This window comes from Rhodoferax sp., assembly GCF_025354435.1.
GTDB lineage: Bacteria > Pseudomonadota > Gammaproteobacteria > Burkholderiales > Burkholderiaceae_C > Rhodoferax_B.
Map to the genome: position 1 here is coordinate 55542 of NZ_JANXMU010000077.1, position 57671 is coordinate 113212.

Annotated in this window: 44 protein-coding genes and 1 riboswitch (2 of these 45 cut by a window edge); of the genes, 24 read left to right on the forward strand and 20 right to left on the reverse strand. The window is 62.9% G+C overall.

From position 1 onward, the window contains the following. Both ilvD and Q0T48_RS19550 read left to right on the forward strand, forming a co-directional pair. On the forward strand, positions 1-13 hold the 3' portion of the coding sequence (gene ilvD / locus Q0T48_RS19545; RefSeq protein WP_295959970.1) for a dihydroxy-acid dehydratase. 1682 nt of this gene lie to the left of the window's left edge; the window shows 13 of its 1695 coding nt (coding positions 1683-1695); the start codon falls outside the window, past its left edge; its stop codon occupies positions 11-13. Between the two features lie 19 nt (positions 14-32). Continuing rightward, a complete protein-coding gene (locus Q0T48_RS19550; RefSeq protein WP_295959973.1) occupies positions 33-1097 on the forward strand; it encodes an acyltransferase in 1065 nt (354 codons plus the stop codon). 16 nt (positions 1098-1113) lie between these two features. Here Q0T48_RS19550 and Q0T48_RS19555 read toward each other — a convergent pair whose 3' ends face one another. Then, positions 1114-1356: a TIGR04438 family Trp-rich protein gene (locus tag Q0T48_RS19555; protein ID WP_295959975.1), complete on the reverse strand. Its 243-nt coding sequence runs from the start codon at positions 1354-1356 to the stop codon at positions 1114-1116. 94 nt (positions 1357-1450) lie between these two features. Between Q0T48_RS19555 and Q0T48_RS19560 the strand changes: the two genes are divergently transcribed. Beyond that, the gene (locus Q0T48_RS19560; RefSeq protein ID WP_295959978.1) at positions 1451-1756 is read left to right on the forward strand and encodes a c-type cytochrome; all 306 of its coding nucleotides are present in this window, start codon (positions 1451-1453) and stop codon (positions 1754-1756) included. A 114-nt stretch (positions 1757-1870) separates the two neighbouring features. Here the strand turns inward: Q0T48_RS19560 and Q0T48_RS19565 are convergent, their stop codons facing one another. The 7 genes from Q0T48_RS19565 to Q0T48_RS19595 all read right to left on the reverse strand — a co-directional run bounded on the left by Q0T48_RS19565 (position 1871) and on the right by Q0T48_RS19595 (position 10877). Then, positions 1871-3142: a DUF6445 family protein gene (locus Q0T48_RS19565; RefSeq protein ID WP_295959981.1), complete on the reverse strand. Its 1272-nt coding sequence runs from the start codon at positions 3140-3142 to the stop codon at positions 1871-1873. A gap of 136 nt (positions 3143-3278) precedes the next feature. Further along, the gene (locus tag Q0T48_RS19570) at positions 3279-4340 is read right to left on the reverse strand and encodes an ABC transporter ATP-binding protein (protein ID WP_295959983.1); all 1062 of its coding nucleotides are present in this window, start codon (positions 4338-4340) and stop codon (positions 3279-3281) included. Further along, complete coding sequence (locus Q0T48_RS19575; protein WP_295960127.1) at positions 4333-5868, reverse strand: iron ABC transporter permease; 1536 nt, start codon at positions 5866-5868, stop codon at positions 4333-4335. Before Q0T48_RS19575 ends, Q0T48_RS19570 begins: the two co-directional genes overlap by 8 nt. Before the next feature lie 64 nt (positions 5869-5932). Continuing rightward, positions 5933-6943: an extracellular solute-binding protein gene (locus Q0T48_RS19580; RefSeq protein WP_295959987.1), complete on the reverse strand. Its 1011-nt coding sequence runs from the start codon at positions 6941-6943 to the stop codon at positions 5933-5935. Between the two features lie 16 nt (positions 6944-6959). Further along, positions 6960-8261, reverse strand: coding sequence for an iron uptake transporter deferrochelatase/peroxidase subunit (gene efeB, locus Q0T48_RS19585; RefSeq protein WP_295959990.1), 1302 nt, complete (start codon positions 8259-8261; stop codon positions 6960-6962). Beyond that, positions 8258-9403: a hypothetical protein gene (locus tag Q0T48_RS19590; protein WP_295959992.1), complete on the reverse strand. Its 1146-nt coding sequence runs from the start codon at positions 9401-9403 to the stop codon at positions 8258-8260. Before Q0T48_RS19590 ends, efeB begins: the two co-directional genes overlap by 4 nt. Before the next feature lie 28 nt (positions 9404-9431). Beyond that, positions 9432-10877: a carbohydrate porin gene (locus Q0T48_RS19595; RefSeq protein WP_295959994.1), complete on the reverse strand. Its 1446-nt coding sequence runs from the start codon at positions 10875-10877 to the stop codon at positions 9432-9434. A 308-nt stretch (positions 10878-11185) separates the two neighbouring features. Between Q0T48_RS19595 and Q0T48_RS19600 the strand changes: the two genes are divergently transcribed. Continuing rightward, positions 11186-11671, forward strand: coding sequence for a hypothetical protein (locus Q0T48_RS19600; RefSeq protein ID WP_295959997.1), 486 nt, complete (start codon positions 11186-11188; stop codon positions 11669-11671). Positions 11672-11849: 178 nt separating this feature from the next. On the opposite strand, the gene acs is transcribed toward Q0T48_RS19600, so the two are convergent. Next, a complete protein-coding gene (gene acs / locus Q0T48_RS19605) occupies positions 11850-13838 on the reverse strand; it encodes an acetate--CoA ligase (protein ID WP_295960000.1) in 1989 nt (662 codons plus the stop codon). Between the two features lie 199 nt (positions 13839-14037). Between acs and Q0T48_RS19610 the strand changes: the two genes are divergently transcribed. Beyond that, entirely contained in the window at positions 14038-14646 is a 609-nt protein-coding gene (locus Q0T48_RS19610; RefSeq protein WP_295960002.1) for a YqhA family protein, read from the forward strand. On the opposite strand, the gene Q0T48_RS19615 is transcribed toward Q0T48_RS19610, so the two are convergent. The 4 genes from Q0T48_RS19615 to Q0T48_RS19630 all read right to left on the reverse strand — a co-directional run bounded on the left by Q0T48_RS19615 (position 14647) and on the right by Q0T48_RS19630 (position 23107). Further along, positions 14647-17886 carry an EAL domain-containing protein gene (locus Q0T48_RS19615; RefSeq protein ID WP_295960004.1) on the reverse strand — a complete coding sequence of 1080 codons (3240 nt, stop codon included), beginning with the start codon at positions 17884-17886 and terminating at the stop codon, positions 14647-14649. Positions 17887-17997: 111 nt separating this feature from the next. Beyond that, complete coding sequence (locus Q0T48_RS19620; protein ID WP_295960007.1) at positions 17998-18957, reverse strand: alpha-E domain-containing protein; 960 nt, start codon at positions 18955-18957, stop codon at positions 17998-18000. Positions 18958-18981: 24 nt separating this feature from the next. Next, positions 18982-20499: a circularly permuted type 2 ATP-grasp protein gene (locus Q0T48_RS19625; RefSeq protein ID WP_295960010.1), complete on the reverse strand. Its 1518-nt coding sequence runs from the start codon at positions 20497-20499 to the stop codon at positions 18982-18984. Positions 20500-20644: 145 nt separating this feature from the next. Beyond that, on the reverse strand, positions 20645-23107 hold the full coding sequence (locus Q0T48_RS19630) for a DNA internalization-related competence protein ComEC/Rec2 (RefSeq protein ID WP_295960014.1): 2463 nt from the start codon (positions 23105-23107) through the stop codon (positions 20645-20647). Positions 23108-23225: 118 nt separating this feature from the next. On the opposite strand from Q0T48_RS19630, the gene Q0T48_RS19635 reads away from it, so the two are divergent. From Q0T48_RS19635 to Q0T48_RS19650, 4 genes are all read left to right on the forward strand, one after another. Continuing rightward, a complete protein-coding gene (locus Q0T48_RS19635; RefSeq protein ID WP_295960016.1) occupies positions 23226-26837 on the forward strand; it encodes a DUF2126 domain-containing protein in 3612 nt (1203 codons plus the stop codon). 172 nt (positions 26838-27009) lie between these two features. After that, positions 27010-29595, forward strand: a complete 2586-nt coding sequence (locus Q0T48_RS19640; RefSeq protein ID WP_295960019.1) for a circularly permuted type 2 ATP-grasp protein — start codon at positions 27010-27012, stop codon at positions 29593-29595. A 12-nt stretch (positions 29596-29607) separates the two neighbouring features. Continuing rightward, positions 29608-30606 carry a transglutaminase family protein gene (locus tag Q0T48_RS19645; protein ID WP_295960022.1) on the forward strand — a complete coding sequence of 333 codons (999 nt, stop codon included), beginning with the start codon at positions 29608-29610 and terminating at the stop codon, positions 30604-30606. Between the two features lie 82 nt (positions 30607-30688). Beyond that, on the forward strand, positions 30689-31147 hold the full coding sequence (locus Q0T48_RS19650) for a RidA family protein (protein WP_295960024.1): 459 nt from the start codon (positions 30689-30691) through the stop codon (positions 31145-31147). 130 nt (positions 31148-31277) lie between these two features. Here the strand turns inward: Q0T48_RS19650 and Q0T48_RS19655 are convergent, their stop codons facing one another. The 4 genes from Q0T48_RS19655 to Q0T48_RS19670 all read right to left on the reverse strand — a co-directional run bounded on the left by Q0T48_RS19655 (position 31278) and on the right by Q0T48_RS19670 (position 38389). Beyond that, complete coding sequence (locus tag Q0T48_RS19655) at positions 31278-33062, reverse strand: methyl-accepting chemotaxis protein (protein WP_295960026.1); 1785 nt, start codon at positions 33060-33062, stop codon at positions 31278-31280. A gap of 79 nt (positions 33063-33141) precedes the next feature. Next, positions 33142-35553, reverse strand: a complete 2412-nt coding sequence (parC, locus tag Q0T48_RS19660; RefSeq protein WP_295960029.1) for a DNA topoisomerase IV subunit A — start codon at positions 35551-35553, stop codon at positions 33142-33144. A 57-nt stretch (positions 35554-35610) separates the two neighbouring features. Then, the gene (locus Q0T48_RS19665) at positions 35611-36405 is read right to left on the reverse strand and encodes a lytic transglycosylase domain-containing protein (protein ID WP_295960032.1); all 795 of its coding nucleotides are present in this window, start codon (positions 36403-36405) and stop codon (positions 35611-35613) included. Positions 36406-36412: 7 nt separating this feature from the next. Then, positions 36413-38389 (reverse strand): DNA topoisomerase IV subunit B, encoded by a 1977-nt coding sequence (locus tag Q0T48_RS19670; RefSeq protein ID WP_295960034.1) that lies wholly within the window; start codon positions 38387-38389, stop codon positions 36413-36415. Between the two features lie 220 nt (positions 38390-38609). Between Q0T48_RS19670 and Q0T48_RS19675 the strand changes: the two genes are divergently transcribed. The 13 genes from Q0T48_RS19675 (at position 38610) to Q0T48_RS19735 (ending at position 53107) form a co-directional block, all read left to right on the forward strand. Next, positions 38610-39833, forward strand: a complete 1224-nt coding sequence (locus Q0T48_RS19675) for an MFS transporter (protein WP_295960037.1) — start codon at positions 38610-38612, stop codon at positions 39831-39833. Positions 39834-40091: 258 nt separating this feature from the next. Further along, the gene (gene dapA, locus Q0T48_RS19680; protein ID WP_295960039.1) at positions 40092-40973 is read left to right on the forward strand and encodes a 4-hydroxy-tetrahydrodipicolinate synthase; all 882 of its coding nucleotides are present in this window, start codon (positions 40092-40094) and stop codon (positions 40971-40973) included. A 64-nt stretch (positions 40974-41037) separates the two neighbouring features. Then, positions 41038-42084, forward strand: a complete 1047-nt coding sequence (gene bamC / locus Q0T48_RS19685) for an outer membrane protein assembly factor BamC (RefSeq protein ID WP_295960041.1) — start codon at positions 41038-41040, stop codon at positions 42082-42084. Continuing rightward, positions 42081-42872 (forward strand): MBL fold metallo-hydrolase, encoded by a 792-nt coding sequence (locus Q0T48_RS19690; protein WP_295960129.1) that lies wholly within the window; start codon positions 42081-42083, stop codon positions 42870-42872. Before bamC ends, Q0T48_RS19690 begins: the two co-directional genes overlap by 4 nt. Before the next feature lie 29 nt (positions 42873-42901). Beyond that, positions 42902-43098: riboswitch (yybP-ykoY riboswitch) on the forward strand. A gap of 4 nt (positions 43099-43102) precedes the next feature. After that, a complete protein-coding gene (locus tag Q0T48_RS19695; protein WP_295960044.1) occupies positions 43103-43678 on the forward strand; it encodes a TMEM165/GDT1 family protein in 576 nt (191 codons plus the stop codon). 25 nt (positions 43679-43703) lie between these two features. Next, a complete protein-coding gene (locus Q0T48_RS19700; RefSeq protein ID WP_295960046.1) occupies positions 43704-44651 on the forward strand; it encodes a cation diffusion facilitator family transporter in 948 nt (315 codons plus the stop codon). An 83-nt stretch (positions 44652-44734) separates the two neighbouring features. Next, the gene (locus Q0T48_RS19705) at positions 44735-45094 is read left to right on the forward strand and encodes an FKBP-type peptidyl-prolyl cis-trans isomerase (RefSeq protein WP_295960049.1); all 360 of its coding nucleotides are present in this window, start codon (positions 44735-44737) and stop codon (positions 45092-45094) included. Between the two features lie 123 nt (positions 45095-45217). Further along, a complete protein-coding gene (gene grpE / locus Q0T48_RS19710) occupies positions 45218-45766 on the forward strand; it encodes a nucleotide exchange factor GrpE (RefSeq protein ID WP_295960052.1) in 549 nt (182 codons plus the stop codon). Between the two features lie 120 nt (positions 45767-45886). Further along, positions 45887-47821 (forward strand): molecular chaperone DnaK, encoded by a 1935-nt coding sequence (gene dnaK, locus Q0T48_RS19715; RefSeq protein ID WP_295960054.1) that lies wholly within the window; start codon positions 45887-45889, stop codon positions 47819-47821. A gap of 130 nt (positions 47822-47951) precedes the next feature. Further along, positions 47952-49091 (forward strand): molecular chaperone DnaJ, encoded by a 1140-nt coding sequence (gene dnaJ / locus Q0T48_RS19720; RefSeq protein ID WP_295960056.1) that lies wholly within the window; start codon positions 47952-47954, stop codon positions 49089-49091. A gap of 360 nt (positions 49092-49451) precedes the next feature. Further along, on the forward strand, positions 49452-50570 hold the full coding sequence (locus Q0T48_RS19725; RefSeq protein WP_295960060.1) for an S-(hydroxymethyl)glutathione dehydrogenase/class III alcohol dehydrogenase: 1119 nt from the start codon (positions 49452-49454) through the stop codon (positions 50568-50570). Further along, positions 50570-51439, forward strand: coding sequence for an S-formylglutathione hydrolase (gene fghA, locus Q0T48_RS19730; RefSeq protein WP_295960063.1), 870 nt, complete (start codon positions 50570-50572; stop codon positions 51437-51439). Before Q0T48_RS19725 ends, fghA begins: the two co-directional genes overlap by 1 nt. 21 nt (positions 51440-51460) lie before the next feature. Further along, on the forward strand, positions 51461-53107 hold the full coding sequence (locus tag Q0T48_RS19735) for a phosphoethanolamine--lipid A transferase (protein ID WP_295960066.1): 1647 nt from the start codon (positions 51461-51463) through the stop codon (positions 53105-53107). A 55-nt stretch (positions 53108-53162) separates the two neighbouring features. On the opposite strand, the gene Q0T48_RS19740 is transcribed toward Q0T48_RS19735, so the two are convergent. Beyond that, on the reverse strand, positions 53163-53897 hold the full coding sequence (locus tag Q0T48_RS19740) for an SDR family oxidoreductase (protein ID WP_295960068.1): 735 nt from the start codon (positions 53895-53897) through the stop codon (positions 53163-53165). A 105-nt stretch (positions 53898-54002) separates the two neighbouring features. Between Q0T48_RS19740 and Q0T48_RS19745 the strand changes: the two genes are divergently transcribed. Continuing rightward, positions 54003-54896, forward strand: coding sequence for a LysR family transcriptional regulator (locus tag Q0T48_RS19745; protein WP_295960070.1), 894 nt, complete (start codon positions 54003-54005; stop codon positions 54894-54896). Here the strand turns inward: Q0T48_RS19745 and dusA are convergent. Continuing rightward, on the reverse strand, positions 54866-55861 hold the full coding sequence (dusA, locus tag Q0T48_RS19750) for a tRNA dihydrouridine(20/20a) synthase DusA (RefSeq protein WP_295960073.1): 996 nt from the start codon (positions 55859-55861) through the stop codon (positions 54866-54868). The two genes, Q0T48_RS19745 and dusA, sit on opposite strands and share 31 nt — an antisense overlap. Further along, positions 55858-56601 (reverse strand): histidine utilization repressor, encoded by a 744-nt coding sequence (hutC, locus tag Q0T48_RS19755; protein ID WP_295960075.1) that lies wholly within the window; start codon positions 56599-56601, stop codon positions 55858-55860. Before hutC ends, dusA begins: the two co-directional genes overlap by 4 nt. An 82-nt stretch (positions 56602-56683) precedes the next feature. On the opposite strand from hutC, the gene hutH reads away from it, so the two are divergent. Then, a protein-coding gene (gene hutH / locus Q0T48_RS19760; RefSeq protein WP_295960078.1) for a histidine ammonia-lyase crosses the window boundary here: on the forward strand, positions 56684-57671 show its 5' portion. Its footprint extends 551 nt past the window's final position; 988 of the gene's 1539 nt are visible here — the first part of the coding sequence; it begins with the start codon at positions 56684-56686; its stop codon lies off the right edge, out of view.

Consider the following 57671-nt stretch of genomic DNA (forward strand, 5'->3'; position numbering starts at 1 on the left):
CGACGCGTATTGAGCTGACGCAGCGATAAAACATGCGCACCGTGCAGTCGGCAGTCGCCCATCCGAAGAATAATTTCGATGCTGTACGGCTGATTGCCGCCCTGTGCGTGCTGTTTTCGCACCAACTAGCGTTGGGAAATCTGCCTGAACCCAGGGTATTGGTGGTTCACACGTTAGGTGGAGTTGGCGTACTGGTTTTCTTCTCCATCAGCGGCTTCTTGGTGGCGCGCAGTTGGAATGCCGATCCGCATATCGGTCGATTTGCTGCGAAGCGCCTGTTGCGCATCTGGCCAGGTTTTGCCGTGGTGATCTTGCTTACAGCATGCGTGTTGGGGCCGTTGGTGAGCCCGCTTTCCATACAAGACTATTTCACCGACATTGGGTTTTGGCGATATTTCAAAAATCTGCTTTTCAAACTGCAAGAAGTTTTGCCGATCAACTTTGACGGCAGTCCTTACCCTCATTCGGCAAATGGTTCGCTGTGGACACTTCCCATGGAACTACAGTGTTATTTGGTTCTCGGCCTATTCGGTATCGTCGACCTGATGCTCCACCGTTGGCGGTGGCTACTTATGGCGGTGATGCTGGCCGTTACCGTGGTGTACATGGTGATTCCAGCCGCGGGAGAGGATTGGAACAACCCATGGAGCTGGTCTAGAGGATGTCGCGACTTCCTGGAGTTCGGCATGTTTTTCATGGCAGGCGGATTGTTTGCGGTGTTTCGCATGCATGAAAGTCCTTGCAAAGCCCGATGGATGCTGGCCGCCTGCTGGGTCTTGGGTGCTGCTGCGGTAGCCGCCAACTGCAACCTGTTGGCATTGTGGCTGGTGGTACCCACTACAGCGGTGATGATCAGCAACGCCAGCACCCCCGGTCTTCGGCGTGCAGGGCGTTTTGGTAATCTGTCTTATGGCATGTATATCTACGCATTCCCTGTGCAACAAACCTTAATCTGGCTGTACCGCGACACACTTTCGTGGCAAACACTACTGGGTCTGGCGTTGGCGATCACATTGACGCTCGCCTTCGCGTCATGGCACTTGGTAGAAAAAAGAGCATTGCAATGGAAACCTCGGCGAGCCTACGTGCCAGCGTAGCGGTCAAGATTCAAATTCAGCGCGGAGGCTTGCGCTTGGTGCCCATGGCTTCCTTGTTTTTGTCGATGCGCGTCTGCTTGCGCGCTTCCTCGCGCTGCATCACTTTGCGCTTGGTATAGCCGGTGGTGTCGGCCCACCACCACCACAGCACGGCCAGCATGAAAGGCGACAGCACGATGGTCCAGCTCCAGCCCACCACGGGGGCGATGGCCAGGTACTTCAGCACGACCAGCAGCAATCCAATTCCCAAAAACAGCATGTTTGCCTCCTGCAGGGAATACCGTCTGCACCGCTGCAGGGTCTGGCACCGCCCGATAAAATTATTCACTGTACCCCACACCATAAGGAAAAAAATGAGACAAGCCCTGATTACTTTGGCACTGGCTGCCGCCTGCTGCACCCCCGCGCTGGCCAGTCTGGACTTGGCCAAGGCCAAGAACTGTCTGGGTTGCCACGCGGTGGACAGCAAACTGGTGGGCCCGGCCTTTAAGGATGTGGCCGAAAAATACCGGGACGACAAGGGTGCGGCCGCGCAACTGGCGCTGAAAATCCGCAAGGGCGGCTCCGGCGTGTGGGGGCCCATGGCCATGCCCGCCAACGCCCAGGTGAACGAGGCCGACTCCAAGAAACTGGCCGCGTGGGTGCTGTCGCTGAAGTAAGCCCACCGCTGCACGCCCACCAAAGCCTGCGTTATTGCCGCAGGCTTTTTTAATAGTCTTTTAGGCCTCTAGCGCAATACACACATACGCTAGTAGCTATATAAAATATAGCGATCAGGTGGCAGTCTGGAAATGGAACAGCTGCACCAGCCGCCCGTTGTCTGGCTGGTTGCCAAACAGCTCGCTCACGGCGTGGAAGTAGTCGCTGCGAAAGACGACCAGGCGGTTGAAGCGCATCGGCACCTCAAACAACCATTCCCAGCGGCCATCGCGCTGCGCACGCCACTGGGCAAACGGCTGGAGCTTGTTGGGCGGCAGGTGGCGTTTTTGGAAATCCAGCAGGCTGGCGAACCCTCCGGCCTGCACGTCGGCGGCTTCCGGGCGGCGCGCCAAGCCGGTGGCGCGCTGGCGGTAAAAGCTGGTGCCGCCCTGGCAATCCTCGGGCAAGCTCAGGTACAGCACGCCGCCAAAAATATGCGGCAGCGTGGGGCTGTCCACATGCACGTCGGCGCGGGCCTCGTCCGTGGCCAGGCTGACGCGCAGGGCCCCGTGGTCGGGCGAATCCCATTTGACAGTGCGGCCCAGCGCGTCGGCAATGCGCTGCATGGTGGCATCGCAGGTCTGGGCGGCGGTTTGCACGCCAGGGAACACGCCATTGGCCAGCAGCTGGGTGCGCTGCAGGCACAGGGCCAGGGCTTGCGCCCGAAAGGCCAACGGGTCCTCTAAAAAATCATCGATGACCAGCAGGTCGCGCTCTAGGCAGGCGGCGGCTAAATCTACGCCAGGCGCGGCGCGCAGTGCATCCAGTGGCGGTGGCACGGGTCGGGTTTCGTGAGGTTCGGCATAGCCCAGGTTCAGGCGCTGTGCCACTTGTTTGTCGCCCAGTGCCAGCGCAAGCTGGCTGCTGGCCAGGGCCTCGGGCAGGCTCCAGCGCTGGTGCTGCAACTGGGCCAGCGCCTCGTGCCAGGTGGCTTGCTGGCCATCCAGCGCCACGGCTGCGGCATAGCGGCGTTCGGCTTCGGCGTAACGGTTGAGCTGGATCTGCAGCGCGCCCAGCTGGGCGAGTGCTTGCGGGCTCACCGGCTCGACAGCGCAGGCAGCCTCCAGCACCGCGCAGGCCTCGTCGGTCTGCCCTTGCTGGGCCAGCACCTGCGCCAATTCCAGGCGGTAGGTAATAGCGGTGGGTTCCAGGGCAATGGCCTGGCGGACCAGTGGCACGCCTAAAACGGCCATGCCCATGGCCACGTAAGCCATGCCCATCAGGTGCAAGGCCTCGGGATGCTGAGGCTGCTCCTGCAGCGCCGACTGGTAGCAGGCAAACGCCTGGTTGGTACGGCCCTGCGCCTGGTGCGCACGGCCCTGGTTGAGCAGCTTGAGCGCCCTCATGCTGCTTGCCCCGAAAGAAAAAACTCTGCTTGTGTGGAAACCACGTCCACTCCCAAAACCCCCATGCGCGACTCCTGTGTGCACAGCGCCCTGCAAGCCTGCAGGAACCACTGAGCGCCCACTGTACCGCGCCGACTTAAGGATTGTGTAAACCGCCCTGCCCCACATGGGCATAGGCAAACGGGTCACCCAACACCGCCAGCGCCACCGCTTGCCCCACCCGCAGGAAACGGTAGTCGTCGGCGCGGGCTCCGAGGCGGCTGCCGTCCGCCAGGCGTACCGTCAGGCGTGTGTCGCCACCCTGGAACAGGATGTCCTCCACCCAGGCTTGCACGGGGGTCGCGCCAGGCAGGGCCGAAGCGCGTATTTGCTCGGGCCGCAGCAAGAGCTGCACCGGGCCGTCTGGCACGGCGTTGGCCAATGGCAGCTGCCCCAGAGCACAGTGCGCATACCCGGCCTGCGCCATGCCGTCCAACCACACCGCCTCGCCCACAAAGTTGGCCACATCGCGGTTGGCGGGCTGGTAGTAAACCTGTTGCGGCGCGGCGGTTTGTAGCATTTCGCCGCCCCACAGAATGGCGACCTGCTGGCCCATCGCAAAAGCTTCGGCCTGGTCGTGCGTGACCAGCAGCGCCGTGGCATGAGCGGCTTGCAATGCAGCTGCCAGCGACTGCCGGGTTTCCACCCGCAAACCCGCATCCAGGCCCGAAAACGGCTCGTCCAGCAACACCAGGGCCGGGTTCGGTGCCAGGGCCCGCGCCAGGGCCACGCGCTGCTGTTCGCCACCCGACAACTGCTGGGGCGAGCGCTGCGCCCAGGCCGGTGGCAGGCCGACCATCTCCAGCAGCTCCGCCACTCGGTAGGCTGCCCGGCGCTGCGCCAGGGGCAGGCCAAAAACGATGTTGTCGGCCACCGACAGGTAGGGAAACAAGGCGCCTTCTTGCGGCACGTAGCCAATGCGCCGCTGCTCGGTCAGCACATGCAGGCCGGTTGCGGACACCCGCACGCCGTCCAGCGTGATCTGCCCCTGGTCGGGCAGGTCAAAGCCGCAAATCAAGCGCAGCAGCGTGGTTTTTCCGCCGCCCGACGGGCCCAAAATGGCGGTCAGGCTGCCCGCCGCCACGGTCAGGCTGACATCGCGCAGCACGGCCCGCCCGGCAAAGGATTTGCCTAGGTTTTCAATCCGCAACTCAGCCATTTTTGTTTCCCAGCAGCGACATCAGCGCCCAGGTCGCCAGCAGCGAAATGCCCACCAGCAGGGCCGCATACGGTGCCGCCGCCGCAAACGCCAGCGTCGAGGTATCAGACCACATCTGGGTGGCCAGTGTCAGGGTGCCAATCGGCGACAGCATCAAGGTGGCGGTGAGTTCGGTCACCACCGCAATGAACACCATGGCCCCCGCCGCGCACAGGCCAGGGGCCGCCAGCGGCAGTACCACGCGCAGCGCCGTGCCCCAGGCCGACAGCCCCAGTGCGCGCGCCACCTCTTCCAGCCGGGGCTGCACCTGCGCATAGGCCGCGTGCACGTTCACCAGCGCCAGCGGCAAAAAAAGTATGGCGTAGCTGACCACCAGCATCGCCGTGCTTTGGTACAGCGGCTGCAGCACGGTGATGCCGATAGACACCACGGCCAGCGCCACCACAATGCCCGGCAGGCCCTGCGCCAGGAACACACAACGCTCCAGCAGGCTGGACCAGCGCCCCGGATAGCGCACCAGCAAGATCGCCAGCGGCAAGGCCAGGGCCGTGGTCAGCAGCGCCGCGGCCAGGCCCAGCTGCACCGAATTGGCGGTGGCCTGCCACAGCAGGGCCGCGGTGGCCAGCACCGGGGTGGTGGCATCGGCTCCGGTCTGGGTCAGCCAATAGCCAATGGCCAGCAGCGGCACGCCCAGCGCCGTGGCCACCAGCAATGCCAACCCGCCCAGCACGGGCAGACGGGTCCAGCCCAGCCGGTACACCAGGGCGGCGCGCCGGGTGCCCCGGTCGGGCTTATGGTAGCGGGCATGGCCGCGCACGCGCGCCTCGGCCAGCAGGCACAGCACGCACAGGCCTATCAGCACACAGGCCAGCAAGGCGGCACCACTGCTGTCAAAGCTGGAGCGGTATTCGGCGTAGATTTCGGTGGTGAAGGTGCGAAAGCGCAACAGCACAAACGCCCCAAATTCGGACAGCACCCCCAGCGCCACCAGCAGCATGCCGCCCAAAATGGCATGGCGCAGCTGCGGTAAGACAACGCGGGTAAAACAGGCCCACGGCCCCAGACCGAGCGCACGGGCGCTCTCCTCCAGCGCCGGATCCATACCGCGCAAGGCGGCCGACACCGGTAAAAACACCAGCGGGTAGTACACGCTGCAGACCACCAGCAGTGCACCGGCAAAGTCTTGCAGATCGGCGCTGATGGACAACCAGGCATAGCTGCTGATGAACGGTGGAATCGCCAGCGGCACCGCCACCAGCAGCGCCCACACGCGGCGAAATCGCAAGGTGGTGCGCTCTACGCACCAAGCTGCCGCCGTGCCCACCAGTGCGCACACCAGCGTGGCCGCCGCCGTGATCGACAAGGTATTGAGCAGCAGCCGGCCCACCAGGGGGCGAAACAGGATTTCGCCCGCTTCCGCCAGGTCAAACTGCGTGGCATCCCAGAGCGTGGAGGCCAGGGGCAAAAACACCAGCAAGGCCGCCAGCACCCCACCGAGCAGCAAGCCCGTGGGGGTGCGACGGCGCATGCTGGCGTTGACGTTGGCGTTAGTCTTCGCGTTGATGAGGGCAACAGCAGCCACAAAGATGCCGCTACAGCAAACCGGCCTGGCGCAGCAGCTTGGGCACTTCGATGGCATTGCCCAGCATCTCGATGCTGACGGCCGGTGGGCTTAGCTGGTCCAGGGGTTTGAGCAAGGGGTCGGCAGCAATGCCAGGGTGCAGCGGGTATTCGAAATCGACCTTGCTTTTAGCCATCAGCTGCTGGGCGCGTTCGCTCACTAGGTAGGTCAGAAACTGCTGCGCACCCTCGGGGTTGTGGGCGGTCTTGAGCACCGCCGCACCCGACACGTTGACCAAAGCCCCCACGTCGCTATTGCCGAAATGGTGCAGCGCACTGCGCGTGGCCTTGTCGCCCAGTTGCACGTGCATGCGGGCCCAGTAGTAGCTATTCAGAATGCCCACCGCCACCGAGCCCCGGTTGACCGCCGCAGCTACGCCCTCGGAATCGTCGTACATCTGGGCGTTGTCGCGCATGCCTTTGAGCCAGTTCAACGTCACGTCATGGCCTTTGAGCGCCAGCATGGCACCGACCAGGGGCAAAAAGTCTGCATCTTCGGGGGCGATGGCAATCTTGCCCTTCCAGGCCGGGCCTGCCAGGTCCAGCATGGACACCGGCAACTGTTTGGCATCCAGGAGAGTGCTGTTGTAGACCAGCACGTTTTCACGCGCCAGCACGCCCAGCCATTGGCCAGATGGTGAGCTGGAGCGGACGGGCACTTCGGCCAGCGCAGCGGGGGCTACCTTGGCAAACATGCCTTTTTGCTCCAGCAGGGTCAGCTCAGGGGAGTTTTCAGTGAAGTACACGTCCGCCGGGGACGCTGCGCCCTCTTTCAGCAACTGGGCGGCCAACTGCGGCCCTTCGCCGTGGCGAACCTTGACCACAACGCCGGACAGTTTTTCAAAGTCCTTGACCAGCAGGTTGACCATTTGCTCATGCTGGGCACTGTACAAAATGACGCTGGGTGCCGCCATCGCCGCCCTCGCACACAGGCTGGCCACAGTGGCCAGCAATAAAACGCGGGCGATTGCAGGGAAGTTCATGGTGATTCTTTCAAGATTAAGCGGAGGCTGCGGCGGCTTCAAACAGAGCCGCGCCAAGGTACGAGCCAGCCTGTACGCCGGGGGGACAGGCAAAAATGCCGCTGCCGTTGTGGGTGGTGAACTGGTTCATGGTGTCCAGCCCCGCCAGGCGGTGGTTGGTCGGAATAAAACTGGTGCGCGGGTCTTTTTGGTAGCAGAAAAACAGCAACCCGGCATCGAACTCGACCGCCTGCTTCCAGGGGGGCCAGCGTTCGGAGTGGAAGTTGCTGCCGTCGTGGTACGAATAACCGCGCCGCAGCATTTGCGTACCGCCGTTATTGGCCGCGGCCGACAACCGGATGTGCGCCGCTTCAGGCACCACCAGTTCGCCATCGGGGTCCACGGCCTCCAGGTCGGCCGCATCGTGCTCGTGCAGCTTACCCAGTGGGGCGCCGCTGGATTTTTTGCGGCCCACCACCTGCTCCTGGAAGTCCAGCGGCATGCGGTCCCAGTGCTCCAGGGCAATGCGCACGCGCCGGACCACCATGTAGCTGCCGTCGCGCATCCAGGCCGGGCCCTCGTTGCCAACCCAGACCACGTTGCGCATCAGCGCGGCCTGGTTGGTGGCCGGGTTGTTGCTGCCGTCCTTGAAACCCATCAGGTTGCGTGGTGTTTCTTTGCGGCTGTCGCCGGTGAAACCCGTCTGGGTCCACTGCAGGCTGGCTTTGCCGTAGGCCGCGCGCGCCAACTGGCGGATGGCGTGAAAGGCCACCTGCGGGTCGTCCGCACAGGCCTGCACGCTCAGGTCACCACCGGTTTTTTCCGTGATCAGCTGGTCGCCGTTGAACTTGGGCAGATCGACCAATGCCGCCGGGCGCTGACCGGCCAGGCCGTAGCGGTCCACACCGTTTTTGCTGAACAGGCCGGGGCCGAATCCAAATGTCAGGGTCAGGTTTTCAGGCGGCAGGCCCATGGTCTCGCCCGAATCGCCGGGCAGTGGGTCGGCGCTGCCGTCCGGGGTATAGCTACCGGGATAAGCCGGTTCACCGCGGGCCAAGCGCGCCGACACCTCGGTCCACTGGCGCAGCAGGGCGATCACGTCCGCGCGCTTGTCGCTGTCCAGCGCGAACACCGCAAAATAGGTGTGCCGCTGCGCAGGCGTGAGGATGCCGCTCTGGTGCGGGCCGTGGAACGGCACGCTGGCCACAGAACCGGAGTGTGCAGCAGGTAATTTGGCAGCCTGCGCCGGACCCAGCGCCCCGGCCGCTACCGCCAGCCCCCCGGCGGTGCCAAAAAAGCCCCGGCGCGACACCTCCGCAGGTGGGTTCACGGGCTTCATTGCGCCAGCACGAGCGTGTTGACGTCGTCTTCCACGTAATAAAAGCTGCCGCCCCCAGCGTGCATGGCCAGGCCAAACAGGTCGCCATTGCCGGGCGGGGTTTGGGCCTTGTTGGCATCGATCCACTTGGCGTAGAGCTGGGTGCCGGTGGCGGGGTCAATCTCAATCACCTTGCCGTTCAGACCGTTGGTCACCAGCAGGTGGCCCTGGGGGGTCATCACCATGGCCAGCGGGCGCGACAGAAAGCCGCCGCGGGTCAGGGTGCGACCGACCCCGGCACTGGTGCTGCGGGTGGTGGCTTCGCGGATCTCGCTGATGCGGTTGCCCAGCGCGTCGGATACGTACAGTTTGTCGTCTGCGCCCAGCGCCAGTCCGGTTGGCCCGACGATAAAGACGCTTTTATCTGCCTGCTCGCCAAAGCCGTGCGCCACCACGGTCTCGTCCACCATCTCGGGCGGCTGCTGGTCGGCCAGTTTCAGCTCGATGCGCAAAATGGTGGACTGGTTGAACACCGGCGGTTCGCCGTCTGGCGAACCTACGCCAAAGCCCACATTGCTGACAAACAGCGTGGCGCTGTCGCCCTTGTCGATCACCGCCATATTGCCCCAGGGGTCGTTGATTTTTTCGTCGGCAAACACCTTGCGCACCGTGCCCTGTGCATCCAGCGCAATCAGGCAGCCAGGGCCTTTGGTGCGCGTGGTGCCGTCGTTGCTGGGCGTGCTGCCAACAATGACCCAACCGGACTTCAGCACTGCCAACGCCGTGCCCAGGCCCACACCACCGGGGCAGCCCGCCAAGTCGTGCGGCAAGGTGGCAAAGGTGCTGAGCTGTTTGGTCGCCGGGCTGTAGCTGACGATGGTGGTACCCGTGCCCTGCAGGTTGGCGGCGTTGTTGAAGTTGGAGATGTACACATCGCCCTGCTGGATGCGACCCACGCTGGTGGGGGCCACAAACACGCCGTAGGGGTTTTGGTCGCCGTTCTCTGGCACGGTGGACACCAGGGTCACGTGCTTGCGGATGGCCGGCAGCAACCCGGGGACGACATCGTCGGCCCAGCTGGCGTTACCCAAACCGAGCACGATCAGAGACAGTGCCGCCGTGGCAAGGCGGGTACGAGAAAAATTCAAGGGCAAAGAAATCATGGAATCAGCTTCTTAATAAAGTGGAGCATCAAAACGTGATGTTGGTACGCAAACCGACCACCACTTCACGGCCAATCAGGCTGGAGCCGCCCAGGCTGCCGGGGTTCAGCACGCCGCCGCCAGGGTGGTTTACCACCTGGATGTCGCTCTGGATCTGCAACCAGGGGTTGACCTGGTACTGGTAGGTGGCTTCGACAAAGGTTTCGTAGTGGCGCACGGGGTAATAGGCCCCGCTGGCCATGGCGGTGTCGCTGTCCAGACCGCGGGCACCGCTGGCCACCTGCACATAGCCAAAGCCCAGGCCAACGGTGTCGTTGTCACGCCCGGCAAACGGGCCTTTCAACGACACCCCGCTGTTCAGGCTAAAGCTGACCAGGTTGCGGTCGCTGGGTGCGCCCATGGCGCGCGCAAACACGGCCAGGCCCTGGCTGGTGTCGGGCACGCTTTCCCACACCAACTGGTCGGCCACGGCATAGAAGCTGTAGTTGCCCTTGTGGTTCAGCGGGGCGCCGCTGCTGGCCGGGTCTGCCAACGACAGGCCGTCGCTGCCGTAGCGCTGGTCGGCAAACTGGGCGTTGTGGTACCACATGCCGACCTTGTAGGTGCCGGGCAGACCTTTGTGGCCGCTGCCGGTTTCCAGCTGGCCCAGGGCGGGCTGGTTGATGGCGTACTGCAGCTCGGCTATCCACAGCGTGCCGCCTTTCAGGCTGAACGCCGTACCGTGGCGGTTGTGGTCGTTGCCCGCTGCCGTGGGGTCGCCATCAAACACCCCGGCCAGCACGGTGATGGCGTCGGTGGGATGGGCCCGCAGCCGCACACCCAGTGCCGACATCGGGTAAGCCGGGCCACCTGCAGGCAGGTCGTAGGATGGCACAGCGGGCCAGCCCATCATGGTGTTCAGAAACAAGCCGGAATAGGTGCTGGTCATGAACTCCTGGTCCACGCTTTGCTGGCCGAGCTTGATGTCAAACCGGTTGTCGTCGGTAGCCTGCTGGTACCACAGCTCCCACAGCTTGGTGTTGCGGTCGCTTTCGATACCGCTGGCGGTTTGCAGGTTGCTGAGCTTGCGTTGGCTGAGGTTCTTGCCGTGGATGTCGATCAGGCTCAGGTTGCCGGTGCCGCCCGCCACACCCCAGGCTTTGGCCGAATCCAGCCCCAGCGTCAGGGTCGTCAGGCCGTCGTAGTCAAAACCATGGCCGGTGCCGCCGCTGACGTTGCCCAAATACTCGCTGGTTTCGGTCAACCCCAGCGAGATGCCGTGGCTGGCCAGGCTGGAGCGCAGGCCGCCCATGTCCCCCAGCGCCGAACTGCGCGACCAAAAGCCCGTCCACTGCCCAATGGGTTGCGCCGCAATCACACGGTTGGCCTCGGGCAGGCTGGCATCGCCACGGGCATCGTCTATCGCTTCGGCCTGCACTGCGCCGTAGCCCAACGCTAGTGCAACGAAAAGGGTGGTGTATCGGATCGGAGTCATGCTGCGCCTGCGGACGGGGTGAAAAAGTACCAGGAATTGATGTCGCGGTAGAGCTCTAAACCGCGTGGCCAATAGAGATCACGAATAGTAATGATTTGCATTTGAAATTTGACCCCACGCCCTCCTTTCAACAGTAAAGCGGGGTAAAGATACAAATACAAACAAATGGGCGGAGATTTTTACAGCCCTCGTTTCGACTTTATATGCTATTTATTTAATAGCTTTTAGTGCATGTTAAATATGGGCTGAAAGCACTTTTAATACCTATTTTTTTGACTAAGCCACAGCCTGTAGATAATGAGACCGACATGACCGACCTCCACGCACTCCCACCGGGCCTCGTTGCCGTCACTGGCGGTGAACGCACCGGCAAAACCAGCCTTTTGCGCCGCCTCAGTGAAGCCGGCGCGCAGTGGCTGGATCTGGCTTTACCCCACCAGGATGACTTGGCTTCGCAAGAGATATGGGCTGCCCTGCAAAAGCGCAGTCCGCATTGGGATGCCGAGGTGCACCAGCATCTGGTGAAGGCCTTGCTGCTGAGCCCACACCAGAGCAAGAAACTTTACATGCTGTCCACAGGCAGCCGACGCAAAGTGGCGCTGGCAGGTTTGCTGGCCTGCGGAGCCACGGTGACGTGTCTGGACCAGCCCTATGCCGCACTGGACGGGGCTTCGATCCGGGTGGTCAACGGTTTTTTGAAGGACGTGGCCGAACACACCTCCCGTACCTGGGTCGTGGCCGACTACGAGGCAGACCCGCAACTGCCATGGCGGCAGGTGATCCCATTGGACTGATCTGGGTGGGCGGCAGACAAACCGACAACGCTATATATTCAATAGCTACTTGCGTAGACTCTATATGCGCTAGAAGCCTAAAAAGCATAAAAAAGAGGGCATAGGCGCCCTCTTTGAGAAACACCGTGGAACCGGTGCTGCCGGGCCACGGGTGTTGTTGCCGTCCAGAACGTAGGCGTTAGTAAGCCTGACCCAATTGGCCCAAAATGGCCGGGTTCTCCAGCGTGGAGGTGTCTTGCGTCACCGCCTCGCCCTTGGCCAGGTTGCGCAACAGGCGACGCATGATCTTGCCGCTGCGGGTTTTGGGCAGGTTCTCACCGAAACGGATGTCCTTGGGCTTGGCGATGGGGCCAATTTCCTTGGCCACCCAGGCGCGCAGCTCGTTGGCGATTTGCTTGGCTTCGTCGCCGGTGGGGCAGCCGCGCTTCAAGACCACAAAGGCGCAGATGGCTTCGCCGGTCAGGTCGTCCGGGCGGCCCACCACGGCGGCTTCGGCCACCAGAGCGGTGTGCGAGACCAGGGCGGATTCGATTTCCATGGTGCCCATGCGGTGGCCCGACACGTTCAGCACATCGTCGATACGGCCGGTGATGCGGAAGTAGCCCCGGTCGGCACTGCGCACTGCGCCATCACCGGCCAAGTAGATGGTGCCGCCCATTTCTTCGGGGAAATAGCTCTTTTTGAAGCGGTCCGGGTCGTTCCAGATGGTACGGATCATGCTGGGCCAGGGGCGTTTGACGACCAGCAGGCCACCGGTGCCATTGGGCAGGTCGTTGCCGACTTCGTCCACGATGGCGGCCATGATGCCGGGCAGCGGCAGCGTGCAGCTACCGGGCACCAGGGGCGTGGCACCGGGCATGGGCGACATCATGTGGCCGCCGGTTTCTGTCTGCCAGAAGGTGTCCACAATCGGGCAGCGCTCGTGGCCGACGTTCTTGTAGTACCACATCCAGGCCTCGGGGTTGATGGGCTCGCCCACCGAACCGAGGATGCGCAGGCTGTCCAGATTGGAGCGGTCGGGGTGGACTTTTTCGTCCGCCTCGGCGGCCTTGATCAGCGAACGGATGGCGGTGGGTGCGGTGTAGAAAATCGTGCACTTGTGGCGCTCGATCATCTGCCAGAAGCGCCCTGCGTTCGGGTAGGTGGGGATGCCTTCAAAAATGATCTGCGTGGCACCAGCCGCCAGCGGGCCGTAGGCTACGTAGGTATGGCCGGTGATCCAGCCGATGTCGGCCGTGCACCAGAACACATCGTCGGGCTTCAAATCGAAGGTCCAGTCCATCGTCAGCTTGGACCACAGCAGGTAGCCGCCGGTGCTGTGCTGCACGCCCTTGGGTTTGCCGGTGGAGCCAGAGGTGTAGAGGATGAACAGCGGATGCTCGGCCCCCACGGGTACGGGCGGGCAGTCGCTGCTTTGGCCTGCCGTCGCCTGGGCAAAGGTCTGGTCGCGCCCGGCCACCATCGCGCAGGCGGTGGCGGTGCGCTCGTACACGAAAACGTTCTTGATCGACTCGCAGCCGCCCATGGCGATACCTTCGTCGACGATGGCCTTCAAGGGCAGCTCTTTGCCGCCGCGCATCTGGTAGTTGGCGGTGATGACGGCCACGGCACCGGCATCGATGATGCGTTCGTTCAGGGCCTTGGACGAAAACCCACCAAACACCACGCTGTGGGTGGCACCGATGCGGGCGCAGGCCTGCATGGCGATCACGCCTTCCAGCGTCATGGGCATGTAGACCAGCACGCGGTCGCCCTTTTGGATGCCCGCGGCCTTAAGCGCATTGGCAAACTGGCTGACCTGTGTGAGTAACTCTTTGTAAGTTGTCTTTTTGACCGTGCCGTCGTCGGCTTCGAAGATCACCGCCGTCTTGTTTTCGGTCGGCGTGCCCATGTGTTTGTCCAGGCAGTTGGCCGAGGCATTGAGCTCGCCGTCGGCAAACCACTGATAGAACGGTGCGTTGGACTCGTCCAGGGTTTGGGTGAAGGGCTTGTTCCACAGCACGTTTTCGCGCGCCAAACGGGCCCAGAAGCCTTCAAAATCGCTTGCCGCCTCGGCGCACAGGGCGTTGTAGCCATCCATGCCACTGATGCGGGCTGATTTTTGCATCGCCTCGCTGGGGTGGAACACGCGGTTTTCAATCAACACGGACTCAATGGCAGAACTCATGGGTTTGTCTCCTCGATGGATGGTTTTACTTTAAAGAACTTTCGTGGTTTCGGGTGCTCTGCACCCAAACACACGAAAGCCCGGTGTTGTCGCTGGCGTTAATGTCGGGCTTGGCTCTTACGTATTGCTGACTTGGAAAAACGGTACGAACCCTGATCCTACAATCCAACTTTGCAATTAACGCACCAAAACCCCAAAAATGTCCGAATCTACCCCGCCAAAACCCAAGCCGCTGCGCCCCCTGCCCCGCTTCATTTTTGCCAGCCGTTGGCTACAGTTACCTCTCTACCTGGGCCTGATAGCAGCACAGGCGGTGTACGTGGTGCATTTCCTGGTGGAGTTGACGCATCTGGTGGAGGCCGCCTTTGGCAACCAGACCGCGCTGGAAGCCTTGGTCAGCAGTATTGGCTACAAGGATGCCGCCGTACCCAGTGCGCTGAACGAAACCATCATTATGCTGGTGGTGCTGGCGCTGATCGACGTGGTGATGATCTCCAACCTGCTGATCATGGTGATCGTGGGCGGCTACGAGACCTTTGTGAGCCGCATGGACCTGGACGGCCACCCCGACCAACCCGAATGGCTGAGCCACGTGAACGCCTCGGTGCTGAAAGTCAAGCTGGCCATGGCCATCATCGGCATTTCGTCTATCCACCTGCTGAAAACCTTCATCAACGCGGCCAATTACGATGCCAAGGTGCTAGTGGCACAAACCGGCATACACGTGGTGTTTTTGCTGAGCGCACTGGCAATTGCCTATACCGACAAACTGCTCACCGCCACCTACAAGGCGGCACGGCACGATTAATCAAGTCGAACCAGATACCGGGTGGATGCGCCGCCGCTCGGGCTGCAGCTTGCGGTCTTGCAGCCAGGGCGCAAAGGCCACGGCCGGCATGGGGCGGGCAAAGTAGTAGCCTTGCAGCTCGTCGCAGGCCAAAGCCTTGAGCTGGCCCGCCACCTCGGCCAGCTCCACCCCTTCGGCCACCACCTTCAGGCCCAGGGTGTGGCCCAAGGCGATGATGGCGCGGATGATGGCCAGATCGGTAGGGTCGGTCAGCATGTCACGCACAAACGACTGGTCGATTTTCAGCTTATCGATGGCAAAGCGCTTAAGGTAGGCCAGGCTGGAATAGCCGGTGCCAAAGTCATCGATCGACAGGTGCACGCCCAGGGCTTTCAGGGCCGCCAGTTGCTCCACGGCCAGGCTGGTGTTGTCCATCAGTACCGACTCGGTGATCTCCAGCTCCAGCGCGGCAGGCACGATGCTGTGGTCTTGCAGGCATTGCTGTATCTGCGATACCAGCCCGGCATCGGCCAACTGCAGGGCCGATAGGTTCACCGATACCGTCAACGCGGTAAACCCTTGCGCATGCCATTGCGCTAGTTGCCCGCAGGCTTGCTGCAGCACCCAGGCACCAATGGGGCGGATCAAACCGGTTTCCTCGGCCACCGGGATGAAGCGGGCCGGCGACACCGAGCCCAGCGCGGGATTGTCCCAGCGCAGCAAGGCCTCAACCCCCACCACCTCCAGCGTCTCGGCGTTGACCTTGGGCTGGAAGTGCAGGCCGAATTCGCCGCGCTCCAGGGCATGGCGCAGTTGCTGCTCCAGCGTCTGTCGCTGCTGGGCCAGTTGCTCGATTTCGGGTTCGTAAAACCGCGCCATATCGCGCCCAGCGTTTTTGGCGGCATACATGGCAGCATCGGCACGGCGCATCAGCAAGGGCAGGTCCAGGCCGTCATCCGGGTACAGCGCAATGCCGACGCTGCACGAGACTTGCAGGTCGTGGCCTTCAACATGGTGGGTCTGGCGGATCAGTGGAATCAGGCGGCGCTCCACCGTCTGCTGCACCTCTTCGGGTCCAGCCACGCCGCGCAGAATAACCACGTATTCGTCACCACCCAGGCGGCTCACGGTGTCATCGCCGCGCACCGCCTGGCTCAAGCGGCTGGCCACCGAGCGTAGTACGCCGTCGCCAATGTGGTGGCCCAGTGTGTCGTTGATGTTTTTGAAGCGATCCAGGTCGATGAACAACACGGCCACCCGCTCGCCGCTGCGCTGCGCGGCCTCGATCGCGGCCTCCAGCCGGATCACGCACAACGCCCGGTTGGGCAGCTCGGTCAGCACATCGTGCTGGGCCAGAAACTGCACCCGCGCCTCGGTGCGCTTGCGGTCGGTGATATCGACCGAGATGCCGATGTACTGCGACACCGCGCCAAAGCGCGAACCGTCGCGCACCGCAGAGATCATCAGCCACGCCGGGTAGGTTTCGCCCGAGCGTTTGCGGAAATGGACCTCACCCTGCCAGGCATCGCGGTCTTGCGACAGGGCATTCAGGCTTTGTTCCACGGTCGCCGCTTCCGTACCTTCCAGCAACACACTCAGCGGCTCGCCAATCACCTCGTAGAAGTCGTACGAGGTGCTGCGGCAAAACGCCCGGTTGACGCTCAGAATCTTTTGCTGCCCGTCCATGATGATGATGCTCTCGCTAGAGGCCTCAAACACCTTGGCCCAGAGCTCCAGGCGGCGCTCCATCACCTTGAGTACATTGATCGGGGTGAAGGCCGTCAGCACCGCATCCCGCCCCTGGAACTGCAGCCTGCGGGCCGACAGCACGGCCCACGAGGGCTCGGCCCCGCCCAGCCAGCGCACCTCGAACTCATCCACCTTGCCCTGGTCCGACAGCTGCTGGAAAAACCGCGCACGTACGCCCGGCTCCAGTCCGGTGCGCCAGGGGTCTCGGGTCTGACCTGCCAGCCACGGCAGTGCCGGGGCGTTGGCGTGCAGTACCTCGTGGTCGGGCACCGAGGTGACCACCAGCGCAATCGGAATCGCCTCCACCAGCGCCTGCTGGGCCTGGGCGGCACGGCTGCGGGCGGCGGCTTCCTGCTCGGCCAGCCGTTGCTGGTCCAGCTGGGCCAGCATGCCGTTGAAGGCGGTGACCAGTTGGCCAATTTCGTCCCGGCTGTGCCACACCGCCCGGCGCGAGTGGTCGCCGGTCTGGCGCACCGCATCGGCCACAGAAGCCAGGTTCTTCAGAGGCCGGGCGATCTGGCGGGCTACCGCGTAGACCAGACTCAAAATGCAGCTGAGCAGCAAAAAGGCCGTGCCCAGGTGCAGCCACATGCGGTTGAACAGCGCATCCACCCGCTCGTGCAGCAGCCGGTCCAGATCGGTGGCGGTGCGGGCCCAGGCCTCGGTCAGCGCCAGCAGCGAATCGCCGTAATGCTGTTGCAGCAGCTCCAGGTTGTGCGGATTGGCATCGCCATCGGCGAGCAGCTGCACCGCCGCCAAAAATTCGCCCAACCGGGCCTCCAGCACGGTACGGCTGGCCTGCAGCGCGGCGCGCTGCGCCGGGGTGCCTGCGGCAAAGGCCTGGTTGTAGTCCGAGCGGATACCCAGCGCCACGGCATCCAGCCGCCCGGCCAAAATCAGAAGTTCGGTGCGCCGGTCTTGCACACCGGACGGAATCGCCACCGCCGACGGGGCTTTGGGCAGGATGCGGATGGTGTCGTTGAGCACCTCCAACAGCTCGGGAAAGCGCAGCACCACCAGCGACATGGCGTAGTAGCTATCCAGATCGGGGTCCAGGATCAGGTTGGACTGGTTGCCCACGGTCGTCAACAACTCGCGGGCTTGGCGCAGCATGGGCCGCAGGGCGTTTTGGTGCTCGACCGGGCGGGTCTCGGTGTCGAGCTGCTGCCAGCTTTCTACAAAGGCCTTACTGGCCTGGGCCGTCTGCAAGGCCTCGTCGTGGCGCATGCGCAAGGCATCCAGACGCAGCAGGGCCACCGACGATGGCAATGCACCAGTTTGGGGCGGTAAAAAGGGCTGCATGAGTACATCACGCACCGCCACGCTGTAGGCTGTGCCGATGATTTCTTTACGGGTGAAATCAATCGACTGGAATTTCTCGTGGATCAGGATGCTCGACACGTAGATCACGGCGGTCAGGTCGAGCAGATAAATCAGCGTAAGTTTGCGCCCCACGCTCAAGCGACCCAGCCAACGGGTGAAGATTTGGGCGGGTTTAAAGCCTACCGGCACAACGTACGCGCACGTGGTTTCATGCCATAAAACGACACCACCCCACAGGCCACCAGGGGCCTGTGGGGTGGTGTTTGTGGGTTGCCGATCCGGAAACCGTCAGCTTGCATCTCAGGTGGTCACCGGCACCAGGAACTCGCGGCTAATGTGCGCGCCCAGCTCGTTCACGCGGTCCAGGAACTGCGTCAGGAAGGCGTGCAGGCCGGTGGCCAGGATTTCGTCGATGCGGGCAAACTGCAGGTCGGCGCGCAGCTTGCCAGCGCGGCGAAGGGTTTCGCTGTAGGGATTGGTGGACACCAGCGACAGGTTGCTCAGCACCTCGTTCAGGCTGCCGTGCAAAGAGCGAGGCATGTCGGCACGCAAGATCAGCAGCTCTGCCACGCGCTCGGGTTTGATCACGTCGCGGTAGACCTTGCGGTACACCTCGAAGCCCGAGACGCTGCGCAAAATCGCGCTCCAGTGGTAGAAGTCGTACTCTTGGTCCTTCTCGCTGGCGGCACCGAAAAAGTCGCTTTGCACGGCGTGAAACTTCACGTCCACCAGGCGCGCGGTGTTGTCGGCCCGCTCCAGAAAGGTGCCCAAGCGCGTGAAGTGGAAAGCCTCGTCCTGCAGCATGGTGCCTAGCGTCACACCGCGCGACAGGTGCGAGCGGAACTTGACCCACTCGAAGAACTGCGCCGGGTCGGTTTCGAAATCGCCCGCCTTGAGCATGCGGTTGACTTCCAGCCAGGTGGTGTTGAGCGTTTCCCAGACTTCGGTGGTCAGGGTGCCGCGCACTGCACGGGCGTTTTCACGGGCTGCACGCAGGCAGGAGATGATGGAAGATGGATTTTCTTCGTCCTTGACCATGAACTCCATCACCTCTTTGGACGTGATTTCGCCATGCTTGGCCATGTAGGGCTGCAGCAGTTCGCTGATGGACAGCAGGCCTTGCAAGCCCACTTGGGCCACAGCGGCCGACTGGGGCAGCAGCGCGGTTTGGTAGTTGATGTCGAGCATACGGGCCGTGTTCTCGGCACGTTCGGTATAGCGGGACATCCAGAAAAGATGGTCGGCAGTGCGTGACAGCATGTTGTTGTTCCTGTGGTCTGTTGTCTACGATTGGGTCTGGATTTGCGTCTCTGCTGGAATAACAGGAACCGTCGCAGGCACTGCGTCGTCTTCCAGAATCCAGGTGTCTTTGGTGCCGCCACCTTGCGATGAGTTAACCACCAGCGAGCCGTCTTTTAGGGCCACGCGGGTCAGGCCACCCGGCACCATCTGCACGGTTTTAGCCGACAGCACATAGGGCCGCAAGTCGATGTGGCGCGGTGCAATGCCGCTCTCCACAAAGGTCGGGCAGCTGGAGAGGCTGAGCGTGGGCTGGGCGATGTAGCCGCTGGGGTTGGCCAGCAGGGCCGCGCGGAATTCTTCGATTTCGGCCTTGGTGGAGGCCGGGCCGACCAGCATGCCATAGCCGCCTGCGCCGTGCACTTCCTTGACCACCAGGTCTTTGAGGTTGGCCAGGGTGTACTTCAGGTCTTCCGGGTTGCGGCACATGAAGGTGGGCACGTTGTTCAAAATCGGCTTTTCGCCGAGGTAGAACTCGATCATCTTGGGCACGTAGGGGTAGATCGACTTGTCGTCGGCCACGCCAGTACCCACACCGTTGCAGATCGACACGTTGCCAGCCCGGTAGGCTGACATCAGGCCGTCGCAGCCCAGGGTGGAGGTAGGGCGGAACACCTGCGGGTCGAGGTAGTCGTCGTCCACGCGGCGATAGATCACATCCACGCGTTTCGGGCCGCGGGTGGTGCGCATGTAGCAGAACTTGTCCTTGACGAACAGGTCTTGCCCTTCGACCAGCTCGACACCCATTTGTTGGGCCAAAAACGCGTGCTCAAAGTAAGCGCTGTTGTACATGCCGGGGGTCAGCACCACCACGGTAGGGTCAGAGGTGGCGGCGGGAGCCGAGGCACGCAGGGTTTCCAGCAGCAAGTCGGGGTAATGCGCCACGGGGGCCACGCGGTGGCTGTTGAACAGGTCGGGGAAGAGCCGCATCATCATCTTGCGGTCTTCCAGCATGTAGCTCACGCCGCTGGGCACACGCAGGTTGTCTTCCAGCACGTAGTACTCGCCATTACCCTGGGCATCCGGGGCGCGGACGATGTCGACACCGGAGATGTGCGAATAGATCTGGTTGGGCAGGTCCACGCCGATCATCTCGGGGCGGAACTGGGCGTTGTTCATGATCTGCTCGGTGGGGATGATCCCCGCCTTCAGAATTTCCTGGTCGTGGTAGACGTCATGCAGGAAGCGGTTCAGAGCAGTGACGCGTTGCACCAGGCCTTTTTCCATGCTGCCCCACTCTTGCGCGGGAATGATGCGAGGGATCAGGTCGAAGGGAATCAGTCGCTCGGTGCCCGAGCCGTCTTCGTCTTTGGCACCGTACACCGCAAAGGTGATACCGACGCGGCGGAAGATCATTTCCGCTTCTTCACGGCGCTTGGCCATCATGTCGCCTGGCTGCTTGGCTAGCCAGGCATCGTAGATTTTGTAGTGGTCCCGGATCTGCTTGCCCTTTGAGAAAAACTCGTAAGGTAGCCCTGTGTACATCTCGTCAAATTTTTGCATAAATAAGTCCATCTCCTGATAACAAAGCATAGCAAGTAGCGCGCCAGGTTGGTGCAAAAACAAGCGACCGATAGGATGTGCGGGCTAATCCATGCCTATGTGGCACATCCACGGTACCCATCGTAGCGCTGTTTGCCGGGCAGTCTCACGGCGGATGGTGCTGCCAGTAACGGGGATCGTCCTGGCGGTCGCAATGCATCTGGGAGGGTGCCGTGGATTGCCAGCTGGCAGCCCCGCAGTGGCTGCTATCCACCACCGCGATGCCACGCTGCTGGTAGCGCTCCAGCACCGGCGGCGCAGGGTGGCCAAAACGGTTGCGGTAACCGGCCTGCACCAGCGCAAAGCGCGGCTGTACCGCATCCAGAAACGCCGGGCTGCTGGAGGTTTTGCTGCCGTGGTGCGGCACCAGCAAGACATCGGCCCGCAGCGGCACCTGGCGGGCAAGCAACGCGGCCTCTTGCGGTTGCTCAATATCGGCCACGAGTAACGCCGTGTAAGTGCCGTTGGAGACGCGCAACACGCAGCTCAAGGCATTGGGCTTTTGCACGCTGTCGTAGTCGGTGGCCTGCGGATGCAGCACATCAAAACGCACGCCATCCCAGGTCCAAGCCTGGCCCGCCGCACAGCGCTGCACGGGGCGTACGGCCTGCAGGAGGTTACCCGCTTCGATAGAGCTCAGCAGAGCGGCCTGCGGTTGGGTTGCCAACAACGAAGCCGCGCCACCGCTGTGGTCGCTGTCGCGGTGGCTGACGATGACCGTGTCTACCGTTTCGCCCAGCGCCCGCAGCAGCGGCACCAGCACGCGCTGGCCCGCATCGCTGTCCAACCCAAAGCGCGGCCCGGTGTCAAACACCAGCGTGTGGGCCGCGGTGCGCACCACCACGGCGTTGCCCTGCCCGATGTCGGCAGCCAGCAGCCCAAAATGCCCAGTGGGTGGGCGCGGGGCTTGCCACAACAGCACCGGCAACAGCAGCGGCACGCCCATCACCCGCCAGCCCCAGGGCAGACGCAGCACCAGCAATACGCCACCCAATATGGCCGTAGCGCCCATCCATAATTCAGGGGCAGCTACAGAAACCGTAGCAAACGGCACACGCACCAACATTTGCAGCAGCCAGCCCAGCGCGTCGATGGCCAGCGCTGCCGCCTGCCACAGCGGCGGCACCAACACGCCCAGCATGCACAGCGGAGTGACCACCAGCGTGACCCACGGAATCGCCAGCAGATTGGCCAACAGCCCCACCACCGACACCTGTTGGAACAACAGCAGCGTCAACGGAGTCAGCGCCAAAGTGATGGTCCACTGCTCACGCAACATCAAGCCAAATCGACTTCTAGCGCTTATGTTACCTTCGCCAGTAGCTCCTAAATCAGTAGCAAACAGCACAGCTACCGCCACAAAGCTCAGCCAGAACCCAGCCTGCAGCAAGGCATACGGGTCGATGGCCAGCACCACCGCGCAGGCCAGCAGACACACCGACGACCAAGGCCATTGCCGCCCACTTACCCGCAGCAGGCCCATGGTGGCCAGCATCCAGATAGTGCGCTGCGACGGCACACCCCAGCCGCTGAACACGGCGTAGACCATCGCCAGCAGTACACCACCGACCAGCGCCACCTGCGGCACGGGCCAGGCTTCGCCCGCGCGCCAACCCAGTGCATCGCTGCGCCGCCACAGCCAGCCCACACACGCAGCGGCCAACCAGGCAAACATGGTGACGTGCAATCCAGAAATGCTCATCAGATGCGCCACGCCGGTGGCCCGGAACAGGTCCCAGTCGGCGCGCTCGATAGCGTTTTGGTCCCCCACCACCAGCGCGGCGATGACCCCGGCCAAATGCCGGTCCACCACATGCAGATAAATGCTGTCGCGCACCGTTTGCCGGGCGCGTTCCACCGGGTGCTGCCAGGTATCGGCCAGTCGCTGTGGCGCTACCTCTTTGGGCCCGGCGCGCACGCTGCCGGTGGCCTGCACGCCCTGCTCCCACAGCCAGAGCTCAAAATCAAAACCGTGGGGATTGCGGCCACCGTGCGGAGCCTTAAGGCGCACCGTCATCTCCCAGCGCTCCCCGGCGCGCACATCACCAGGTTGGCGCTGCAGCTCGAGTTGGGTAGCGCTGCCGCCCGCGCCAAAAGCCAGCATGCCGCTGTACCAAGCCAAGTCGATCAGCGGTGGCACGGCCACGGGGCCGGCATCCAGCCGCGCCGACTCCACATGCAGGCGAAACCGCAGCCCCGCTTCGCTGCGCTGTGGCATCGCCACCACAATACCGACCACACGGATGTCATGCCCCTCCAAATTCGCATCCAGAGAGGTATTGGAAAATGCCACTGCCCGCCCGCCACACAGACCGAAAGCCAGCAATAGCCCACCTAGCAGCGCCACCAGCCAACGCAGCGTGCCCGCACCGACCGCCAACCACAATGCTATTTTATTAATAGCTACCAGCGCAATCAACATAAGCGCCAGCAGCATAAAAACCATATAGACCCAGCCCGGCCACAGCGCGCCCTGGCCCAACTGCAGGCCGGTACCAAGCGCCCAGCCGAGCAAACCCGGGGCCACCAGCGCCACACGTTTGATCTCAGAAGGCCACTGGTTTTGCATAGGGTCATACTCCAATCGCAACACGCCACAGCCAATCCATGGCTCAGGACTTGCTAGTATGCGGGTAGGTTCTGGCGTTGCCGAAACCATCTTTTTTGAAGCCCTAAGAGACGCATCCATGTCCATTCATGCCGCACTGAACCACGTTACGCACTACAAGTACGACCGCCCGGTCAACCTCGGCCCACAGGTCATCCGTTTACGTCCCGCCCCCCACTGCCGCAGCAACGTCATCTCTTATTCGCTCAAGATCGAGCCCGCTGACCACTTTGTGAACTGGCAGCAAGACCCGTTTGCCAACTACCAGGCCCGCCTGGTGTTTCCCGCCAAAACTACCGAATTCAAGGTCACGGTCGATCTGGTCGTCGAAATGGCGGTCTACAACCCATTCGACTACTTCCTGGAGCCCGAGGCGCAGAACTTTCCCTTCAAGTACAGCCCCACGCTGCAAGAAGAACTCTCGCCCTACCTAGTCACCGAGCCCGCCACCCCGCTGGTGCAGGCCTACCTGGACAAGCTGGACCTGAAAACCCAGCCTACCAACGACTTCCTGGTCGCCATCAACCAGCAAATCCAGAGCGACATCAAGTACCTGATCCGTATGGAACCCGGCGTGCAAACGCCCGAAGAAACGCTTGAGAAAGCCAGCGGCTCCTGCCGCGACTCCGGCTGGCTGCTGGTGCAGCTGCTACGCCACTGTGGCTTGGCGGCGCGCTTTGTGTCGGGCTACCTGATCCAGCTCACCCCCGACGTGAAAGCCTTGGACGGCCCTAGCGGCACCACAGTCGATTTCACCGACCTGCACGCCTGGTGCGAAGTATTCTTGCCCGGTGCAGGCTGGGTCGGTCTGGATGCGACCTCGGGCCTGTTCGCAGGCGAAGGCCACATCCCACTCGCCTGCACGCCCCAGCCGTCCAGTGCTGCGCCGATTGAAGGCGGCGTAGACGAAGCCGAAGTCGAGTTCGCCCACCACATGGTGGTCACCCGCCTGTACGAATCCCCCCGCGTTACCAAGCCCTACACCGACGAGCAATGGGCCGACATCCTGGCCCTGGGTGAAGAGGTCGATGAAAAGCTGGCCGCGGGCGACGTGCGCCTGACCATGGGCGGTGAGCCCACCTTTGTGGCCGTGAACGACCGCGATGCCGCCGAATGGAACACCGATGCCCTCGGCCCCACGAAGCGCGCCTTTGCCACCGGCCTGACCCACAAGCTGCGCGACCAGTACGGCCAGGGCGGCTTCCTGCACTTCGGCCAAGGCAAGTGGTACCCCGGCGAGCAACTGCCGCGCTGGGCGCTGAATATTTTCTGGCGCACTGATGGCCAGCCCGTGTGGCGCAATCCCGACCTGTTTGCCGACGAGCGCGTGCCCTCGAACTACACCAGCGAAGATGCCCGCCGCTTCACCGAAAAGCTGGCCACCAACCTGGGTGTCACGCCCAAGTTCATCGTCGCCGCACACGAAGACACCTGGTACTACCTGTGGCGTGAACGCCGCCTGCCGGTGAATGTGGACCCGTTCAACTCCAAGCTCGGTGACGAGATGGAACGCGCACGCCTGCGCCGCGTATTCGAGCAAAAACTCGATGCCGTCATCGGCTACGTGCTGCCCGTGAAACCCGCCGACACTTCCCGCGTAGCCGGTCCGGTCTGGACCACCGGCCCCTGGTTTGTGCGCGACGAACGCATGTACCTGATGCCCGGCGACTCGCCCATGGGCCTGCGCCTGCCACTCGACTCCCTGCCCTGGGTCAGCGAAGCCGAGTTCCCCTACATGGTCGAGCAAGACCCCTCCATCCCGCGCGAGCCGCTGCCCGAATCCAGCAGCATGTACGCCCGCTATGCGCAGCGCTCGGCTGCAAAGCCAGGGGTATTCACCACCAACATGACCGCCGTAGGCGGACCGGCCCGTCCCGGCGTGGCCACGCCCACCATCCCGAGCTCATCCAGCAGCATTCCCACGCTGACCGAACGCGCCAACCTGCCCTTCCAGTCCGGAGTCAACCCGGCGCCAGAGGCCACCCGCCAACGCCAGGACCAGGTGGCCAGTGCCTACACCGCCGTGCCGCCCCTGGCCAGCGCCCACAGCCCGCTGCAAACCGAGCCCGCCAGCTTTGCTACCCGCGTGCCCAGCAAGAACGAATCGGCCCACTGGCTGACCCGCACCGCGCTGTGCGTCGAAGTGCGTGACCCGCGCCGCGCCAGCGGCCCCAAGGCCGAAGCCGTGGGCGAAAAGTCTGGCGTGCTGTACATCTTCATGCCCCCGCTGGAGATGCTGGAAGACTACCTGGAACTGTTGGCCGCGATTGAAAACACCGCCGAGCAACTGGGCGTGAAGCTGGTCCTCGAAGGCTACCCGCCCCCACGCGACCCGCGCCTGAAGCTGCTGGCTGTGACCCCCGACCCGGGCGTGATCGAGGTCAACGTGCACCCCGTCGCCACCTGGGGCGAGCTGGTGGCCAACACCGAGTTCCTGTACGAGGCCGCGTTCGAGTCGCGCCTGAGCGCCGAGAAGTTCATGACCGACGGCCGCCACATCGGCACCGGCGGCGGCAACCACTTTGTGATGGGCGGCTCCACGCCTGCCGACAGCCCCTTCCTGCGCAAGCCCGAGCTGCTGACCAGCATGCTGCTGTACTGGCACAACCATCCATCGTTGAGCTATTTGTTCAGCGGCATGTTTGTCGGCCCGACCAGCCAGTCACCACGCGTGGACGAAGCCCGCAACGACCAGTTGTACGAGTTGGAAATCGCCATCGAGCAGGTGGCCATGAACCGCGAAAAATACGGCCAGGAAATGCCACCGTGGATCGTCGACCGTACGCTGCGCAACATCCTTATTGATGCCACCGGCAATACGCACCGCAGCGAATTCTCCATCGACAAGATGTACTCGCCCGACAGCGCGACCGGCCGTCTGGGCCTGCTGGAACTGCGCGCCTTTGAAATGCCGCCGCACGCCCGCATGAGCATCTCGCAACAGCTGCTGCTACGCGCCTTGGTGGCCCGCTTCTGGGACAACCCGTACAAGGCGCCCGCCACCCGCTGGGGCACCGAGCTGCACGACCGCTTCATGCTGCCGACCTTCATCCAGATGGACTTCCACGATGTGATCGACGAAATGGTGGCCGCAGGCTTTGCCTTCGACCGCAGTTGGTTCGCGCCGCACCTGGAATTCCGCTTTCCACTGGTCGGCGACGTGAAGAGCAGCGGTATTGAGATGACGCTGCGCAACGCGCTGGAACCCTGGCACGTACTGGGTGAAGAAAACGGCTCCACCGGCACCGCCCGGTATGTCGATTCCTCGCTGGAGCGCATCGAGGTGAAGGTCACCGGCATGAACCAGAGCCGCTACGTCATCACCTGCAATGGCCGCGCCATGCCCATGCAGTCCACCGGCACCAACGGTGAATTTGTGGCCGGTGTGCGCTACCGCGCCTGGAACCCGCCGTCGGCTCTGCACCCCACCATCGGCATCCACGCCCCGTTGACCTTCGACATCGTGGACACCTGGATGAAGCACTCCATCGGCGGCTGCCAGTACTTCGTGAACCACCCCGGTGGCCTGAGCTACGACACCTTTCCGGTGAACGCCTACACGGCCGAGAGCCGCCGTCTGTCGCGCTTTAGCCGCATGGGCCACACGCCCGGCGTGATGCACATCCCACCCGCGACCATCAACGTCCCGGCCAGCAAAGAGTTCCCGTTCACGCTCGATTTGCGCCGGTAAATAGGGCCTCGTAGCACAGAAGCTGCTCCAAATGGAGCGGCTTCTGTGCTTATGTTTTTATCACATACTTCCCTCCATTTTTGACGTCCTTTAGCGCTCCGTAAGTCCCATTTCTGGTGTGACAATCGGGTGACACGTGGAAAATAAGACCCCCCCCCTTTTTCAAATACCGATGTCAGAAGACCCCCGCGCCCTGGCGTCGGCACTGGCCCGCCCGGCCCTGGCCGGGCACTTCGACGAACTGCGCGGTAAGTCGCGCCCGGCCGATGCAGCTCCACCCAAAAGCTCCGCAGAGCAAACGCCGCTCACGACGGAGTGGAGCGAGTTTTTTGAACAGCTTGGCTCCAATGGCTTTGCCGACCTGAACCACCGTACCGAACAACTCCAGCACCAGATCCACGACAACGGCGTGACCTACAACGTCTATGCCGATGCCGACAATCCACAGCGGCCCTGGTCGCTGGATCTGTTCCCGATGATCGTCTCGCCGGAGAGCTGGAAACAGATCGAAACCGGCGTGCTACAGCGCGTGCGCGTGCTCGACCGCGTGCTGGCCGACATCTATGGCCCGCAGCAACTGCTGGCGCGCGGCTTGCTGCCCCCCGCTTTGGTGCAGGGCCATCCGGGCTACCTGCGCCCCATGCACGGCGTGCAACCACTGGGCGGCACGCATTTGCACATCACCGCATTTGATCTGGCCCGTGGCCCCGACGGCAACTGGTGGGTGGTGTCGCAGCGCACCCAGGCACCCTCAGGCCTGGGTTACTTGCTGGAAAACCGCTTGTCGATTTCGCGGCTGTTTCCGCAGGCCTTCGAGTCCATGCACATCCAGCGGCTGGCCTCCACCTACCGCAGTCTGGTTGATGGCCTCAAACGCATGAGCCCGGCGGGCAAGGACGCGCACATCGCCCTGCTGACCCCCGGCCCGTACAACGAAACCTATTTCGAACACGCCTACCTGGCCCGCTACCTGGGCTTGACCCTGGTAGAAGGCAGCGATCTGACGGTGCGCGACCAGCGCCTGTACCTCAAGACCCTCAAGGGCCTGGAGCCAGTGCACGGCCTACTCAAGCGCCTGGACGACCAGTTTCTGGACCCGCTGGAGCTGCGGCCCGACTCCCGCCTGGGCGTGCCTGGCCTGATGCAGGTGGTGCGCGCCGGCAATCTGGTGATGGCCAACCCACCGGGTTCGGCATTTCTGGAATCACCCGCGCTGCTGGGCTTCTTACCGGCCTTGTCGCGCCACTTGCTGAACCAGGAACTACTGCTGCCCGCCCTGCCTACCTGGTGGTGCGGCGAACGCGCCGCATCGGACGCGGCCCTGCCCGAGCTGGGCAACAGCGTGATCAAACCCACCTACCAGGGCGCGGCCAGCCGCCGGGCCTTTGATGCCGTGCTGGGCCGCAGCCTGTCGCGCCGCGAGCTCGACGAGTGGGCTGGCCGCATCGCCCGCCAGGGCGACGAATACACGGTGCAGGCCTACCTGCCCCTGTCGCAAATGCCGACCTGGAACGCCCACCCCAACCACCCGGCGCGCATCGCACCGCGCTCTATGATGCTGCGCGTGTTTGCCGTGTCCGACGGGCCACAGTCCTGGCGGGTTCTGCCTGGCGGTCTGGCGCGCATGGTCAATTCACGCGACAGCGTGGCCTCCATGCAGCGCGGTGGAAGCAGTGCCGACGTGTGGGTCAAAACCACCGGCGAGGTAGACCGCACCACCCTGCTGCAAACCAGCTTGTCAGTAGAGATGGTGACCCGGCGCAGCCACCGCGTGACCAGCCGCGCTGCCGAAAACCTGTTCTGGCTGGGCCGCTACGCCGAACGCACCGAAAACAGCCTGCGCCTGGCCCGCGTCACGTTGGACAGCCTGGGCGGCGAAGACCAAACTGCCACCCCGCTGCTGGTATGGCTGCATGACATGGCCACCCGCCACGGCCTGGTGCTGGCGGCGGTGCCGTCGCCGCTGCAGGCGCGCCGGGTGTTCGAACGCTCACTGATTGCCGGGCTAGCCGACCCCAGCGCCGTACCCAGCGTGGGCTACAACCTGCGCGCCATCAAACAGGTGGCCTCCAAGCTGCGCGAACGGTTGTCGCAAGAGCACTGGAACGTGATCGTGCGGGCCGAAGACAAGTTCTTCAGCCGCTGCGCCAAAAACGCCAAGGATGGCGACTTTTCCCCTATGGAAGCCCTGCGCGTGCTGGAAGCCACCAGCACCCACCTGGCCGCCATGACCGGCGCCCAGACCGACCGCATGACCCGTGACGACGGCTGGCGCCTGCTCAGCATCGGCCGCCATATCGAGCGCCTTGGCTTTTTGTCCACCGCATTGGCGCGTGGCTTCAAAGCGGGCTCGCTGGCCAACACCGGCGGCTTCGAGGCGATGGTGGCGCTGTTTGACAGCACCATCACCTTCCACTCGCAGTACCAGCAGAGCCGCGATGTGGCAGCCCTGGTCGATTTGCTGGTGCTGGACCGCGACAACCCGCGCTCGCTGGCCTGGGTGGCGCATACCTTGCGTGGCCGCCTGGCCAAACTGGCGGGCAGCCCGGCCGGTGTGCTCAGCGCCATGTCGAACAAAGTCATGTCGCCCGCCGACTGGGACCTGGCCGCGCTGTGCAGCGTGGATGCCCAAGGCCACTACACTGTATTGACCGACCTTTTGGCGCAATGTAGCCAGTGCGCATTTGACGTTTCGGACGAAATCAGCGCCACCTACTTCACCCATTCAAGGGATTCGAAAACCAGCTTGGGAGCTTGATGGAGTACGGCCATGCAACTTGAGATCACCCACGAAACCCATTACGCCTACCAGCCCGCGGTAGAAACGGCGCAGCACGTGGCGCATTTGCGCCCGCCCAGCACCGCCCACCAGCAGTTGCTGAGCCACACCCTGACCATCGGCCCCACGCCCAGCCAACTCACCCAGTCGTTGGACGTGTATGGCAACCTGTGCTCGTTCTTTGCGCTGCAGGCCGTGCACGAAGAGCTCAGCGTAGTGGCCCGCAGCCTAGTGCGCACCAGCGCCCCGGTGTGGCCCACCAGCGCCCTGACCTGGGAGCAGGTGCGCGAGCGCTTTCGCTACCGGGCCGGAGCCCAGTTCAGCGCCGCTTCGGAATTTGTGTTTGCCTCGCCCTACGTGCCGCGCCACCCGGACTTCTTGGCCTACGCCAAGCCCAGCTTCGGCCCCGGTGTGCCCCTGCTGGCCGCCGCGCAGAACCTGATGGAGCGTATCTATGACGACTTCACGTATTCGTCGGAAAGCACCGAGGTCAACACCCCTGCCGTGGAGGCGCTGGCGCTGCGCAAAGGCGTGTGCCAAGACTTCGCCCACATCATGGTGGCCTGCTGCCGCGCCATGGGCCTGCCCGCGCGCTACGTCAGCGGCTACCTGCTGACCCACCCGGCCCCGGGCCAGCCGCGGCTGATCGGCAGCGACGCCTCGCACGCCTGGGCCTCGGTCTACGTACCCGACCAGTCGGGTGACCTGGGCTGGTGCGACTTTGACCCGACCAACAACCGGGCTCCCGGCGACGACTACGTCACCCTTGCCACGGGCCGCGACTACTCCGACGTGTCTCCCATGCGTGGCGTGATCCACGGCGGAGCCAGCCACATCCTCAGCGTGGCTGTCACGGTGATGCCGCTGGAGCCGGTGACCCCGCCGCCACCGCTTCCCGCACGGGCCAGGCAGACCGGCGATGGGTCGTCACAATCCCAATCGCAAAGCCAAAGCAGCATCTGGCTGCCACCCACCCAACAGTGGCAGTAGACACTCGCACTGCATAATTCATAGCTACTCACGTAGGTGCAATATGCGCTAGAGGCTTATTTCATTACCAAAAGGACATACCGTGGACATTTACGCCAAACTGCAAGAACTCAACATCACCTTGCCCCCCATCGCCATTCCGGCGGCCGCCTACGTACCATTTGTGCAAACCGGCAAGCTAGTGTTCCTGAGCGGCCACATCGCCAAGCAAGACGGCAAAGTGTGGGTGGGTCAATTGGGCAAAAACATCGCCACTGCAGAGGGCAAAGATGCTGCGCGGGCCATTGCGATCGACCTGCTGGGCACGCTGCACGCCGCCGTGGGCGACCTGAACAAGGTCACCCGCATCGTCAAGCTGATGTCACTGGTCAACTCCACCCCCGACTTCACCGAGCAGCACTTGGTCACCAACGGTGCCAGCGAACTGCTAGGCGCGGTGTTTGGCCCAGTCATCGGTGCCCACGCCCGCAGCGCGTTCGGCGTGGCGCAGATCCCCATGGGAGCCTGCGTCGAGATCGAGCTGATCGCGGAGATTGGCTAACCCCCAGGCTGCAGAGCTTCGGTTCTTGCACCAACTCCCTTTCAGGGGGCAACACCAGCAGCCTGGCAGAGCCAGTTCTGCGATGTTTCTGGAATAGATGCGTTCTGGCAGAAGCGGGCTTGGTTTTCTTTTAGAAGCTTTCCCAGTCGCCCTCGCCGCCCGCGGGGGCGGCAGCGGGTTTGGCCTTGGGGGCCGCCAAGGAGCGGGCTACGGGGGCGGCAGGAGCCGCCTTGCGTCCGGGAGCCGCCACAGGCTTGTTCGGCAGCTTGGCCGCAGGGGCCCGTGCTGCGGGCGCGGCCACCGGGGTGTGCCGCACGGGCGCAGGCACCGGTGCTGCCGTGTAAGCCATGGCCCGACCACCATGCAGCGACGCATTCACCTTGAACACCGCCACCGCCGTGGCCAACTGGCCTGCCTGCTCGCGCATGCTGGTGGCGGCAGCGGCACTCTCCTCGACCAGGGCAGAGTTTTGCTGCGTCATCTGGTCCAGGTTGACCACTGCACGGTTGATCTCGTTGATGCCGGTGCTCTGCTCGGTGGCTGCCGCGGTGATCTCGCCGACGATATCGGTCACCCGCTTGACCGACTGCACGATGTCGCTCATGGTGCTGCCCGCCTCGGCCACCAACCGCGCACCGGACTCAACTTTCTCCACCGAGGTGCCGATCAGGCCCTTGATTTCCTTGGCCGCCTGGGCGCTACGTTGCGCCAGGCTGCGCACTTCGCTGGCCACCACGGCAAATCCCCGGCCCTGCTCACCCGCGCGGGCCGCTTCCACGGCGGCGTTCAGCGCCAGGATGTTGGTCTGGAAGGCGATGCCGTCGATCACGCCGATGATGTCGGAGATCTTCTTGCTGCTGGCGTTGATCTCCTCCATCGTCACCACCACCTGCTTGACCACCTCGCCGCCCTTTTGCGCCACGCTGGACGCGCTGGCCGCCAGCGAGCTGGCCTGGTTGGCGTTATCGGCGCTTTGGCGCACAGTCTGGGTCAGGTGGTCCATGGAGGCCGCGGTTTGCTGCAGGTTGCTAGCGGTCTGCTCGGTGCGGGCCGCCAGGTCGTTGTTGCCACTGGCGATTTCGGAGCTAGCGGTGGCTATGCTGTCGGTGCTTTGGCGCACCTGGTGGACCATACGGCCCAGCGACAGGCTCATGGTGCTCAGCGAGCGCAGCAGGTCCCCAAACTCGTCCTTGCGCGCTGAATCCAGTGACATGCTGAGGTCGCCCTCAGCGATGCGGGCCGCCGCCTGGTTGGCCACGCCCAAAGGCTGCTGGATGCTGCGGATCAGCCAGAAGGCGCCTGCCAGCAGGCCCAGCACCAGCACGGCCAGGCACACGCAGACAATATTGAACAGCACCGCACGCTCGGATTTGGCATCGGCCTCGGACTGCGCCAGCGCCTGCTCCTGCATTTCGACAAACTTGCGCTGGTCGCCTAAATAGGCGCTGACGGCGGCCTTAACTTCGCCTTGCAGCAGCGCCAGGGCTTCGTCGGTCTTGCCGTCTTTTTTCAGCTGCTGCGCGCGGGCCCGGCTGTCGAGCACCTTGGTCCGGGCAGCGGCAATGGTGTCGAGCTGGGCTTTGTCCGCCGGGCTCAAATCCATCGCGGAAATGCTTTTCTGGATCTCGGTAATCTGCGCGCTGGTGGCCGTGGTGGGCTCTTTGAAGGCCGCCGCCACGCCGGGATCGGTGCTCAGCAAGGAAGCCTCGGCACGTACCGCATTCAGGTTCGTCAAGCCCGCCCAGCGGGTGGACTGGAGCACGCGCTGGTCCATGGCGAGCTGGGCCGCCTGGGTTTGGGCCTGCAATGCCATGGAACGGTAACCGGTGACCCCGGCCAATACCAGCAGTGCAGCCACGATAGCCCCCACGGCCAGCCAGAGTTTTGCTGCTACGCGCAAATTGCTGAAGTTCATGATGTCTCCTAGTTATGCGGGTTTTTCTACTTCACAAATTGTGACAGATTCACCCCCCTCGGAAACAGCTTGAACAGCCTTATTCCACCCGCACCACACTGCTCGGTTTAAAGCCCAGATCGGCCAGCTTGCCCTTGCGCCCACGCACCGCCCGCGCGTTGTTCAAACTGCGGATTTCCAGCGTTTCAGAGCGTGGCTTGGCACCGCGCCCCATACCGTCGATGCGGATGCTGCGGATGTAGGCCGCGGCACCGGCCAGGGTGTCGGCATCTTCCAGCGCAATCAGCATCAGGCCGCGCCCACCCTTGGGCTGGAGCTTCAAATCGGCGATCTCAAAGGTCAGAATCCGCCCACCCGTGGAGGCGCAGGCTACATGGGTGGCGGGCACCACCGGCTGGCTGCCGCTGGAGCCGCTGGCGTGCGATGGCGGATTCACTGCCTCGCCCTCGCCCACAGTGATGAAGGCCTTGCCGCTCTTGTTGCGGGCCTGCATGTCGTCCACGGTGGCTAAAAAGCCGTAACCGCCCGAGCTGGACAGCAGCAGCGTGGCGCTGCCCGGCCCGGCAAAGTAGTGAGCCACCTGGGTGCCGGATTCAAGCTCGATCAGTGTGGTGACGGGCTGACCGTCACCACGTGCGCCGGGCAGCGAGGCCACGGGCACGGTGTAGACCCGGCCTACCTTGTCTTTCGCCGTACCGAACACCAGCAGGGTGTCCACACTGCGGCATTCAAAGGTGCCGTACAGCGCGTCGCCGGATTTGAAGCTGTATTCGGGCTGGCCGTTCGGGTCTTTGGCCCAGCCTTTTTGAGCCCGTACCCAGCCTTTTTGCGAAACCACCACGGTCACAGGCTCATCCACCACCTTGACTTCAACCACGGCCCGCTTCTCGGCCTGGATCAGGGTGCGGCGCAGGTCGGCAAAAATCTTCGCGTCGGCTTCGATCTCTTTCACCATCAAACGGCGCAGCACGGCGGGGTTGGCCAGCAGCTCTTCCAACTTGGCCTGCTCGTCGCGCAGGGTTTTCAGCTCTTGCTCGATCTTGATGGCTTCCAGCCGGGCCAGTTGGCGCAGGCGGATTTCCAGGATGTCTTCGGCCTGCCGGTCGCTCAAGTTAAAGCGCGCAATCAATGCCGCCTTGGGCTCGTCGGCCTGGCGGATGATGGCGATCACCTCGTCGATATTGAGCAGCACAATCTGCCGCCCCTCCAGAATGTGGATGCGCTCCAGCACCTTGTCCAGCCGGTGCTGGCTGCGGCGCTGCAGCGTGGTCTGGCGAAAGGCAATCCACTCCTGCAGCATCTGGCGCAGCGACTTTTGCATCGGCCGCCCGTCCAGCCCGATCATGGTCAGGTTGATGGGCGAAGAAGTTTCCAGGCTGGTATGGGCCAGCAGCGCGGTGATCAGCTCCTGCTGTTCGATGCGGCTGGTTTTGGGCTCGAACACCAGGCGCACCGCCGCGTCTTTGTTCGATTCGTCGCGCACCACGTCCAGCACCGACAGCACCGAGGCTTTCAGTTGGGTCTGCTCCAGGCTCAGGGCCTTTTTACCGGCCTTGATGCGCGGATTGGTGAGTTCTTCGATCTCTTCCAGCACGCGCTGGGTGCTGACACCGGGCGGCAGCTCATTGACCACCAGCTGCCACTGGCCGCGTGCCAGCTCTTCGATCTTCCAGCGCGCCCGCACCTTGAGCGAGCCACGGCCTGTGCGATAAGCATCGGCAATGTCGGTGCTGCTGCTGATGATCTGGCCGCCGCCGGGGTAATCCGGGCCGGGCACGATGGCAAACAGCTCTTCTTCGCTGAGCTGTGGGGTCTTGATCAGTGCCACGCAGGCATCGGCAATCTCGCGCAGGTTGTGGCTGGGGATCTCGGTGGCCAAGCCCACGGCGATGCCGCTGGCACCGTTGAGCAGGTTGAATGGCAGGCGGGCGGGCAACTGCTGCGGCTCCTGGGTGGAACCGTCGTAGTTCGGCACAAAGTCCACCGTGCCTTCGTCAATTTCGTCCAGCAGCAGGCTGGTGATACGGGCCAGTCGCGCCTCGGTGTAGCGCATGGCCGCTGCGCCGTCGCCGTCGCGGCTGCCGAAGTTGCCCTGGCCGTCGATCAGCGGGTAGCGCTGGCTGAAGTCTTGCGCCATGCGCACCAGTGCGTCGTAGGCGGCCTGGTCGCCGTGCGGGTGGAAGCGACCCAGCACATCACCCACCACGCGGGCGCATTTGACCGGCTTGGCCCCGGTGGCCCCATTGGCCCCGCCAAAACCCAGACCCATGCGCGACATGGAATACAAAATCCGCCGCTGCACCGGCTTCTGGCCGTCGGTCACATCGGGAATGGCACGGCCCTTGACCACGCTCAGGGCGTATTCCAGGTAAGCGCGCTGCGCGTAGCTGGCCAGACTCAGGCCGTCGTCGTCGATAGCGGGCTCAGAGGTGGCGTCCGGCGGCAGCAAAGGCGGATCTTCGGGCAGGTCCAGTTCGGGTTGGTCGGTCATGGGGAGTGGAGAAAGAGAGAAAAGACGCGGCTAGGGGTGCCGCAAAGACGACAGATATCAGGGCAATCCGGCCACCGGAGGCAGATTGCCACGGCCTACGGCACCGCCAGAAAGCTCCATACGGATACGCGATGGCAGGCGGCGCTGCTCGGCCACGGCTGCGGGCGGCTTCAGGCCGTTGTAGAGCTGGAGCACGGTTTTCACGTAGGCCTGGGTTTCCTTGTAATTGGGAATGCGGTTGCCCGCCCTTTGTACCGCGCCCTCGCCTGCGTTGTACGAGGCCACCGCCAAGTCGAGCTGGCCGGGGAACATATTGATCAGATCGCTGAGGTAGCGCGCGCCAATGCGGATATTGGTTTTAGGGTCGGTCAGCTTTTGCTCGATGCTGTTTTTGGGGTCACCCACCAGCCCGTAGCGTTCGGCCGTGGCCGGCATGATCTGCATCAGACCGACAGCGCCCTTGGGCGACACAGCCGTGCTGTTGAAGCCCGACTCGGCCACGATCAGGGCCTGCAGCAGTTCGTAGTCGATGCTCAGCTTGGTGGAGGCCTCACGCAGATGGTGTTTGACCAATTTGTAACTGGGCGAAATATCAAAAAACGCCAGCAGCTTGGCCGGAGCCGTGGGCACATCCACCGGCCGGGCCGTGCTGGCAGCCTTGAGTCCCTGGGTGGTGTCAAAGCTTTCATCGCCCTTGTAGAAGAGCTCGTAGCGGTCGTCCGTGCGCTCGGTGGCAAAGTGCGCCACGCCCTGCGGGTCGATATAACCCCACACGTCGGCCAGGGCGACATGCTGCGTTATCAATAGCGCAATGCCTATACAGAATCTACGCCAAAGGCCTATTTTGTTCATAAGTTTGTTAAACGTCCAGCTCGACGGTGTCGCCATGCAACTCCATCAATTCACGCCGGGAAGCGGCTTCGCCTTTGCCCATCAGCTTGGTGATCAGGCTTTCGGTCTGGGCGAAGTTAACACTGCCCAGCTGTACCGGCAAGAGGCGGCGTGTATCCGGATTTAACGTGGTGTCCCACAGTTGCTCGGCATTCATCTCGCCCAGGCCTTTGAAGCGGCTGATGCTCCAGGCCCCTTCACGCACGCCTTCCTTGCGGAGCTTATCTAGGATGGCGCTGCGTTCGCCTTCGTCCAACGCATAGGCTTTACTGGCTGGTTTTTTGCCGCGGGCGGGCGCATCCACACGGTACAGCGGCGGCCGGGCGACAAATACGTGGCCGGTTTCGATCAGCTTGGGGAAGTGGCGGAAGAACAGGGTCAGCAGCAGCACCTGGATGTGCGAGCCGTCTACGTCCGCGTCGCTGAGGATGCAGATCTTGCCGTAGCGCAGGCCGCTCAGGTCGGGCGTGTCGTTGGGACCGTGCGGGTCCACGCCGATGGCTACCGAGATATCGTGGATTTCGGTGTTGGCAAACAGCCGGTCGCGCTCCACCTCCCAGGTGTTGAGCACCTTGCCGCGCAGGGGCAGGATGGCCTGGCTGGCCTTGTCGCGGCCCATTTTGGCGCTGCCACCGGCGGAGTCGCCCTCGACCAGAAACACCTCGTTTTGCGCCAAATCTTTGCTTTCACAGTCGGTCAACTTGCCGGGTAGCACGGCCACGCCGGAACCCTTGCGCTTTTCGACCTTTTGCCCGGCTTTCTGGCGGTACTGGGCGGCCTTGATGGCCAATTCGGCCAGCTTTTTGCCGTAATCCACGTGCTGGTTCAGCCATAACTCCAGGGTGGGCCGCACAAAGCTGGACACCAGGCGCACCGCGTCGCGCGAATTCAGCCGTTCCTTGATCTGGCCCTGGAACTGCGGGTCCAGCACCTTGGCGCTGAGTACAAAGCTGGCGCAGGCAAACACGTCTTCGGGCAGCAGCTTCACGCCCTTGGGCAGCAGGGAATGCAGCTCGATGAAGCTTTTGACCGCCGTGAACAGGCCGTCGCGCAGGCCGGATTCATGGGTACCCCCCACGCTGGTGGGGATCAGGTTGACGTAGCTCTCGCGCATGGGCGCGCCGTCTTCGGTAAAGGCCACGCACCACTGCGCGCCCTCGCCTTCGGCAAAGGTGTCGTGGCCGCTGTCGGCAAAGCCTTCACCTTCGAAGAGCGGAATCACCGGCTCGCCGTTCAGGGTTTGCGTCAGGTAGTCGCGCAGGCCGCCCTTGTAGGCCCAGGTCTGCACGTCCTTGGTTTTCTCAATGGTCAGGGTGACCGTGACACCGGGCATGAGCACGGCTTTGCTGCGCAGCAAATGGGTCAGCTCGGCCATGGGCAGGGCCGAAGATTCGAAGTATTTGGGGTCAGGCCAGACGCGCACGCTGGTACCAGATTTACGGTCGCCCGCCTCGGCCTTGCGGATCTGCAAGGGCTCAACCACGTCACCGGCAGCAAACACCAAATTGGCCACCGAGCCTTCGCGGTACGAAGTGGCTTCCAGCCGCAGCGCCAGGGCGTTGGTCACGCTGACCCCCACGCCGTGCAGGCCGCCCGAAAAGCTGTAGGCCCCGCCTTTGCCCTTGTCGAACTTGCCGCCCGCGTGCAAGCGGGTGAACACCAGCTCGATCACCGGGGCGTTTTCTTCCGGGTGCATGCCAAACGGGATGCCGCGGCCATCGTCGTCGATGCCGACCGAACCGTCGGCAAACAGCGTGACGCGGATCTTTTTGCCGTGGCCCGCCAGCGCCTCGTCGGCCGCGTTGTCCAGCACTTCCTGGATGACGTGCAAGGGGTTGTCGGTGCGGGTGTACATGCCCGGGCGCTGCTTGACGGGCTCCAGGCCTTTGAGGACACGGATCGAGCTTTCGGAATAGGCGGGGATTGCGGGGTTTTGGGTAGCCATAATTTTGGATTGTAGAGCACTGGATGCAACCACAGCATCCTAGAATCTTCGCTTGAATGTCAGTTGCCCGCCACCCAGCGACGTGCAAAACGCGGGCCCGCCAGAAACACCGCAGAACTGGCTTTGCCAGGCTGCTGGTGTTGTCCCCTGCAAGGGGGTTGGCGAAAGATGCGCAGCACTGCAGCCTGGAGGTGTGCCACGATCTCTGTACAGTCACGCCATGCAAAGTTCCAAAGCCCCTCTTTCTCTCACCCAACTCCTCATCTGCGGCGGTGCCATCGTTACGCTGTCCATGGGCATCCGCCATGGCTTTGGCCTGTGGCTGCAGCCCATCACCCAGGCCCAGGGCTGGACCCGCGAAACCTTTGCCTTTGCCATCGCTATCCAGAACCTGACCTGGGGTGTCAGTGGCGTATTTGCGGGCATGCTGGCCGACAAGCTGGGGGCAGTGAAGGTAATTATGGTGGGCACGCTGTGCTACGCGCTGGGGCTGATCGGTATGGCGCACGCGCCCACGCCGCTGCTGTTCACGCTGAGCGCCGGGGTACTGATCGGCATTGCCCAGGCGGGCACCACCTACGCGGTGATTTACGGCGTGATCGGGCGTAATGTGGCGGCCAACAGGCGCTCGTGGGCCATGGGGATTGCGGCGGCTGCGGGCTCGTTTGGCCAGTTTCTGATGGTGCCGACCGAAGGGCTGCTGATCAGCCACCTGGGCTGGCAGCAGGCGCTGGTGGTGCTGGGGGGCGCGGCCTGTCTGATCATTCCGCTGTCTTGGGGCCTGCGCGAGCCGGGTTTTGGCGGTGCCCAGGCGGTGCCACGCGACCAGACGATTGGCGAAGCGCTCAAAGAGGCTTTCAAATACCCCAGCTTCCAACTGCTGATGGCGGGCTATTTTGTCTGTGGCTTCCAGGTGGTATTCATCGGCGTACACATGCCCAGCTATTTGCGCGACAAGGGCTTGTCGCCCCAGGTGGCCAGCTACGCGTTGGCGCTGATCGGCCTGTTCAATGTGTTTGGCACCTACGCAGCGGGCACGCTGGGGCAGCGCATGCAGAAAAAGACCATCCTGTCCTTCATCTACTTTGCCCGGGCCGTGACCATCAGCATCTTCTTGCTGGCCCCGTTGTCGCCCACCAGCGTCTACATTTTTGCGGCCGTGATGGGCGTGCTGTGGCTGTCTACCGTGCCACCAACGAATGCTGCACTGGCGCAGATTTTTGGTATCCAGCACATGTCAATGCTGAGCGGATTTGTGTTTTTAAGCCACCAGATCGGCTCCTTCCTGGGCGTGTGGCTAGGCGGCGTTCTGTACGACCGCAATGGCAACTACGACCTAGTTTGGTACATCGCCATCGCCCTGGGCGTGTTTGCCGGGCTGGTGAACCTGCCGGTCAAGGAAGCGCCGATACGCCGCGCGGACGCGCTGGCGCAGGGGGCCTGAAACCATGGCAAAAACACTAGGCTGGTGGTGTGCCGCCTTGGCAGCGCTGACAGGGGTGTTCGCCCTGTACACGCGGCCCGAGTTCCTGGTAACCCTGGCCGACCAGCTCTGGGCCTGTTTTTGAACAAAATTGGCCTCTAGCGCATATTGCACCTATGCTAGCAGCTATGCAAACAATAGCAAATCGTTTTTCCCAACGGCAAATTTGCCTTACACGCCCTCGTTAGAATGGCGATTTTCCCGTTTGAGACTGCGGACATGACACCCATTACTGGCAGCATCGTGGCACTGGTGACCCCGATGCTTGAAGACGGCAGCGTGGACTACCCCACCCTGCGCACACTGATCGACTGGCATATTGCGGAGGGAACGGACTGCATTGGCGTGGTCGGTACCACCGGCGAATCGCCCACGGTCACCGTGGAAGAGCACTGCGAGATCATCCGCGTGTCGGTCGAGCAGGCCAAAGGCCGGGTGCCGATCATGGCGGGCTGCGGGGCCAATTCCACGGCGGAAGCCATCCAGCTGACTCGCTTTGCCAAAAAGGTCGGTGCCGACTGCCATCTGCAGGTCGTGCCTTACTACAACAAACCCACCCAAGAAGGCCAGTACCAGCACTTCAAGGCTATCGCCGAAGCGGTGGATTTGCCCATGGTGCTGTACAACGTACCCGGCCGCTCGGTCGCCGATATGCTGCACGACACCGTGCTGCGCCTGGCCCAGGTGCCGGGCATCATCGGCATCAAGGAAGCCACCGGCAACATCGAACGCGCCCAGTGGCTGATCCGCGATGTCCCCCCAGGCTTTGCCGTGTACTCGGGCGACGACCCGACCGCCGTGGCTTTGATGCTGTGCGGCGGCCAGGGCAACATCAGCGTGACGGCCAACGTAGCCCCGCGCCTGATGCACGAACTCTGTGTGGCAGCCATGGCAGGCGACAACCGCCGGGCCATGGAGATCCAACGCCAGCTCATGCCGGTGCACAAGCACCTGTTTGTCGAAGCCAACCCGATTCCCGTGAAATGGGCCATGGCCGAGATTGGCCTGTGCGGGCCTACTTTGCGCCTGCCCATGACACCCTTGTCGACCTCTTTCCACACCACTGTAAAAGACGCGCTGCGCAGCGGCGGCTTGCTGTAAACCCTTTTAGGAACGATACGTGAACCATATTGCCAAAGCTGGATTGAAAGTTGGAGTGTTGGGGATGACATTGGCGCTGGGTGCCTGCTCGGTGCTGCAAAGCGAAAAGATCGACTACAAAAGCGCGGGCACGGTAGGCCCGGCGCTGGACGTGCCGCCCGACCTGTCGCAATTAAGCCGTGACTCCAAGTACGTGGTGCCTGGCGCTGCCGTCACCGCCAGCAACTACAAAGTCGGCCAGGTTGCCGCTGCCGCCCCCACCGCCGCCACCTCGCTGGGCGACATCCGTGTGGAGCGCGCGGGCACGCAGCGCTGGCTGGTGGTGAACCGCCCCGCCGACAAATTGTGGGTGCCGGTGCGCGACTTCTGGCAGCAAAACGGCTTTCTGCTGACCGAAGACAACCCCGGCCTGGGCATCATGGAAACCGATTGGGCCGAAAACCGCGCCAAGTTGCCGCAGGACATTATCCGCAGCACCTTGGGTAAAGTATTTGAGTCGCTCTACTCCACCGGCGAACGCGACAAATACCGCACCCGCCTGGAGCGTACGGCCACCGGCGGTACCGAAATCTACATCAGCCACCGCGGCATGGTCGAGGTGTACACCAGCCAGGCCAAAGACCAGACCATCTGGCAGCCCCGCCCCACCGATCCCGAGCTGGAAGTTGAATTCCTGCGCCGCCTGATGCTGAAACTGGGTGCCAACGACGAGCAGGTCAAAACCGCGCTGGAGCCCGAAGCCGCCAAGGCCAATGCCCGTATCGCCACGGTCAACAACCAGCCGGTGGTGCAACTAGACGACGGTTTTGACCGTGCCTGGCGCCGCGTCGGTCTGACGCTGGACCGCACCGGCTTCACCGTCGAAGACCGCGACCGCAGCAAAGGCACCTACTTTGTGCGCTACGTGGCCCCGAATGCCACCAAGACCCAGCCTGGCTTCTTCACCAAGTTGTTCAGCAAAGACAGCACCTCGCCACCGCTGCAGTACCGCATTGCCGTGGTCACCGAAGGCACGACCACCACCGTCTCGGTGCTGAACGCAGCGGGCGTACCCGAAGTGTCCGACAACGCCAAGAAGATCGTCCAGATCATTGCGGACGACCTGAAATAAGCACCTTACGCTTCAAAAGCCTGGGCAGCGGCAGCGCAGGCAACGGCACCATCGTCGAAGCCAGCCGCGGGGCCCACACCACCCGCGTGCTGGTCGATTGCGGCTTTGGCCAAAAGCAGCTCGACCAGCGGCTGGCGCTCGCGGGCCTGCAGGCCGGGCAGATCGACGCGATCTTCATCACCCACGAGCACGGCGACCATGTGGGCTGCGCGCCGCAGTGGGCCGTGCGCCACCGCATCCCGGTGTGGATGAGCCACGGCACCCATGCCGCCATCGTCCACCCCGATCTGCCAGACCTGGACGGCCTGCTGCGTATCGCCCGCGACACCGAAACCATCGACCTGGGCAACTTGCAGCTCACGCCCTTTACCGTACCGCACGATGCCCGTGAGCCCTTGCAACTGCGCTGCAGCCAGGGCGATGCACACCTGGGCATCCTGACCGATCTAGGCCATGCCACGCCGCACGTGCTGGAGCAGCTGATGGGCTGCCAGGCCCTGCTGCTGGAATGCAACCACGATCCCGATCTGCTGGCCGCGTCGCGCTACCCACCGTTTCTAAAGCAGCGCGTAGGCGGCATGTACGGCCACCTGGCCAATTACGCCGCCGCCGCGATTGCCCAGGCCCTGGCCGTGGGCGGTCTGCGCCGCATCATGGCCGCGCATTTAAGCGAACAAAACAACCGACCCGAGCTGGCGTTGGCAGCCTTGGCCGGAGCCGAAGGTTGCGCCGATGTTACACTGGACGTCGCGCAGGCGACTTTTGGCTGCGATTGGGTCACCGTATAAGGAATTACCCTGGTGCGTCGGGTAAGATCGCAGGGTTCATTGGGGAGTAGCCGCCCACTCTTATGTGGGGCTTGCGTCAACATACTTAGCCGTTCGGCTATGGTGCAAGCGGTTGATGTCTAAACCAGTTTTAGGCAAATTCTTAGCAAGACCTTTGACCATGTCACCTCGGTTTGGCCGGGAGGGGATGTGGTCATTCGTCTTAGATCCGGCCAAGGAAAATAATACCCATGGAAGCATTTCTCATCTCCACAGGCATCGTCGCTCTCGCGGAAATCGGCGATAAAACCCAACTCCTCGCCTTCATTCTGGCGGCCAAATTCAAAAAGCCCTGGCCCATCATTGCGGCCATCTTGGTATCCACCATTGCCAACCACGCCTTTGCGGGTGCGGTCGGCTCCTGGGTGACCTCCTTGGTCGGGCCCGAAACCCTGCGCTGGGTGCTGGGCATTTCTTTCATCGGTATGGCAGGCTGGACACTGGTGCCCGACAAGTTTGAAGAAGAAGATGCCAAGCTGGCCCGCTTTGGCGTGTTCGGCACCACCTTGATTGCCTTCTTCCTGGCCGAAATGGGCGACAAAACCCAGTTTGCCACCATCGCCCTGGCGGCCAAATACCACAACTTTGTAGCCGTGGTGTCGGGCACCACGCTGGGCATGATGCTGGCCAACGTGCCCGCCGTACTGCTGGGCAATAAGATTGCCGAACGCATGCCAACCAAGATCGTCCACCGCATTGCCGCCGCTATTTTTCTGGTCATGGGAATCTTGACCTTAATGGGCGTTGGCGCTGGTGTAGGTTTGTAGAACAGCTACACAATCAGGAGCACACATGCTGCACCCATTTCCGCCAGAAGACGAACACGACAGCGCCCAGCAAATGGCCCTGAAAGCCGCTGCCGCATCCAAAAGTACCTGGATCAGCGTGGCCGTCAATATCGCCCTGAGCACGGTGCAGATCCTGGTGGGCATTTTCGCCAAATCGCAGGGGCTGATCGCCGACGGCGTGCATTCGCTGTCCGACCTGGTGGCCGACTTTGCCGTGCTCCTGGCCAACCACCACAGCCGCAAAGATGCCGATACCGAGCACCCTTACGGCCACCAACGCTTTGAAACTGGGGCCTCGCTGGTACTGGGTTTGCTGTTGCTGGCGGTGGGCCTGGGCATGGTGTGGACGGCGGTACTCAAGCTGGAGCAGCCCAGCACCATCCCTAGCGTGCACCTGTCGGCGCTGTGGGTGGCGCTGGCCGCGCTGGTGGCCAAGGAGTGCCTGTTCCGCTACATGCTGCGGGTGGCAACGAAGGTCAAATCCGGCATGCTGGTGGCCAACGCCTGGCACGCCCGATCGGACGCAGCCTCGTCCCTGGTGGTGGCCTGCGGCATCGGTGGCAACCTGCTGGGCTACCCGCTGCTGGACCCGATTGCGGCGCTGGTCGTGGGCTTTATGGTGGGCAAGATGGGCTGGTCGTTTGGTTGGGACGCGCTGAACGACCTGATGGACCGGGGTGCCGACGAACAAGAGGTAGAAGCCATCCAGCGCACCATCGCCCAGACCCCCGGCGTGCTGGGCGTGCACGACCTGAAAACCCGCCGCATGGGCGACATGCTGGTGGCCGACGCGCACATCGTGGTGGCCGCCGACATCACGGTGGAAGCCGGGCACGGCATTGCGGTGGAAGCCCGCCGCCGGGTGCTGCAGCAGCACGCGGTGCTGAACCTGATGACCCACATCGACCCAGCCGACCGGCCCGATGGGGACCACCCCGGCACGCTGGCATAATCCAGGGTCTTTTAGGCCTCTCGTGCTCATTTTTATTGCACGAGCAGCTACACATTCCATAGCACACACTCCAAGGAACACACATGGCTTTCACCACCACCGCCTCCGGCCTGCAGTTTGAAGACACCATCCAGGGCTCGGGCGATGTCGCCACCAAGGGCAAGAGCGTTACCGTGCACTACACCGGCTGGCTGTTCAACGACGGCGTGCAAGGTGCCAAGTTCGACTCCAGCAAGGACCGCAAAGACCCCTTCGTGTTCTCGCTGGGCGCTGGCATGGTCATCAAGGGCTGGGACGAAGGCGTGGCCGGTATGCAAATCGGCGGTGCCCGCACCCTGATCATCCCCGCCGCCCTGGGCTATGGCGCACGCGGTGCGGGTGGTGTGATTCCGCCCAACGCCACGCTGAAATTTGACGTGGAACTGCTGGCCATCAAGGGCTGAAACCTCCCTGGGCGGGGCCTGTGGCTCCGCAGTGCCAGCCCATTTTTTCGACGCCGCCCCCTTGCAAAAGGCCAGGGCGGCACAAGTTTGCGTAGCTGGTTCACTCCATTCACCCTCCAGAACATGTCTGAAAACAACTCCAATCCCGACCACCAGCCCATGGACGGCATGGCCCCCGCCGATGAGCAAGCGACCAGCGACGTGGAAGCACTGGCCATGGCCCAGGCCGAACTGGCTGCCCTGAAGGCCAAAAGCGCCGATCTGGCCGACCAGTTCCTGCGCGCCAAGGCGGATGCCGAAAACGCCCGCCGCCGCGCCGAAGACGACATCGCCAAGGCCCGTAAATTCAGCCTGGAAAGCTTTGCCGAAAGCCTGCTGCCCGTGGCCGACAGCCTGGAAGCCGGTCTGGCCATCAAGGACGGCACGCCCGCCCAGATCCGCGAAGGCGCCGAAGCCACCCTGCGCCAGCTCAAAAGCGCGCTGGAACGCAACAAGGTCATCGAGATCGCCCCCGCCGCGGGCACCAAGTTCGACCCGCACCAGCACCAGGCCATCAGCGTGGTGCCTGCCGAGCAGGAAGCCAACACCGTGGTCAGCGTGCTGCAAAAGGGCTATTTGATCTCGGAGCGCGTGCTGCGCCCGGCCCTGGTCACGGTTACCGCACCTAAATAAATAAAAAGCGCAGGGATTTCAATCACCCCACTCTTGAAGTGGCGAAAGTAATCCGCACCTTGAACGCAACAGGGCTTTGCTTGAAGCCCGCACCATTTACACAAATCGAAGGACGAAATCATGGGAAGAATTATTGGTATTGACTTGGGCACCACCAACAGCTGCGTTTCCGTTATGGAAGGCAATGTGCCCCGCGTGATCGAAAACGCCGAAGGCGCACGCACCACCCCCTCCATCGTGGCGTACCAAGAAGACGGCGAAGTACTGGTCGGCGCATCCGCTAAGCGCCAAGCGGTCACCAACCCACGCAATACGCTGTACGCCGTCAAGCGTTTGATCGGCCGCAAGTTCACCGAAAAAGAAGTCCAGAAAGACATCGATCTGATGCCTTACTCCATCGTGGCGGCCGACAACGGCGATGCCTGGGTGGAAGTGCGCGGCAACAAGATTTCGGCCCAACAGGTCAGCGCCGACATTCTGCGCAAGATGAAGAAGACCGCCGAAGACTACCTGGGCGAAGCCGTCACCGAAGCCGTGATCACCGTGCCTGCGTACTTCAACGACGCACAACGCCAAGCCACCAAGGACGCAGGCCGCATCGCCGGTCTGGACGTGAAGCGCATCATCAACGAACCCACCGCAGCAGCCCTGGCCTTTGGCCTAGACAAGCACGAAAAGGGCGATCGCAAGATTGCGGTGTATGACTTGGGCGGCGGCACGTTCGACGTGTCCATCATCGAAATCGCCGATGTCGATGGCGAAAAGCAATTCGAAGTGCTGTCTACCAACGGCGACACCTTCCTGGGCGGCGAAGACTTTGACCAACGCATCATCGACTTCATCATTGCCGAGTTCAAGAAAGAGTCCGGTGTCGACCTGTCCAAGGACGTGCTGGCCCTGCAGCGCCTAAAAGAAGCCGCTGAAAAGGCCAAGATCGAGCTGTCCAACAGCGCATCGACCGACATCAACCTGCCCTACGTGACAGCCGATGCCTCCGGCCCCAAGCACCTGAACATCAAGCTCAGCCGCTCCAAGCTGGAAGCGCTGGTCGAAGAATTGATCGAGCGCACCATCGCGCCTTGCCGCACCGCCATCAAGGATGCGGGTGTGAGCGTGGCCGACATCCATGACGTGATTTTGGTCGGCGGCATGACCCGCATGCCCAAGGTGCAAGAGAAGGTGAAGGAATTCTTCGGCAAGGAACCCCGCAAGGACGTGAACCCTGACGAAGCCGTAGCCGTTGGCGCAGCCATCCAGGGCCAGGTGTTGAGCGGCGACCGCAAGGACGTGCTGCTGCTGGACGTGACCCCTCTGTCGCTGGGTATCGAAACCCTGGGCGGCGTGATGACCAAGATGATCGTCAAGAACACGACCATCCCGACCAAGTTTGCGCAGACCTTCTCTACCGCCGACGACAACCAGCCCGCCGTGACCATCAAGGTGTTCCAGGGCGAGCGCGAAATCGCCAACGTCAACAAGCTGCTGGGTGAGTTCAACCTCGAGGGCATCCCACCGGCAGCGCGTGGTACGCCACAGATCGAAGTGTCGTTCGACATCGATGCCAACGGCATCTTGCACGTCGGCGCGAAAGACAAGGGCACCGGCAAGGAAAACAAGGTCACCATCAAGGCCAACTCGGGTCTGTCGGAAGCCGAAATCCAGCAAATGGTGAAAGATGCCGAGCTGAACGCCGCCGACGACAAGAAGAAGCTGGAACTGGTGCAAGCCCGTAACCAGGGCGAAGCCAGCGTGCACAGCGTCAAGAAGAGCCTGACCGAGTACGGCGACAAGATCGAAGCGGCAGAAAAGGAAAGCATCGAAGCCGCCATCAAGGCGCTGGAAGAAGTCTTGAAGGGCGAAGACAAAGCCGCCATCGAAGAGAAGAACACCGCTCTGATGACTGTGAGCCAGAAGCTGGGCGAGAAGATGTACGCCGACATGCAAGCCAAGCAAGCCGCCGACGAAGCCGGTGCTGCTGCGCCGGGTGCCGAAGCCGCCAAAGCCGCTGACGACAACGTGGTCGATGCCGAAGTGAAAGAAGTCAAGAAGGGCTAACTGAGCAGCCGCAGGCTTGATCAGACCCGCGCCGCGCCTGGACAGTCCCGATGGGACTTTCGGCGCGGCTTTTTGCGTAACGAGCTATCCGGCTCCTCCCCGATCGCCGTAGTGAGAAAGTGATTGCAGCATGAGCAAACGAGATTATTACGAAGCCCTCGGCGTTCCCAAGAATGCCTCCGAGGAAGAAATCAAGAAGGCCTATCGCAAACTGGCGATGAAGCACCATCCTGACCGCAACCAGGGTGATTCGGCCAAGGGTGCCGAAGACAAGTTCAAGGAAATCAAGGAAGCCTACGAAATGCTGAGCGACGCGCAAAAGCGCGCCGCCTACGACCAGCACGGCTTTGCCGGTGTCGACCCGAACATGCGCGGCGGCCCCGGGGCCGACGGCTTTGCAGGCGGTGGCTTTGCCGAGGCCTTTGGCGATATTTTTGGCGACATGTTCGGCCAAAGCCGCGGTGGACGCGGCGGTGGCCGCCAGGTGTTCCGCGGAGCCGACCTCAGCTACGCCATGGAAGTCACGCTGGAAGAAGCCGCACGCGGCAAGGAAGCGCAGATCCGCATTCCCACCTGGGAAGCCTGCGACACCTGCCACGGCAGCGGTGCCAAACCCGGCACCCAGGCCAAGACCTGCGGCACCTGCGCGGGCCAGGGCACGGTGCAGATGCGCCAGGGGTTCTTCAGCGTGCAGCAAACCTGCCCCACCTGCCGCGGCACGGGCAAGGTCATTCCCGACCCCTGCACCGTCTGCAGCGGCCAGGGCAAGGTCAAGAAGCAAAAGACGCTGGAAGTCAAAATCCCCGCCGGTATCGACGACGGCATGCGCATCCGCAGCGTGGGCAATGGCGAGCCGGGCTCGAACGGCGGACCCTCGGGCGACCTGTACATCGAGATCCGCACCAAGAAGCACGACATCTTCGAGCGCGACGGCGGCGACCTGCACTGCTCGGTGCCGGTGAGCTTCATCACCGCCGCCCTGGGTGGCGAGATCGAAGTGCCCACCCTGTCCGGTAAGGCCGCCATCGACATCCCCGAAGGCACGCAAGCGGGCAAGCAGTTCCGCCTGCGCGGCAAGGGCATCAAAGGTGTGCGCGACAGCTCGCCCGGCGACCTGTACTGCCACATCACGGTGGAAACCCCGGTCAAGCTCACCGAACACCAGCGCAAGCTGATGCGCGAGCTCGACGAGTCCTTCAAAAAGGGCGGCGGCAAGCATTCGCCCACCGGAGACAGCTGGACGGACAAGCTGAAGAAGTTCTTCGCATGAACTGTTGAACACCCCCAGGCTGCAGCGCTTCGCGTCTTTCGCCACCCCCCTCGTATCGGTTTGAAAAACCGATACGACACGCAGAGGGCAAAAGCAGCGGCCTGGCGGAGCCAATTCCGCGCTGTTCTGGAAAGGGCTTTACTGCGCTTGCCCTGGTTTGATTCAAAGCCCCTTGGTGCCTGCACCCTGGGGCTTTTTTCATAGACGGGCTAAAACCATGCTCGCTATAGTGTTGATAGCTACTCACGTATGTAGCACCTACGCCAGAGGCACTTTTATTATAAAAATAGCACTGCAAACTGATGGGAATTGATGCTATCCGCTTATAGTTGAAGTTTTGCCAACAGCAAGGACATTGCCATGAAAACCAAAGCCGCCGTCGCCTGGAAAGCAGGTGCCCCGCTTACCATCGAAACCGTGGACCTGGAAGGCCCCAAGTTCGGCGAAGTGCTGGTCGAAATTAAGGCCACCGGCATCTGCCATACCGACTACTACACCCTCAGCGGCGCCGACCCCGAAGGCATCTTCCCCGCCATCCTGGGCCATGAAGGCGCAGGCATCGTGGTGGACGTGGGCCCCGGTGTCACCACCTTGCAAAAGGGTGACCACGTCATCCCTCTCTACACCCCCGAATGCCGCCAGTGCAAGTTCTGCCTGAGCCGTAAGACGAATCTGTGCCAACTGATCCGTGGCACCCAGGGCAAAGGCCTGATGCCCGATGCCACCAGCCGCTTCAGCCTGGACGGTAAACCCATCTTCCACTACATGGGCACCAGCACCTTCAGCAACTACACCGTCGCCCCCGAGATATCCCTGGCCAAGATCCGCAAGGATGCTCCGTTTGACAAGGTCTGCTACATCGGCTGCGGTGTCACCACCGGTATTGGTGCCGTGCTGTTCACCGCCAAGGTCGAAGCCGGTGCAAATGTGGTCGTGTTCGGGTTGGGTGGCATCGGCCTGAACGTGATCCAGGGTGCCAAGATGGTTGGTGCCGACAAGATCATCGGTGTCGATCTGAACCCGGCCCGCGAAGCCATGGCCCGCAGCTTCGGTATGACCCACTTCCTGAACCCGAAGGACATTGAGGCTGCAGGCGGCAATATCGTGGACGCCATCGTCCAGCTGACCGACGGCGGCGCCGACTACAGTTTCGAGTGCATAGGCAACACCAAAGTCATGCGCCAGGCGCTGGAATGCACCCACAAAGGCTGGGGCCGCAGCATCATCATCGGCGTGGCTGAAGCGGGGGCAGAGATTTCCACCCGGCCCTTCCAACTGGTCACTGGCCGCAAATGGGAAGGCTCGGCCTTCGGCGGAGCCCGTGGGCGCACCGATGTGCCGAAGATTGTGGACTGGTACATGGAGGGCAAGATCAGCATCGACCCGCTGATCACCCACACCATGCCGTTGGAGGACATTAACAAGGGGTTTGAGTTGATGAAGCGCGGGGAATCCATTCGCGGCGTGGTGCTGTTCTGATGGGCGCGCTCACCACCCTCTCAGAGCACGCATGCTTTGACGGCATCCAGACCTTCTACCAACACGATTCCTCGGAAATCGGCCTGCCCATGCGCTTTGCGGTGTACATGCCGCCGAACACGTCCGGTCCGGTGCCCGCCCTGCTCTACCTGGCAGGCCTGACCTGCAACGAAGAGACCTTCATGGCCAAGGCTGGGGCGCAGCAGTACGCTGCGCAACTAGGCATTGCCTTGATCGCACCCGATACCGGACCGCGCGGTGCCAATGTGCCGGGCGAGGCCGATAGTTGGGACTTTGGCCTGGCGGCCAGCTTCTACATCGACGCGACCGAAGCACCCTGGTCTACCCACTACCGCATGGAAAGTTACCTCGTCAAAGAGCTGCTGCCTTTGGTGGTCGAAGAACTCTTGATCGACCCCAACCGTATTGGCATCTTCGGCCATTCGATGGGTGGGCATGGCGCGCTGACGCTGGCGCTGAAACACCCCGGTCTGTTCAAGTCGGTATCGGCCTTTGCGCCCATCTGCGCCCCCACCCAGTGCGCCTGGGGGCAAAAGGCGTTTACCGGCTACCTGGGTGCCGACAAAACGCCCTGGACCGCACACGATGCCGTGTTTTTGATGGCCGCCAAGACCGCTGCACCCTACCCCCAGGGCATCCTGATCGACCAAGGCTTGGCCGACAAGTTTTTGGCCCCCCAGCTCAACCCGCATATTTTTGAAGCTGCCTGCCAGGCCGTGAGCCAACCACTGCTGCTGCGCCGCCATATCGGCTACGACCATGGTTACTACTTCATCGGCAGCTTCATGGCCGACCACATGGCACACCACGCAAACGCTTTACAGGCCGCCATTACAGTCTCGCCCTGACTCCACTTACTCGATGATCTGATGCCCTTGTACGACAGCGCCCGCACGGGCCGCACCCGCCACCCCACCTGGCTGGTGCTGATATTTAGCCTGTGGATTGCCACGGTTTGCAACATCCCCCTGTGGCGTGAATGGAGCCGCATGCCCGAGCTGCAGAATCTGCGCGGCTTGGCCGTAGGCGCAGGGTTTGCCGTCACGATTGCTGCGGCCATGGCACTGCTGTTCAGTCTGCTGAACTGGCGCTGGACGCTCAAACCCGCCATCACGCTATCGCTGTTTGCAGCCGCGTTTGGCGCGCATTTCATGCTGTCGTACGGCGTGGTGATTGACACCACCATGCTGGTCAATGCGCTGGAAACCGACATGCGCGAAACCCGCGACCTGATGAACCTGCAAATGCTGGTCACGGTGCTCATCATGGCCGTACTGCCCAGCATCTGGCTGTGGCGGCAGCGCACACCGCGCCGCTCGGCCCTGCGCCAGATCGGCGGCAACCTGCTGACCGCCGTGCTGGCCCTGGGGATGCTGGTGGGCAGCTTGCTGCTGATTTTTCAAGACTTTTCATCGCTGATGCGCAACCACACCGAGCAGCGCTACCTGATCAACCCACTGAACTCTTTTTACGCGCTGGGCGATATTGCCGCCAAACCCTTCAAGCGTGACGAGCGCACGACTCTGCCGATTGGCCAGGATGCCCAGTTGACCGCCGCACCCGGCAAGCCGCCCCTGCTGTTGCTGGTGGTGGGCGAAACTGGGCGTGCAGGCCAGTTCGCATTGAACGGCTATGCCCGCCCCACTACGCCCGAGCTGGCCAAAGAACACATTGCCAGCTACCGCAACGCCTGGTCGTGCGGCACCAACACCGCCGCCTCGGTGCCCTGCATGTTCTCGCACCTGGGTAAGCAAGCCTATGAGGGCCGCACAGCCAACTATGAGGGCCTGCTGGACGTGCTGCAACGCAGCGGTCTGGGCGTGGTATGGATCGACAACCAGGCCGGCTGCAAAGGCGTGTGCGACCGCGTACCCAACACCAGCACCACCCAGCTCAAAGACAAAGACCTGTGTGTGGACGGCGAATGCTTTGACGAAATCATGCTGCGCCAGCTTGATGCCCGCATTGCCGAACTGCCCGCCGAGCGCCGCGCCAAAGGGGTGGTCGTGCTGCTGCACCAGATGGGTGGCCACGGCCCCGCCTACTACAAGCGCACCCCGGCTGCCTTCAAGAAGTTTTTGCCTGAATGCACCAGCAACAACCTGCAAGACTGCAGCCAGTCCCTGCTGATCAACGCCTACGACAACACTATCGTCTACACCGACCACGTGCTGGCCAGCGCCATCGCATGGCTGAAAAGCAAAGAAGCCACCAGCACCCCGGCCATGGTCTACGTGGCCGACCACGGCGAGTCGCTGGGTGAAAACAACATCTACCTGCACGGCCTGCCCTACGACATCGCACCCGATGTGCAAAAGCGCGTGCCCTGGATTACCTGGCTGTCCCCCGCTTTCGAGCAGCGCAGCCATGTGGCCACCGGGTGCCTGCAAAAGCAGCAAGACGTGCGCATCAGCCACGACAACTACTTCCATTCGGTGCTGGGCCTGCTGGGTGTAAAAACCAGCGTGTACCAGCCCGCGCTAGATATCTTTCAACCTTGCGTAGGGGTCAAGTAATTAATGTGAAACAACTTTCATGGCTTGGGGTGCATTGCACCCAAGTCCATGAAAGTCAGGCCAAACCGCCATTGGCCCGCAGCACCTGGCCATTGACCCAGCCAGCCTGAGGCCCCACCAGGAAAGACACCACCTGGGCGATGTCCTCGGGCTGGCCCAACCGCTCCAGCGGCGGCATTTTGGCAAAGGTGGCGATCTGCTCCGGAGTTTTGCCGTTCAAAAACAGTCCGGTAGCTACCGGGCCGGGGGCCACCACGTTCACCGTGATGTTGCGGCCGCGCAGCTCTTTGGCAAACACCTGGGTCAGCGCCTCCACCGCCGCCTTGCTGGCGTTGTAAATCGCGTAGCCGGGCAGCTTGAGCACCAGCGCGGTGCTGGAGAAGTTGACGATGCGCCCGCCATCGTTCAGGCGCTGGGCGGCTTCGCGCAAGGTATTGAAAGTGCCCCGGGTGTTGGTGTTGAAGGTCTGGTCGAACAGCGCGTCGCTGGTGTCGGCCAGCGGCGCGGGCTTCAAGATACCCGCGTTGTTGACCAGCACGTCCACCCGGCCCAGAGCCGATTCCACCGCCTCGAACATCGCGCGCACCTGCGCCGCATCCGCTACATCGGCCTGCACCGCCATGGCTTGGTGGCCCTGGTCATGGAGCACAGCCACCAGCGCGTCGGCCTCGGCCTGGCTGTGGGCGTAGTTGATGGCGACTGCAAAACCGTCTGAGGCCAGCTGCTGGGCAATGGCTGCGCCGATACCGCGCGATGCGCCGGTGACGAGGGCAATTTTGGGGGGTGTCATGGTTGATTCCTTGGGGTTGGGTAGGGGATAGCTGGATCATGCCCAGATCACCTACAAAGATAATCACCCTAAAATCGCCATTACTATTCGATATAAGCCAACAATATGGACCGGTTTGAAGAAATGAAGGTGTTTGTGCGCATCGTCGAGCGGCGCAGCTTTACCCAGGCGGCCGACGATCTGCAACTGCCCCGCGCCACCGTCACCAACGCCATCCAGCGGCTGGAAACCCGGCTGGGCACCCGCCTGCTGGAGCGCACCACCCGCCAGGTCAGCCCCACGCTGGACGGCGATGGCTACTACCAGCGCTGCCTGCGCCTGCTGGCCGACATGGAGGAGGCCGAGGACGCATTTCGCAACACGGCACCCAAGGGCTTGCTGCGGGTGAACCTGCAAGGCACGCTGGCGCGCAGGTTTGTGTTGCCCGCCCTGCCCGTTTTTTTGGCGCGCTACCCCGGGCTGGAGCTGCACATCGGCGAAGGCGACCGGCTGGTGGACCTGGTGCGCGAGGGCGTAGATTGCGTGCTACGCGCGGGCACGCTACAAGACTCGTCCATGGTGGCGCGCAGGGTGGCGAACCTGCCGCAGGTCACCTGCGCCAGCCCGGCCTACCTGGTCCAGTTCGGCATGCCCGCCGATCTGGCGGCGCTGGCTACGCACCGGGCGGTGAACTACCTGTCCAGCGCCACCGGGCGGGCGCTGCCGCTGGAATTCATGCTGAACGGCACACTCCAGACGCTGGAGCTGCCGGGCACGGTATCGGTCACCGGGGCGGATGTGTATGCTGCTTCGGCCCTCGCCGGGCTGGGCCTAGTGCAGGTGCCGCGCTACCGGGTTCAGGCCCGGCTGGACGATGGCAGCCTGCAGGAGGTACTGGCTCACCTGCCGCCGCCCGCCCTGCCGGTCAGCGTGTTGTATCCGCAGAGCCGGCAGCTATCAGCCCGGGTGCGGCTGTTTGCCGACTGGCTTCAGGCGCTTTTTGTCTCGTCAAACCCATAACGTGTATGCGCCAGGGCCATCACCTCGCGCGGCGGCGTGGCCTTGAGACGGTGGTCGCTCCACACCTGGCGCCAGCGCCGCGCACCCGGCAGTCCGTGGCGCAGACCCAGCATGTGGCGGGCAATGCTGTACCAGCCCGTGCCCTGCTCCACCGCCATGCGTTCCATGTACACCACCATCTGCTCCTCAATGCTTTCGCGCGTGGCCTCCACCGGTGCCGCGCCGAAAAACGCCGCATCCCAACCGGCCAGAAACCAGGGGTTGTGGTAGGCCTCGCGCCCGACCATCACGCCATCCAATTGGGTGAGCTGCTCGGCAATCTGCTCTTCGGTGGTGAAGCCGCCATTGATGGAGAAAGTGAGTGCCGGGAAGTCCTGTTTCAGGCGGTGCACCAGCTCGTAGCGCAAGGGCGGGATTTCGCGGTTCTCTTTGGGCGACAGGCCTTTAAGCCAGGCATTGCGGGCGTGCACGATGAACGTGGTACAGCCGCCTTCAGCCACGGTACCCACAAAGTCGCGTACAAAATCATAGCTCTCGGTCTTGTCCACACCAATGCGGTGCTTCACCGTCACCGGAATGTCCACCGCGTCGCGCATGGCCCGCACGCAGTCGGCCACCAGCTGCGGCTCGGCCATCAGACAGGCCCCGAACGCGCCACGCTGCACCCGCTCGCTGGGGCAGCCGCAGTTGATGTTGATCTCGTCGTAGCCCCATTCTTCGCCTAGCTGGGCGCAGCGGGCCAAATCCGCCGGTTCGCTGCCACCCAGTTGCAGGGCCACAGGGTGCTCTTCGGCATTGAAACGCAGGTGCCGCGGGACGTCGCCATGCAGCAACGCGCCCGTGGTCACCATCTCGGTGTAGAGCAAAGTGTGGCGCGACAGCAAGCGGTGCAGGTAGCGACAGTGGGCATCGGTCCAGTCCATCATGGGCGCAACGCTGACACGGTGGGAAGGCAAAGTCATCATGGCTTGAAATGTCCGTTCAGCTGGTAGCGCGCCCCAGGATGCACCTGGCGCGCCAGGGTGATGGGCACGTCGGCGTTGGCGGTTTTGCGCACCACCACCAGGCAGGGGGCGCTGGGTGGGATGCCCAGCAGTGCAGCCTCTTGCGCGGTGGGCAGGCTGGCCTCGACCGAGTACTGCGCTTCCCACAGCGGGGCTACGGTGCGCAGATAGTAGGTAGGCGAGAGCTGGGTAAAGTCGTTCTGCAGGTAGTCGGGCGCGCAGGCGGGGTTCACAAAACGGTCTTCGCACTGCATGGGCTCGTCATTTTCAAAATGCACCAGCAGCGTGTGGAAGACGCGTGTGCCGGGGGCCAGTCGAAACTGCTGGGCAATGGCCTCGGGGCAGGCTTCTTCTTGCGCCAGATGCACCACGGCGTGGTGGCGGTGGCCGCGCGCGGCAATTTCCTGCTGCAGGTCGTGGATGGTCAGGTTCGACGATACCGAGCCCAGGTGCGCGGCGAAGGTACCCACGCCTTGCAAGCGGGTAACCAAGCCTTCCGATTGCAGCTCGCGCAGGGCGCGACTGACAGTCATACGGCTGACCTGGAACTGCGCCACCAGTTCGGGCTCGGACGGCATCAGGCTGCCCGGCGGCCAGCGGCCTTGCGACAACTCTTTTTTTAAATGCGCCTTGACCCGGGCGAACGGTGCCTGGTTGGCGGGTTCCGTGGATGCCAGCGGCGATTGTCGTAAAAAAACCATACGCAAATTGTAGTTGTATGTAGTTGACTAGTCATGTCTACTCAATTACAGTCAGCCACCATTTGACGAAAGCGAGATTCCCATGCTGATCACCCCCGGCCTCCTCACCCTAGAGCAACTCCAACGTATCCATGCCAGCGTCACACTGCTAGAGCTGGACCCGACTTACCGCGACGGCATCCGTGCCAGCGCGGCCCTGGTGCAGGCCGCCGCCGATGGCGATGCCCCTGTGTACGGGGTTAACACCGGCTTTGGCAAACTGGCCAACCAGCGCATCAGCAAGGCGCAACTGGCCACGCTGCAACTCAACCTGATCCGCTCGCACAGCGTAGGTGTGGGCGAGCCACTGGCCGCGCCCATCGTGCGGCTGATGCTGGCCACCAAGGCCGCTAGCCTGGCGCGCGGCCATTCCGGCGTGCGCGAGGTAGTGGTGGACACCCTGCTGGCGGTGCACAACGCCGGGCTGGTGCCGCATGTACCGTCTCAGGGTTCGGTGGGCGCATCGGGCGACTTGGCCCCGCTGGCACACATGACGCTGGCACTGCTAGGTGAAGGCGAAATGTGGGTCGATGGCCAGCGCATGGCCGCGGCAGATGCCTTGGCACGGGCTGGTATCGCACCGCTCACGCTCGGCCCCAAGGAAGGCCTAGCGCTGATCAACGGCACCCAGACCTCGGCGGCATTGGCGCTGCACGGCCTGTTCATCTTTGAGCCGGTGCTGGAAGCGGCCTTGCTGGTCGGAGCCCTATCGGTAGAGGCCGCACGCGGTAGCGACGGCCCGTTCGACCCGCGTATCCACGCGCTGCGCGGCCAGCCCGGCCAGATCGACGTGGCTCGCTATTACCGTGCGCTGCTGGCGGGTAGCGCCATCCGCGAATCCCACGCCACCGGCGACGACCGGGTGCAAGACCCCTATTCGCTGCGCTGCCAGCCTCAAGTGGTGGGTGCCTGCCTGGACCAATTGCGCCACGCCAGCCGCATCTTGCTGATCGAAGCCAACGCGGTGACCGACAACCCACTGGTGTTTGCCAAAGACGGCGTGATGGTGTCGGGCGGCAACTTCCACGCCG

Coding starts and splice junctions, on each gene's coding strand:
- Q0T48_RS19550 (WP_295959973.1), top strand. CDS start 33: ATGCGCACCGTGCAGTCGGCAGTCGCCCATCCGAAGAATAATTTCGAT.
- Q0T48_RS19555 (WP_295959975.1), bottom strand. CDS start 1,356: ATGCTGTTTTTGGGAATTGGATTGCTGCTGGTCGTGCTGAAGTACCTG.
- Q0T48_RS19560 (WP_295959978.1), top strand. CDS start 1,451: ATGAGACAAGCCCTGATTACTTTGGCACTGGCTGCCGCCTGCTGCACC.
- Q0T48_RS19565 (WP_295959981.1), bottom strand. CDS start 3,142: ATGAGGGCGCTCAAGCTGCTCAACCAGGGCCGTGCGCACCAGGCGCAG.
- Q0T48_RS19570 (WP_295959983.1), bottom strand. CDS start 4,340: ATGGCTGAGTTGCGGATTGAAAACCTAGGCAAATCCTTTGCCGGGCGG.
- Q0T48_RS19575 (WP_295960127.1), bottom strand. CDS start 5,868: ATGCGCCGTCGCACCCCCACGGGCTTGCTGCTCGGTGGGGTGCTGGCG.
- Q0T48_RS19580 (WP_295959987.1), bottom strand. CDS start 6,943: ATGAACTTCCCTGCAATCGCCCGCGTTTTATTGCTGGCCACTGTGGCC.
- efeB (WP_295959990.1), bottom strand. CDS start 8,261: ATGAAGCCCGTGAACCCACCTGCGGAGGTGTCGCGCCGGGGCTTTTTT.
- Q0T48_RS19590 (WP_295959992.1), bottom strand. CDS start 9,403: ATGATTTCTTTGCCCTTGAATTTTTCTCGTACCCGCCTTGCCACGGCG.
- Q0T48_RS19595 (WP_295959994.1), bottom strand. CDS start 10,877: ATGACTCCGATCCGATACACCACCCTTTTCGTTGCACTAGCGTTGGGC.
- Q0T48_RS19600 (WP_295959997.1), top strand. CDS start 11,186: ATGACCGACCTCCACGCACTCCCACCGGGCCTCGTTGCCGTCACTGGC.
- acs (WP_295960000.1), bottom strand. CDS start 13,838: ATGAGTTCTGCCATTGAGTCCGTGTTGATTGAAAACCGCGTGTTCCAC.
- Q0T48_RS19610 (WP_295960002.1), top strand. CDS start 14,038: ATGTCCGAATCTACCCCGCCAAAACCCAAGCCGCTGCGCCCCCTGCCC.
- Q0T48_RS19620 (WP_295960007.1), bottom strand. CDS start 18,957: ATGCTGTCACGCACTGCCGACCATCTTTTCTGGATGTCCCGCTATACC.
- Q0T48_RS19625 (WP_295960010.1), bottom strand. CDS start 20,499: ATGCAAAAATTTGACGAGATGTACACAGGGCTACCTTACGAGTTTTTC.
- Q0T48_RS19630 (WP_295960014.1), bottom strand. CDS start 23,107: ATGCAAAACCAGTGGCCTTCTGAGATCAAACGTGTGGCGCTGGTGGCC.
- Q0T48_RS19635 (WP_295960016.1), top strand. CDS start 23,226: ATGTCCATTCATGCCGCACTGAACCACGTTACGCACTACAAGTACGAC.
- Q0T48_RS19640 (WP_295960019.1), top strand. CDS start 27,010: ATGTCAGAAGACCCCCGCGCCCTGGCGTCGGCACTGGCCCGCCCGGCC.
- Q0T48_RS19645 (WP_295960022.1), top strand. CDS start 29,608: ATGCAACTTGAGATCACCCACGAAACCCATTACGCCTACCAGCCCGCG.
- Q0T48_RS19655 (WP_295960026.1), bottom strand. CDS start 33,062: ATGAACTTCAGCAATTTGCGCGTAGCAGCAAAACTCTGGCTGGCCGTG.
- parC (WP_295960029.1), bottom strand. CDS start 35,553: ATGACCGACCAACCCGAACTGGACCTGCCCGAAGATCCGCCTTTGCTG.
- Q0T48_RS19665 (WP_295960032.1), bottom strand. CDS start 36,405: ATGAACAAAATAGGCCTTTGGCGTAGATTCTGTATAGGCATTGCGCTA.
- Q0T48_RS19670 (WP_295960034.1), bottom strand. CDS start 38,389: ATGGCTACCCAAAACCCCGCAATCCCCGCCTATTCCGAAAGCTCGATC.
- Q0T48_RS19675 (WP_295960037.1), top strand. CDS start 38,610: ATGCAAAGTTCCAAAGCCCCTCTTTCTCTCACCCAACTCCTCATCTGC.
- dapA (WP_295960039.1), top strand. CDS start 40,092: ATGACACCCATTACTGGCAGCATCGTGGCACTGGTGACCCCGATGCTT.
- bamC (WP_295960041.1), top strand. CDS start 41,038: ATGACATTGGCGCTGGGTGCCTGCTCGGTGCTGCAAAGCGAAAAGATC.
- Q0T48_RS19695 (WP_295960044.1), top strand. CDS start 43,103: ATGGAAGCATTTCTCATCTCCACAGGCATCGTCGCTCTCGCGGAAATC.
- Q0T48_RS19700 (WP_295960046.1), top strand. CDS start 43,704: ATGCTGCACCCATTTCCGCCAGAAGACGAACACGACAGCGCCCAGCAA.
- Q0T48_RS19705 (WP_295960049.1), top strand. CDS start 44,735: ATGGCTTTCACCACCACCGCCTCCGGCCTGCAGTTTGAAGACACCATC.
- grpE (WP_295960052.1), top strand. CDS start 45,218: ATGTCTGAAAACAACTCCAATCCCGACCACCAGCCCATGGACGGCATG.
- dnaK (WP_295960054.1), top strand. CDS start 45,887: ATGGGAAGAATTATTGGTATTGACTTGGGCACCACCAACAGCTGCGTT.
- dnaJ (WP_295960056.1), top strand. CDS start 47,952: ATGAGCAAACGAGATTATTACGAAGCCCTCGGCGTTCCCAAGAATGCC.
- Q0T48_RS19725 (WP_295960060.1), top strand. CDS start 49,452: ATGAAAACCAAAGCCGCCGTCGCCTGGAAAGCAGGTGCCCCGCTTACC.
- fghA (WP_295960063.1), top strand. CDS start 50,570: ATGGGCGCGCTCACCACCCTCTCAGAGCACGCATGCTTTGACGGCATC.
- Q0T48_RS19735 (WP_295960066.1), top strand. CDS start 51,461: ATGCCCTTGTACGACAGCGCCCGCACGGGCCGCACCCGCCACCCCACC.
- Q0T48_RS19740 (WP_295960068.1), bottom strand. CDS start 53,897: ATGACACCCCCCAAAATTGCCCTCGTCACCGGCGCATCGCGCGGTATC.
- Q0T48_RS19745 (WP_295960070.1), top strand. CDS start 54,003: ATGGACCGGTTTGAAGAAATGAAGGTGTTTGTGCGCATCGTCGAGCGG.
- dusA (WP_295960073.1), bottom strand. CDS start 55,861: ATGATGACTTTGCCTTCCCACCGTGTCAGCGTTGCGCCCATGATGGAC.
- hutC (WP_295960075.1), bottom strand. CDS start 56,601: ATGGTTTTTTTACGACAATCGCCGCTGGCATCCACGGAACCCGCCAAC.